Source organism: Corynebacterium sp. c3Ub_189 (genome assembly GCF_039907195.1).
Classification (GTDB): Bacteria; Actinomycetota; Actinomycetes; order Mycobacteriales; family Mycobacteriaceae; genus Corynebacterium.
The window spans coordinates 1-57,089 of the sequence record NZ_JASBOF010000016.1 but is presented as its reverse complement, the minus strand read 5'-3'; the positions used below and the strand labels follow the sequence as shown (position 1 = coordinate 57,089).

55 protein-coding genes, 1 tRNA gene, 1 pseudogene and 1 riboswitch (1 of these 58 running past the window's edge) are annotated in these 57,089 nt (G+C 58.5%); of the genes and pseudogenes, 45 read left to right on the top strand and 12 right to left on the bottom strand.

Annotated elements, in window-relative coordinates:
* From QKD99_RS08865 to QKD99_RS08825, 9 genes are all read left to right on the top strand, one after another.
* Positions 1-699, top strand: the 3' portion of a protein-coding gene (locus tag QKD99_RS08865; RefSeq protein ID WP_347951249.1) for an undecaprenyl-diphosphate phosphatase. 156 nt of this gene lie to the left of the window's left edge; 699 of the gene's 855 nt are visible here — the last part of the coding sequence; its start codon lies beyond the left edge, outside the window; its stop codon occupies positions 697-699.
* A gap of 25 nt (positions 700-724) precedes the next feature.
* Positions 725-1,963 (top strand): cysteine--1-D-myo-inosityl 2-amino-2-deoxy-alpha-D-glucopyranoside ligase, encoded by a 1,239-nt coding sequence (gene mshC / locus QKD99_RS08860; protein ID WP_347951248.1) that lies wholly within the window; start codon positions 725-727, stop codon positions 1,961-1,963.
* 24 nt (positions 1,964-1,987) lie between these two features.
* A complete protein-coding gene (locus QKD99_RS08855; RefSeq protein WP_005324796.1) occupies positions 1,988-2,371 on the top strand; it encodes a hypothetical protein in 384 nt (127 codons plus the stop codon).
* Between the two features lie 126 nt (positions 2,372-2,497).
* Positions 2,498-3,220: an HAD family phosphatase gene (locus tag QKD99_RS08850; protein ID WP_284867948.1), complete on the top strand. Its 723-nt coding sequence runs from the start codon at positions 2,498-2,500 to the stop codon at positions 3,218-3,220.
* Positions 3,221-3,272: 52 nt separating this feature from the next.
* Positions 3,273-3,536, top strand: coding sequence for a phosphoribosyl-ATP diphosphatase (locus QKD99_RS08845; RefSeq protein WP_204609052.1), 264 nt, complete (start codon positions 3,273-3,275; stop codon positions 3,534-3,536).
* Positions 3,537-3,565: 29 nt separating this feature from the next.
* Positions 3,566-4,411 (top strand): ATP phosphoribosyltransferase, encoded by an 846-nt coding sequence (hisG, locus tag QKD99_RS08840; RefSeq protein ID WP_347951247.1) that lies wholly within the window; start codon positions 3,566-3,568, stop codon positions 4,409-4,411.
* A gap of 110 nt (positions 4,412-4,521) precedes the next feature.
* Positions 4,522-6,081 (top strand): aspartate ammonia-lyase, encoded by a 1,560-nt coding sequence (gene aspA, locus QKD99_RS08835; RefSeq protein ID WP_239274247.1) that lies wholly within the window; start codon positions 4,522-4,524, stop codon positions 6,079-6,081.
* Between the two features lie 353 nt (positions 6,082-6,434).
* The gene (locus tag QKD99_RS08830; RefSeq protein ID WP_284867951.1) at positions 6,435-7,742 is read left to right on the top strand and encodes an anaerobic C4-dicarboxylate transporter; all 1,308 of its coding nucleotides are present in this window, start codon (positions 6,435-6,437) and stop codon (positions 7,740-7,742) included.
* A 138-nt stretch (positions 7,743-7,880) separates the two neighbouring features.
* Entirely contained in the window at positions 7,881-9,548 is a 1,668-nt protein-coding gene (locus QKD99_RS08825) for a formate--tetrahydrofolate ligase (protein WP_347951246.1), read from the top strand.
* A gap of 12 nt (positions 9,549-9,560) precedes the next feature.
* Here the strand turns inward: QKD99_RS08825 and QKD99_RS08820 are convergent, their stop codons facing one another.
* Entirely contained in the window at positions 9,561-10,391 is an 831-nt protein-coding gene (locus QKD99_RS08820; protein ID WP_284836167.1) for a RecB family exonuclease, read from the bottom strand.
* Positions 10,392-10,437: 46 nt separating this feature from the next.
* On the opposite strand from QKD99_RS08820, the gene QKD99_RS08815 reads away from it, so the two are divergent.
* From QKD99_RS08815 to QKD99_RS08755, 13 genes are all read left to right on the top strand, one after another.
* Entirely contained in the window at positions 10,438-11,691 is a 1,254-nt protein-coding gene (locus QKD99_RS08815) for a M18 family aminopeptidase (RefSeq protein WP_347951245.1), read from the top strand.
* Between the two features lie 28 nt (positions 11,692-11,719).
* Positions 11,720-12,556: a tRNA (adenine-N1)-methyltransferase gene (locus QKD99_RS08810; RefSeq protein ID WP_005324783.1), complete on the top strand. Its 837-nt coding sequence runs from the start codon at positions 11,720-11,722 to the stop codon at positions 12,554-12,556.
* A gap of 85 nt (positions 12,557-12,641) precedes the next feature.
* Positions 12,642-14,207: a proteasome ATPase gene (gene arc / locus QKD99_RS08805; RefSeq protein WP_347951244.1), complete on the top strand. Its 1,566-nt coding sequence runs from the start codon at positions 12,642-12,644 to the stop codon at positions 14,205-14,207.
* Positions 14,204-15,736 carry a depupylase/deamidase Dop gene (gene dop / locus QKD99_RS08800; RefSeq protein ID WP_347951243.1) on the top strand — a complete coding sequence of 511 codons (1,533 nt, stop codon included), beginning with the start codon at positions 14,204-14,206 and terminating at the stop codon, positions 15,734-15,736. Before arc ends, dop begins: the two co-directional genes overlap by 4 nt.
* A 44-nt stretch (positions 15,737-15,780) precedes the next feature.
* Positions 15,781-15,972, top strand: coding sequence for a ubiquitin-like protein Pup (locus QKD99_RS08795; protein ID WP_204609071.1), 192 nt, complete (start codon positions 15,781-15,783; stop codon positions 15,970-15,972).
* Positions 15,973-15,974: 2 nt separating this feature from the next.
* Positions 15,975-17,390, top strand: coding sequence for a Pup--protein ligase (pafA, locus tag QKD99_RS08790; RefSeq protein WP_347951242.1), 1,416 nt, complete (start codon positions 15,975-15,977; stop codon positions 17,388-17,390).
* 36 nt (positions 17,391-17,426) lie between these two features.
* Positions 17,427-18,413, top strand: coding sequence for a WYL domain-containing protein (locus QKD99_RS08785; protein ID WP_347951241.1), 987 nt, complete (start codon positions 17,427-17,429; stop codon positions 18,411-18,413).
* Positions 18,414-18,415: 2 nt separating this feature from the next.
* Positions 18,416-19,372 (top strand): WYL domain-containing protein, encoded by a 957-nt coding sequence (locus QKD99_RS08780; RefSeq protein WP_347951240.1) that lies wholly within the window; start codon positions 18,416-18,418, stop codon positions 19,370-19,372.
* A gap of 96 nt (positions 19,373-19,468) precedes the next feature.
* Positions 19,469-19,732 carry a Sec-independent protein translocase subunit TatA gene (gene tatA / locus QKD99_RS08775; protein ID WP_005324774.1) on the top strand — a complete coding sequence of 88 codons (264 nt, stop codon included), beginning with the start codon at positions 19,469-19,471 and terminating at the stop codon, positions 19,730-19,732.
* 207 nt (positions 19,733-19,939) lie between these two features.
* The gene (gene tatC / locus QKD99_RS08770; RefSeq protein ID WP_284868005.1) at positions 19,940-20,935 is read left to right on the top strand and encodes a twin-arginine translocase subunit TatC; all 996 of its coding nucleotides are present in this window, start codon (positions 19,940-19,942) and stop codon (positions 20,933-20,935) included.
* Positions 20,936-20,956: 21 nt separating this feature from the next.
* Entirely contained in the window at positions 20,957-23,773 is a 2,817-nt protein-coding gene (locus tag QKD99_RS08765; RefSeq protein ID WP_297846397.1) for an RNA helicase, read from the top strand.
* A 32-nt stretch (positions 23,774-23,805) separates the two neighbouring features.
* Positions 23,806-24,933, top strand: coding sequence for a Xaa-Pro peptidase family protein (locus QKD99_RS08760; RefSeq protein WP_347951239.1), 1,128 nt, complete (start codon positions 23,806-23,808; stop codon positions 24,931-24,933).
* Positions 24,933-25,679, top strand: a complete 747-nt coding sequence (locus QKD99_RS08755; RefSeq protein WP_347951238.1) for an SDR family oxidoreductase — start codon at positions 24,933-24,935, stop codon at positions 25,677-25,679. The genes QKD99_RS08760 and QKD99_RS08755 overlap by 1 nt, the downstream gene beginning before the upstream one ends.
* A 14-nt stretch (positions 25,680-25,693) precedes the next feature.
* Here the strand turns inward: QKD99_RS08755 and QKD99_RS08750 are convergent, their stop codons facing one another.
* Positions 25,694-26,479 (bottom strand): precorrin-3B synthase, encoded by a 786-nt coding sequence (locus QKD99_RS08750; protein ID WP_347951237.1) that lies wholly within the window; start codon positions 26,477-26,479, stop codon positions 25,694-25,696.
* An 85-nt stretch (positions 26,480-26,564) separates the two neighbouring features.
* Here QKD99_RS08750 and QKD99_RS08745 point away from each other — a divergent pair, with 85 nt between their 5' ends.
* The 3 genes from QKD99_RS08745 to QKD99_RS08735 are packed head-to-tail and all read left to right on the top strand — an operon-like array spanning position 26,565 to position 29,595.
* Entirely contained in the window at positions 26,565-27,167 is a 603-nt protein-coding gene (locus QKD99_RS08745; protein WP_347951236.1) for an FxsA family protein, read from the top strand.
* Complete coding sequence (lnt, locus tag QKD99_RS08740; RefSeq protein WP_347951235.1) at positions 27,167-28,696, top strand: apolipoprotein N-acyltransferase; 1,530 nt, start codon at positions 27,167-27,169, stop codon at positions 28,694-28,696. Before QKD99_RS08745 ends, lnt begins: the two co-directional genes overlap by 1 nt.
* 5 nt (positions 28,697-28,701) lie before the next feature.
* Positions 28,702-29,595, top strand: a complete 894-nt coding sequence (locus QKD99_RS08735; RefSeq protein WP_347951234.1) for a polyprenol monophosphomannose synthase — start codon at positions 28,702-28,704, stop codon at positions 29,593-29,595.
* Between the two features lie 79 nt (positions 29,596-29,674).
* On the opposite strand, the gene QKD99_RS08730 is transcribed toward QKD99_RS08735, so the two are convergent.
* Entirely contained in the window at positions 29,675-30,058 is a 384-nt protein-coding gene (locus QKD99_RS08730) for an RNA polymerase-binding protein RbpA (protein WP_023021567.1), read from the bottom strand.
* Positions 30,059-30,188: 130 nt separating this feature from the next.
* Between QKD99_RS08730 and QKD99_RS08725 the strand changes: the two genes are divergently transcribed.
* The 4 genes from QKD99_RS08725 (at position 30,189) to QKD99_RS08710 (ending at position 32,906) form a co-directional block, all read left to right on the top strand.
* Positions 30,189-30,530: a hypothetical protein gene (locus QKD99_RS08725; protein ID WP_284814802.1), complete on the top strand. Its 342-nt coding sequence runs from the start codon at positions 30,189-30,191 to the stop codon at positions 30,528-30,530.
* A 3-nt stretch (positions 30,531-30,533) separates the two neighbouring features.
* Positions 30,534-31,235, top strand: a complete 702-nt coding sequence (locus QKD99_RS08720) for a YceI family protein (RefSeq protein ID WP_347951233.1) — start codon at positions 30,534-30,536, stop codon at positions 31,233-31,235.
* A gap of 14 nt (positions 31,236-31,249) precedes the next feature.
* A complete protein-coding gene (locus QKD99_RS08715) occupies positions 31,250-31,414 on the top strand; it encodes a hypothetical protein (RefSeq protein WP_347951232.1) in 165 nt (54 codons plus the stop codon).
* A gap of 583 nt (positions 31,415-31,997) precedes the next feature.
* The gene (locus tag QKD99_RS08710; protein WP_347951231.1) at positions 31,998-32,906 is read left to right on the top strand and encodes a Dyp-type peroxidase; all 909 of its coding nucleotides are present in this window, start codon (positions 31,998-32,000) and stop codon (positions 32,904-32,906) included.
* Between the two features lie 26 nt (positions 32,907-32,932).
* Here the strand turns inward: QKD99_RS08710 and QKD99_RS08705 are convergent, their stop codons facing one another.
* On the bottom strand, positions 32,933-34,246 hold the full coding sequence (locus tag QKD99_RS08705) for a class I SAM-dependent methyltransferase (protein ID WP_347951230.1): 1,314 nt from the start codon (positions 34,244-34,246) through the stop codon (positions 32,933-32,935).
* 233 nt (positions 34,247-34,479) lie between these two features.
* On the opposite strand from QKD99_RS08705, the gene QKD99_RS08700 reads away from it, so the two are divergent.
* The 4 genes from QKD99_RS08700 (at position 34,480) to QKD99_RS08685 (ending at position 39,040) form a co-directional block, all read left to right on the top strand.
* Positions 34,480-35,823, top strand: coding sequence for an NAD(P)/FAD-dependent oxidoreductase (locus tag QKD99_RS08700; RefSeq protein WP_347951229.1), 1,344 nt, complete (start codon positions 34,480-34,482; stop codon positions 35,821-35,823).
* 161 nt (positions 35,824-35,984) lie between these two features.
* A riboswitch (TPP riboswitch) is annotated at positions 35,985-36,082 on the top strand.
* Positions 36,070-36,882 carry a hydroxyethylthiazole kinase gene (thiM, locus tag QKD99_RS08695; RefSeq protein WP_347951228.1) on the top strand — a complete coding sequence of 271 codons (813 nt, stop codon included), beginning with the start codon at positions 36,070-36,072 and terminating at the stop codon, positions 36,880-36,882. (Overlaps the previous riboswitch by 13 nt.)
* Complete coding sequence (thiE, locus tag QKD99_RS08690; RefSeq protein WP_347951227.1) at positions 36,883-37,512, top strand: thiamine phosphate synthase; 630 nt, start codon at positions 36,883-36,885, stop codon at positions 37,510-37,512.
* Positions 37,505-39,040, top strand: coding sequence for a bifunctional hydroxymethylpyrimidine kinase/phosphomethylpyrimidine kinase (locus QKD99_RS08685; RefSeq protein ID WP_347951226.1), 1,536 nt, complete (start codon positions 37,505-37,507; stop codon positions 39,038-39,040). Before thiE ends, QKD99_RS08685 begins: the two co-directional genes overlap by 8 nt.
* On the opposite strand, the gene QKD99_RS08680 is transcribed toward QKD99_RS08685, so the two are convergent.
* Positions 39,037-39,639, bottom strand: coding sequence for a class I SAM-dependent methyltransferase (locus QKD99_RS08680; protein WP_284766465.1), 603 nt, complete (start codon positions 39,637-39,639; stop codon positions 39,037-39,039). The genes QKD99_RS08685 and QKD99_RS08680 overlap by 4 nt on opposite strands.
* A 108-nt stretch (positions 39,640-39,747) precedes the next feature.
* Here QKD99_RS08680 and QKD99_RS08675 point away from each other — a divergent pair, with 108 nt between their 5' ends.
* A complete protein-coding gene (locus QKD99_RS08675; protein ID WP_347951225.1) occupies positions 39,748-40,821 on the top strand; it encodes a magnesium and cobalt transport protein CorA in 1,074 nt (357 codons plus the stop codon).
* A gap of 23 nt (positions 40,822-40,844) precedes the next feature.
* On the top strand, positions 40,845-42,011 hold the full coding sequence (locus tag QKD99_RS08670) for a saccharopine dehydrogenase NADP-binding domain-containing protein (protein ID WP_347951224.1): 1,167 nt from the start codon (positions 40,845-40,847) through the stop codon (positions 42,009-42,011).
* Here QKD99_RS08670 and QKD99_RS08665 read toward each other — a convergent pair.
* Positions 42,008-42,454: a PaaI family thioesterase gene (locus tag QKD99_RS08665; protein WP_294164577.1), complete on the bottom strand. Its 447-nt coding sequence runs from the start codon at positions 42,452-42,454 to the stop codon at positions 42,008-42,010. The two genes, QKD99_RS08670 and QKD99_RS08665, sit on opposite strands and share 4 nt — an antisense overlap.
* A gap of 59 nt (positions 42,455-42,513) precedes the next feature.
* On the opposite strand from QKD99_RS08665, the gene gndA reads away from it, so the two are divergent.
* The 4 genes from gndA (at position 42,514) to QKD99_RS08645 (ending at position 47,124) form a co-directional block, all read left to right on the top strand.
* Positions 42,514-43,965: an NADP-dependent phosphogluconate dehydrogenase gene (gene gndA / locus QKD99_RS08660; protein WP_347951223.1), complete on the top strand. Its 1,452-nt coding sequence runs from the start codon at positions 42,514-42,516 to the stop codon at positions 43,963-43,965.
* A gap of 109 nt (positions 43,966-44,074) precedes the next feature.
* Positions 44,075-45,373 (top strand): DEAD/DEAH box helicase, encoded by a 1,299-nt coding sequence (locus QKD99_RS08655; RefSeq protein ID WP_347951222.1) that lies wholly within the window; start codon positions 44,075-44,077, stop codon positions 45,371-45,373.
* 19 nt (positions 45,374-45,392) lie between these two features.
* Positions 45,393-46,241, top strand: a complete 849-nt coding sequence (locus QKD99_RS08650; protein WP_347951221.1) for a 3-methyladenine DNA glycosylase — start codon at positions 45,393-45,395, stop codon at positions 46,239-46,241.
* A 40-nt stretch (positions 46,242-46,281) separates the two neighbouring features.
* Positions 46,282-47,124 (top strand): hypothetical protein, encoded by an 843-nt coding sequence (locus tag QKD99_RS08645; protein ID WP_347951220.1) that lies wholly within the window; start codon positions 46,282-46,284, stop codon positions 47,122-47,124.
* A 286-nt stretch (positions 47,125-47,410) separates the two neighbouring features.
* Here QKD99_RS08645 and QKD99_RS08640 read toward each other — a convergent pair whose 3' ends face one another.
* From QKD99_RS08640 to secA2, 5 genes are all read right to left on the bottom strand, one after another.
* Positions 47,411-47,974, bottom strand: a complete 564-nt coding sequence (locus QKD99_RS08640) for a MerR family transcriptional regulator (RefSeq protein ID WP_204609122.1) — start codon at positions 47,972-47,974, stop codon at positions 47,411-47,413.
* Between the two features lie 146 nt (positions 47,975-48,120).
* Entirely contained in the window at positions 48,121-48,714 is a 594-nt protein-coding gene (locus QKD99_RS08635) for a bifunctional nuclease family protein (RefSeq protein ID WP_225746973.1), read from the bottom strand.
* 38 nt (positions 48,715-48,752) lie between these two features.
* Positions 48,753-49,499, bottom strand: a complete 747-nt coding sequence (locus QKD99_RS08630) for a MerR family transcriptional regulator (protein ID WP_049378120.1) — start codon at positions 49,497-49,499, stop codon at positions 48,753-48,755.
* A gap of 99 nt (positions 49,500-49,598) precedes the next feature.
* Positions 49,599-50,033: an oxoglutarate dehydrogenase inhibitor Odhl gene (odhI, locus tag QKD99_RS08625; RefSeq protein ID WP_284844810.1), complete on the bottom strand. Its 435-nt coding sequence runs from the start codon at positions 50,031-50,033 to the stop codon at positions 49,599-49,601.
* Positions 50,034-50,118: 85 nt separating this feature from the next.
* Positions 50,119-52,410 (bottom strand): accessory Sec system translocase SecA2, encoded by a 2,292-nt coding sequence (gene secA2, locus QKD99_RS08620; protein WP_347951219.1) that lies wholly within the window; start codon positions 52,408-52,410, stop codon positions 50,119-50,121.
* Positions 52,411-52,497: 87 nt separating this feature from the next.
* On the opposite strand from secA2, the gene QKD99_RS08615 reads away from it, so the two are divergent.
* From QKD99_RS08615 to QKD99_RS08605, 3 genes are all read left to right on the top strand, one after another.
* Positions 52,498-53,655 (top strand): alpha/beta fold hydrolase, encoded by a 1,158-nt coding sequence (locus tag QKD99_RS08615; RefSeq protein ID WP_347951218.1) that lies wholly within the window; start codon positions 52,498-52,500, stop codon positions 53,653-53,655.
* Complete coding sequence (locus QKD99_RS08610; RefSeq protein WP_284766453.1) at positions 53,655-54,044, top strand: YchJ family metal-binding protein; 390 nt, start codon at positions 53,655-53,657, stop codon at positions 54,042-54,044. Before QKD99_RS08615 ends, QKD99_RS08610 begins: the two co-directional genes overlap by 1 nt.
* 71 nt (positions 54,045-54,115) lie before the next feature.
* A tRNA-Pro gene (locus tag QKD99_RS08605) sits at positions 54,116-54,189 on the top strand.
* Between the two features lie 49 nt (positions 54,190-54,238).
* Here QKD99_RS08605 and QKD99_RS08600 read toward each other — a convergent pair.
* Positions 54,239-54,811: a cadmium resistance transporter gene (locus tag QKD99_RS08600; protein ID WP_347951217.1), complete on the bottom strand. Its 573-nt coding sequence runs from the start codon at positions 54,809-54,811 to the stop codon at positions 54,239-54,241.
* Between the two features lie 91 nt (positions 54,812-54,902).
* Between QKD99_RS08600 and QKD99_RS08595 the strand changes: the two genes are divergently transcribed.
* From QKD99_RS08595 to QKD99_RS08585, 3 genes and pseudogenes are all read left to right on the top strand, one after another.
* Positions 54,903-55,826 carry an ABC transporter ATP-binding protein gene (locus tag QKD99_RS08595; RefSeq protein WP_347951216.1) on the top strand — a complete coding sequence of 308 codons (924 nt, stop codon included), beginning with the start codon at positions 54,903-54,905 and terminating at the stop codon, positions 55,824-55,826.
* A gap of 39 nt (positions 55,827-55,865) precedes the next feature.
* The gene (locus QKD99_RS08590) at positions 55,866-56,657 is read left to right on the top strand and encodes an ABC transporter permease (RefSeq protein ID WP_347951215.1); all 792 of its coding nucleotides are present in this window, start codon (positions 55,866-55,868) and stop codon (positions 56,655-56,657) included.
* Positions 56,657-57,089 (top strand): annotated as a pseudogene (locus tag QKD99_RS08585) (sensor histidine kinase); the annotation flags it as partial. The gene QKD99_RS08590 and the pseudogene QKD99_RS08585, both read left to right, overlap by 1 nt.

The window sequence follows — 57,089 nt, the reverse complement described above, 5'->3', positions numbered from 1 at the left end:
ACCGCAGTTATCCAGCTGGGTACGGAGCTGGCTGTGCTGGTCTATTTCGCCCCAATGATTTGGCAAATTCTCTCCGGCTGGTTCCGCGGCTGGGCTGATAAGTCCTCTCGCGGCCAGGACTGGCGCATGGGGTGGATGGTCATCGTGGGCTCCATTCCCATCGGAATTGTCGGCCTCGCATTCGAGGATGCGATTCGTGGCGCCCTGCGCAACCTGTGGATTACCGCCGCAATGCTCATTCTCTTCTCCTTGGTCTTCATCGCTGCAGAAAAAATGGGTAAGAAGGAACGCAGCTTTGACCAGTTGACCATGAAAGACGCCATTGTTATGGGCCTGTGCCAATGCTTGGCGCTCATTCCGGGTGTTTCCCGCTCCGGCGGCACCATTTCCGGTGGTCTGTTCCTGGGCCTAGACCGCGAGGTAGCCACGCGCTTTAGCTTCTTGCTGGCCATTCCGGCAGTGTTGGCTTCGGGCCTTTTCTCGCTTCCCGACGCCTTTTCTCCCGAAGCCGGCCAGTCCGCCTCCGGTCTCCAGCTCTTGGTCGGTACGGGCATTGCCTTTGCCTTGGGTTATGCCTCGATTGCGTGGCTACTAAAGTTTGTGGGCAACCACTCCTTTTCTTGGTTTGCCGCTTACCGCATCCCGGTCGGCGTGCTCGTCCTGATCCTCCTGGCACTGGGAGTCCTGCAGCCGCTCTAAGGCACACCGCGTTAGTATGGTGGCTATGCATTCTTGGCCACTACCTTCCTTCCGCCCTGTGCCGGGTGATGCGGCACAGCTGCGCTTGTACGATTCTGCGAACCAAACCATCGCTCCCGTAGAGGTCGCAGGGGATACCGCCACCATGTACGTGTGCGGCATCACGCCCTATGACTCCACCCACTTGGGCCATGCCGCCACCTACCTGACCTTTGACCTTATCTACCGGGCGTTCCTGGATGCCGGGAAGAAGGTTCACTACGTCCAAAACATCACCGACGTGGATGATCCGCTATTCGAACGTGCCGAACGCGACGGTGTGGATTGGCGTGAGCTCGGCACTTCTCAAATTGACCTTTTCCGTTCCGATATGGAGCTGCTTTCCGTTTTCCCGCCGCAGGACTACATCGGCGCCATGGAGGCCGTCGATGAAATCGTGGAAATGGTGCAGAAGCTTCTCGACGCCGGAGCGGCCTACGTCGTAGACGACCCCGAGCACCCAGATATCTACGCCTCCATCGAGGCCACCGAGCGCTTTGGGTATGAGTCCAATTACTCTGCCGACGAGATGCGCACCTTCTTTGCCGAGCGCGGTGGCGACCCAGACCGCCCAGGAAAGAAAAATCCGCTCGACGCGCTTATCTGGCGAGCCCACCGCGAGGGCGAACCAGCCTGGGAGTCGCCCTTTGGGCCTGGTCGCCCGGGTTGGCATATTGAGTGTTCCGCCATCGCTACTAACCGCTTGGGTTCTTCCTTTGATATCCAGGGTGGCGGCAGCGACCTGAAATTCCCACACCATGAGTTTTCCGCTGCCCACGCCGAGGCCGCCCTCAACGTTGATCGCATGGCACAGTTCTACGTGCATACCGGCATGATCGGCCTCGACGGGGTCAAGATGTCTAAGTCCTTGGGCAACCTCGTCTTCGTTCACAAGCTCGTAGAAGCGGGGGAAGATCCCTCCGCTATCCGTTTGGGTGTCTTCGCGGGCCATTACCGCGACGAGCGCGACTGGTCCGACGAGGTGCTCGACGGCGCTAAACGCCGCCTCGCCGCATGGCGGGAGGCCCTGGCGCAGCCGGGAAGCATGGCAGGGGCCGAAGAGGTCGTCGCCAAGCTGCGTGCCGCAATCGCCAACGATCTTGATACCCCGGCCGCGCTCGATGCCGTGGATGAGTGGGCAGAGGCCGACCGCGGCACGGACGAGGACGGCGCGGCCGATTTGGTTCGCACCGCACTAAATTCGCTCCTCGGCGTGCGGGCTTAGGCAAGATAGGGCAGTATCTTCAGCATGAGCATTCGCGCCGATTTCCAGCCCACCGTAGATGAGTTCATTAGTGACCTGAAGTCCTTCGCCACCGGCGATTACCTCAAGGAAGAGGAAAAGGAGTTCTGGGAGGCACCGTTTGACGCCAACGTCCTCCCAGAGCTGCGCGGCCACCTTGAGCAGATGCTCGATGGGCTGGATGCTCTTCCGGACGATCCTGACGGACCACAGTTGGTCACCGTCTTGTCCAAGACCGTTCGTAAGTTGGCAGATTTTAATCGCGCTCAACACGATGCCGTTCTCGAGCCAGAGGAAAAGGAAGAGCTCTCTGAGCTTATCTATAACGCCAGCGCGGCCACCGGAGCAGACGATGAAGCCCTGTCGCAGATTCCGGAACTGGATTTTTAGTTCTGACCCTTCCGCCTTAGTAAGCGCCAGCTCGCGCTAACTGCGCGGCTGGCTCTTTCCGCCGTGTGCTTGACTGTAGACGGTGACACTATTTCCTTCCTGAAAGAGAAAGCTAGCTTTATTCTCGTGCCGCACTCCGCCGCCGCTTCCAACCTGACTAAGCCCGCCGCCATCTTCTGGGATATGGATGGCACCCTCACCAATTCGGAGCCCCTCTGGGCGGAGGCAACGTTTTATCTTTCAGAACTGCTGGGCAAACGGCTCACTCCCACCCAACGCCTAGCTACTGTGGGCGCGACCTTTGATACCACCTTGGCAATCTGCGCGGATAATGCGGGAGTTTCGCTGCAACCCGGTGACAGTGAGCGCTACCGCGCCCGAATGTTTGACTATGTCAAAGGCCTTTTTGCTCGTCAACTGGAAATCTTCCCGGGAATCCCTGCACTGCTTGAGGAACTGAAAGCCGATGGGGTGCCTATGATGGTCACTACCAATACCGAGCGCAATGTCGCTGACGCTGCTATCAATGCGTTGGGGCGGCACTATTTCGTCGATACTATCTGCGGGGATGAGGTTCCTGCCGGCAAACCAGCGCCGGATATGTACCGCGAGGCCGCCCGACGCATAGGAGCAGATCCCGCGGAGTGCTTAGTTTTCGAAGATTCCGCAACCGGCATGCGCGCCGCCGTTGATGCCGGCTGTGCGGTTATCGGTTTGCCCGAAGATGATCAGGTTGAGGTCCCGACCGAGGCCACCGAAATCTCTAGCCTCCGCGATTCGCGGCACCTCGCGGGAGCTAAGGCCACTGACGTCTATGAGTGGTTCGCTAAGATTTCGGCGCGGCAATAGAAATTCAGAGTTCCCCTACATTCTCTATCTACCTGTGGAACAATAGGTAGACGTGAAGAACTTTGAGACTCTTTTCGCCGAACTAGCCGAGAAGGCCGACCAGCGTCCAGCTGGTTCTGGCACCGTTGCCGCGCTGGATAAAGGCGAGCATTTCATCGGTAAAAAGATCATCGAAGAAGCCGGGGAAGTATGGATCGCCGCAGAATATCAGTCCGACGATGAGCTGGCGGAAGAGATGTCCCAGCTGCTTTATTGGACTCAGGTCATGATGCTTAAGCGCGGACTTACCCCTGAAGACCTTTATAAGTACCTCTAGGCAACACCCCACAGGATAGAAGGATCCGCATGATCAAGATTGCTGTACCGAATAAGGGCTCGTTGTCAGAAGCTGCCGTGGAAATCCTTACAGAGGCCGGTTACAAGGGCCGCGGGCATTCCAAGGCGCTCAACGTAGTAGACGCCGATAACGGAGTAGAGTTCTTTTTCCTGCGGCCGAAAGATATTGCCATCTATGTCGCCCGCGGGGTCTTAGACCTAGGCATTACGGGCCGGGACTTGGCACTTGACTCTAAAGCGAGCTTTGATGAAGTGCTGCCTTTAGGCTTCGGTGGCTCCACGTTCCGGTACGCAGCCCCGCAGGGGGAGGAGTGGGATATCTCTCAACTAGCCGGGCGGCGGATTGCGACGTCGTATCCCAACCTTGTCCGCACGAACCTTGCCGCACATGGGATTGAGGCCGATGTTATTCGATTGGACGGGGCTGTAGAGATTTCCATCCGGCTCGGCGTTGCCGATGTTATTGCTGATGTCGTGTCAACTGGTACTACTTTGCGCCAGCAAGGGTTAGCGCCGTTCGGGGACCCGATCATTGAGTCCGAGGCGGTAGTTATTAAGCGTACAGGGGTAGAAGTTACGGAGGAAGAGCAGGTAGTGCTCGACCGCATTCAGGGAATTCTGCACGCTCGCACATATCTAATGATCGACTACAACATCGCTCAATCCAACCTCGACGCAGCCGCTGGTATTACTCCAGGATTGACCGGTCCTACGGTGTCGCCGTTAGCGCGTGAGAACTGGGTGGCAGTGCGAGCGATGGTTCCGAAGAAACAAGCCAACCAAGTCATGGACCGACTTTCCCAACTCGGTGCGGAAGCGATTTTGGCTTCCGATTTACGCATCGCCCGCTTTTAGGGGGATCAATTTCTCTGGGTCGGCCCAAATAGATTCAGTCGTGGCTAACATTAGCGCTTGAGGTTACTCATTCGAATATAAGTCTCGACAGGCAAAGGAGCCGAGCCATCATGGCAAAGTCCTCTAAGAAAGAAGAAAAGGACACCAAGTCTGCAGCAAAGGACGTGAAGAAGAAGGAAGCTGACACTTCCACTCACGCCGCACAGCAGAAGGTGGCCGAACAAAAGGCACCGAAGAACTCCAGCAAGAAGACTCGCACCGAGACCGACCTTCTTGGCTCCTTGGAAGTTCCCGCTGACGCTTACTACGGTGTGCACACCGTACGCGCCATGGAGAACTTCCAGATCTCTTACGTGACCATCAACACCATCCCGCACTTCATCCGCGGCATGGTCCAGGTCAAGAAGGCGGCCGCCATGGCAAACCGCCGCCTGCACGTTCTGCCAAAGAAGAAGGCTGAAGCCATCATCTGGGCCTGTGACCAGATCCTGGAAGAGGGTCGCTGCATGGATCAGTTCCCGCTGGACGTCTTCCAGGGTGGCGCTGGTACCTCGCTGAACATGAACACCAACGAGGTTGTTGCCAACCTCGCACTGGAGTACCTCGGTGAGGAGAAGGGCTCCTATGACATCATCAACCCGAATGATGATGTGAACATGTCCCAGTCCACCAACGATGCTTACCCGACCGGCTTCCGCTTGGGTCTGCATGCAGCAGTGGATCACCTCATTGAGCGCATGGATGGTCTGCGTGCCGCATTCCAGGTCAAGGGCAATGAGTTCCAGGACATCCTGAAGATGGGTCGTACTCAGCTTCAGGATGCGGTTCCGATGACCTTGGGTGATGAGTTCAAAGGCTTTGCCAACAACCTGAACGAGGAGCAGGCATTGCTGCGCGATGCACAGCGCCGCCTGCTCGAGATCAACTTGGGCGCAACCGCAATCGGCACCGGCGTGAACACCCCGGCCGGCTACCGCCACCAGGTCACCGCAGCTTTGTCTGAGGTCACCGGCCTGGAAATGAAGACCGCCCGCGATCTCATTGAAGCAACCTCTGACTGTGGCGCTTACGTGCTGCTGCACGCCACCATCAAGCGCGCAGCAATGAAGCTTGCCAAGATCTGTAATGACCTGCGCCTGCTGTCTTCCGGTCCACGCGCTGGCCTGGCTGAGATCAACCTGCCTGCTCGTCAGGCCGGCTCCTCCATCATGCCGGGTAAGGTCAACCCGGTTATCCCGGAGGTTGTGAACCAGACCTGCTTCAAGATCTTCGGCAATGACCATGTCGTCACCATGGCCGCTGAGGCTGGCCAGCTGCAGCTCAACGTCATGGAGCCGGTCATCGGCGAGGCACTGTTCCAGTCCATTCGCATCATGGGTAACGCCGTCGATGCCCTGCACGAAAAGTGCGTCACCGGCATTACCGCTAATGCAGACGTGTGCCGTGCGTACGTGGAAAACTCCATCGGTATCGTCACCTACCTGAACCCGTTCATCGGCCACCACAACGGTGACCTGATTGCCAAGGAGTCCCTGGAGACCGGCAAGGGCGTCAAGGAACTCGTCTTGGAGAAGGGCTTGCTCGATGAGGCTACCTTGAACAAGGTTCTGTCCGTTGAAAACCTCATGCACCCAGAGTTCCGCGGTCAGCTCTTCATCGACGAGGACTAAAGACTCGGCTTTTGAGAAGCAGTAGGGCATAGCGCCCCGCATAGTAGACCCCCACGGTCTCTGCCATTTTTCTTGATGTACAAGGAAAACTGGCGAAGGCTGTAGGGGTCTTTTGCGTGCATGGAATCGGCGGTAGCTAGTTTCTTTCTACGGCCCTGTGCTGGGCGAATGCGGAGAAGGATACCGACCGTCTTATAACGAGACACTAAATACATGTGGGAATCAACACAAACGGACAATTCGAGTGAATAAATCACCGTGACAGGTGCACAATAGAAGATGTTGAGGACGGCATGCACTCTGTATGGAGAAGCGTGCCCTTAGTTTGCATACAGAGCGTATGGAGTATGTCCATGGTTATTGTTCATATAGTCATCGTTCTCGCCGCCATCTTTTTGGGCGCGAGGATCGGTTCAATTGGTATCGGTATGGCCGGCGGCCTCGGTGTGTTGGCCCTTGGTCTCACCGGTGTCCCCATTACTAGGGAAGACATCCCGTTCGACGTCATCGGTATCATCATGACCGTCATTGCCGCCATCGCCGCGATGCAGAGGGCTGGTGGCATGGACTACCTGGTGCACATTGCAGAAAAGTTTCTGCGCAAAAACCCGAAGCGGATTACGTTCTACGCGCCCATCGTTACTTGGTTGATGACGGTGCTGGCCGGTACCGGCCACACTGCATTCTCCACGCTACCGGTCATTGTTGAGGTAGCTAAAGAAGGCAAGGTTCGCCCTTCACGCCCGCTTTCTATTGCGGTAGTTGCCTCTCAGATGGCAATTTGTGCCTCGCCTATCTCTGCCGCAGTGGTTCTCCTAGCCAGCCTGTTGGAGCCAGCTGGAGTGGGCTATTTGCAGGTGCTAGCAGTCGTCATTCCGGCAACGTTCCTGTCTATCTTCCCAGCTGCGTGGATTGCTAATAAGTTTGGCAAGGAACTAGATGATGACCCGGTGTACCAGGAGCGTAAGGCGCAAGGCTTGGTTAAGCAACCACTGGGGGCTGAGAACTTCCAGCCGCAGAAGGGTGCCAAGGCTTCTGTTCTGGTGTTCCTGGTAGCCATCGTCATCGTGATGGCATGGGCCACGCTGACCTCGGAGCAGGTCGGGCTAATCGCAGAACCAACCCTGCCACGTAATGAGGCAATTATGACGGTTATGCTCACCGCGGCCACCATCATCGTCATGATGTCGAAGTTCCCGGCAGGGGATGTTCTCAATACACCGGTATTTAAGTCCGGTATGTCCGCATGTATTTGTGTGCTAGGCGTTGCTTGGTTGGGTACCAGCCTTATCAACCACTACATGGACGATATTCAGTCTATGGCTGGTAGCGTTATTGAGTCTTCGCCGTGGCTGCTCGCGGTGGTCTTGTTCTTCGCCGCAGCGCTACTGTACTCGCAGGCCGCTACTACCAAGGCCCTCATGCCAGCAGCCCTGGCTCTGGGCGTAAGCCCCCTTACCGCAGTCGCTGCTTTCCCAGCCGTCTCGGCTCTATTTATCCTGCCGACCTACCCAACGCTGCTGGCAGCGGTGGAGATGGACGATACAGGTTCGACTCGAATCGGCAAGGCTGTATTCAACCACCCATTCCTTATCCCAGGCACGGTCAGCATCGCGGTTTCTGTCCTCTTGGGCTACGCATTCGGCCTCGTCATCCTTTAAAAGGTAGACGACAAGTTCACCCGCACGGCGCCCTGTAGGGCGCCTTTTTAGATCGCAGCGTGAACAGGCAGATTGATTCAATTCACTTTCTTGGAAAAATGCGGGTTATTTAACTCCCGAGCTCGGTAAGCTAAGACCATGACTACTCAGCCATCCGATGTTGAAATTGCCCAAGCCCACCACCTGCAGCCAATCGCGGAGATTGCGGCTAAGGCGGGCATTCCTGCCGACGCCGTGATTCCCTATGGCACCACTAAAGCCAAAGTCGATATCACCAAGGTGGACTATTCCAAGGAAAACCAGGGCAAGCTGGTGCTTGTCACCGGCGTATCGCCCACACCTGCCGGCGAGGGCAAGTCCACCGTGCTCATTGGCCTTACCGACGCCCTGGATCAGTTGGGTAAGAAGGCCATCGTTGCCCTGCGTGAGCCCTCCCAAGGACCAGTGATGGGTATTAAGGGCGGCGCGGCTGGCGGCGGCTATGCACAGATTGTCCCCATGGAGGACATCAATCTTCACTTCACCGGCGATTTTCATGCCATTACCTCTGCAACCAACACCCTGGCCGCCATCATTGATAACCACATCCATCAAGGCAACGCCTTGGGCATCGACCCGCGGCGCGTGACGTGGCAGCGGTGCATGGACGTCAACGACCGTGCCCTGCGCAACGTGGTGACCGGCCTGGGCGGGCCAGCTCACGGTGTACCTGCAGAAACCGGTTTCACCATTACCGCGGCCTCCGAAATCATGGCAATCCTGTGCTTGGCCACGAACCTCAAGGATCTAAAGAAGCGCCTCGGCGATATCACCATCGGCTTCACCTATGATCAGCGCCCTGTTACTGCGCGTGACTTGAATGCGGAAGGTGCGCTCACGGCGCTTATGCGTGATGCCCTCAACCCCAACCTGGTACAGACCCTTGGCGGCGTGCCGGCCTTGGTACACGGTGGGCCATTCGCCAATATTGCGCACGGTTGTAACTCCCTGCTGGCGACCCAAACCGCGCTCCAATTCGGCGATATCGTCCTAAGCGAGGCTGGGTTCGGCTCCGACCTAGGTGGCGAGAAATTCGTCGACATCAAGGCGCGCTTTGGTGACCTAGATGTTGCCGGTGCCGTGGTCGTAGCCACCATCCGCTCGCAGAAATACAACGGCGGTGTGGCCAAGGATAAGCTCACCGAGGAAAACCTGGATGCTCTCAAGGCGGGCATAGTCAACCTAGAGCGCCATGTAGAAAACCTGCGCAAGTTCGGGATCAAACCGGTGGTAGCGCTCAACCTCTTCTGGTCCGATACCGAGGCAGAACGCGAGTTTATGCGGCAGTGGGCGGAAGACTTCGGGGTTGCCTTGGAGGAAGCCAACGTGTGGTCTGAGGGCGGCGCGGGCGCTACCAAGCTGGCAGAGACCTTGCTGGAGAACCTACAGGGAGGAGCCAAGCAGCTCTACGATCCGCAGGAGGGAATCGAGGCCTCCATCGAGACCATCGCGCGCGAGATCTATCGCGCAGACCGTGTGGAATACGGGGCAAAGGCGCTCAAGGATCTCAAGTACATCCAGGACAATGGCTGGGACCAGTTGCCGGTGGTCATCTCTAAGACGCAGTACTCCTTCACCGATGATGCCTCTGCTCTGGGGGCGCCGGAAGGCCATACGCTGCACGTGCGCGAATTACTGCCGCGCACCGGTTCGGGATTTATCGTTGTGCTCACAGGCAACGTCATGACGATGCCGGGACTGCCGAAGAAGCCGGCGGCCAATAATATCGACGTCGATAAGCAAGGCACCATTTCGGGCCTATTCTAGGCAGGTGGGGAGCTAATCCTTTGCATCCGCCGCTGAGCCCGGCCAGCCCGGGTACTGCGGCGGGGTGCCGCCAAACTCCGGGCAGAGATCCTGGTGGGCGCACCAGCCGCAGAGCTTGGATGGCTTCGGACGGAAGTCCCCGGCGCGCCCGTCGGCCTCAATCTTTGCCCACAGCTCGCCGAGATCGCGCTCGAAGTATTCGAGTTCCTCACGGTTTGGGCTAAGAAACATCGAGTCCAAGACCTTGAGGTACATCAGGCGCAATTGGTGGGGAATGGTGCCTAGAATGCGCCAGTAGACCAGCGCATAAAAGCGCATCTGGAATTGTGCATCCTGGGAATAGCGGGGAAGTGGCTTCTTGCCGGTTTTATAATCCACGACTCGGACCTCACCGGTTGGGGCGCGGTCCACGCGGTCGATGAAGCCGCGGACGGGGACCCCATTGGGCAGGACCGTGTTGACGTACATCTCGGTTTCTTGGCAATCAAAGCCCTGGGGATTTTCCATCTGGAAATAGCCTTTGAGCAGTTCCCTGGCAGCGACGAAGAAGTCGTAGGTGTCTTCTTCTGGCACGAGCTCTAAAAGTTCCTCGTCTTTGGCGGTCATCTCTGCCCAGGAGGGCTTAATCATCTTCACCGCGGCAGGATAGGTGCGCTCTTCGCGCGGTAGCTTGTGCATCTCTTCCAAAACGGCGTGCACAAGGGTTCCTTTGACCTGCGCGATGGTCTTGGGCTCGGGCAACTTGTCAATGGCGCGGAAGCGATAGAGCAGCGGGCACTGCTTATAGTCGGAGGCGCGCGAGGGCGATAGGGCCAGTGGGCGGGGTGTAGATGAAGTAGCCATGGTGTATCTACCCTATCGCCGCGCGATTCGTGGCAAGCTAGGAGGTATGAGTTATACCGCAGATTTCCTAGATTTCATTGCTGCTTCTCCTTCTTCGTACCACGCTGCTGATGAGGTATCCCGCCAGCTGCGCGAGGCGGGATTTGAGGTACAGGATGAGGGAACGCAGTGGTCCGCTGCACCTGGCGGCCACGTCATGGTGCGCGGCGGCGCGGTAGCGGCGTGGTACGTGCCAGAGGGTGCGGATAAGAATTCTGGTTTCCGCATCGTGGGGTCGCATACGGACTCGCCAGGCCTGGTGCTGAAGCCCACGCCGGACTTTTCTGCGGCCGGTTGGCAGCAGGTGGCAGTAGAGGTCTATGGCGGTGCGCTGCTGCATACCTGGTTTGACCGGGAGCTGACCGTGGCCGGGCAGATTGTCACCAAGGATGGTACGCGGCACCTAGTCAATACTGGCCCGGTACTGCGCCTTCCGTCCCTGGCAATCCACCTCTACCGCAAGGATGAGTTCAAGCCGGACCGTCAGCACAACATGCAGCCGGTTTTGAGCGTGGGTGACCCGGAGGCATCCATCTTGCAGGTAGTGGGGGAGAAGGCGGGCGTCGCCAAGCAGGATATTGCTTCCTTCAACCTGATTACGGCCGATGCCGCTCGCGGCGAAGTCTTTGGCGCGGGCGAGCAGTTCATTGCGGCTGGGCGCATGGATAACCTTTCTTCCGTACACGCCTCTTTGGAAGCGATGAAAAAGGCCGCCGAGGTCTACCAAGGCAAGGATATCTTGGTCATGATGGCCTTTGACCATGAAGAGGTGGGCTCGAGCTCGCGCTACGGCGCGGGCGGTCCCATCCTGGCAGATGTACTTACCCGCACTGCACGAGCGCTGGGGGCCAACGAGGAGGAACGCTTCCAGATGTTCTCGCACTCGAGCTGTGTCTCGGCCGATGCAGCCCATTCGGTGCACCCCAACTACGTGGGCAAGCACGATCCCACGCACCATCCGATCATCGGCAAGGGCCCGGTGACCAAGATCAATGGCAACCAGCGCTATGCCTCCGATGCCACCACGGTGGCGTTATGGGAAGCAGCGTGCGAGAAGGTAGGCGTACCGGTGCAGCGGTTTGTGGGCAATAATGATGTGCCCTGTGGCTCGACCATCGGTCCCATTACGGCGACGCGTTTGGGCATCGATACTGTGGATGTGGGCGTGCCCATGCTGTCTATGCACTCGGCGCGGGAAATGGTGGGCGAGCGGGACCAAGTATGGCTCGCGCAGGCACTTGAGGCATACTTGGTGGGATAGTAACCGCAACCTCGAGGAGTCTTGAGACATGGCTTATTCCGGCCCCTTTGCCTATGGCGACCGCGTGCAGCTTACCGACGCCAAGCGGCGCCACTACACGGTTATTCTGGAAGAAGGAGGCCAGTTCCACTCCCACAAGGGCATCATTAACCATGATGACATCGTGGGTATGGACGAGGGCTCGGTCATTGAGTCCACCCTTGGCTCCTCCTTCCTGCTTTTCCGCCACCTGATGGTGGATCACGTGCTATCCATGCCGCGCGGTGCCGCGGTGATCTACCCCAAGGATGCGGCGCAGATTTTGGTAGAGGGCGATATCTTCATGGGCGCGCGCGTGCTCGAGGCCGGCGCTGGCTCCGGTGCGCTGTCTATGTCCCTGCTGCGCGCCGTGGGGCCAGAGGGGCATGTGTATTCCTATGAGGTGCGCGATGACCACCTCGAGTATGCGGTAGATAACGTCAAGGAATACTTTGGCGAGCAGCCCGAGTGGTGGTCGCCGCGCCTCGGCGATTTAGGAGATGTCACCGCCGAGGACTTGGGTGGGCCGGTAGACCGCGTGATCCTCGATATGCTCGAGCCCTGGGAGCACTTGGAGACCGTGCGCGATCTCCTCATCCCCGGTGGTGTTTTCATGACCTACGTGGCAACGGTGCCGCAGTTGATGAAGGTCATGGAAGGAATCCGCGAGCTCAAGTGCTTTACCGAGCCTAAGGCCTGGGAATCACTGGTGCGCGAATGGAAGGTTGAAGGCCTGGCTACGCGCCCGGAGCACCGTATGAATGCGCATACCGCCTTCCTTATCTGGACCCGCCGCCTGGCCGATGGCGTGACCCCGCCGCGCCCGCAGCGCCGCGCCCGCAAGTAAAGCTGGAAATAGGCTCACCTCAGCGCTCAGAATTTAAAGCGCAAGTACCCTCTTTCGCCGACTGGGCCGCGTTAGAGTAGTGGGCATGGATGAAGCCACGGACTATAAGCGGCAAATTAGCCAGCTTGCTGCCCGCAATCAGAAGTTGGCGGCCTTATTAAAGGAATCGCGTGGGAAGCTGGAGCAGCTTTTTGCGGAGCTTAACGCGCTGGCTGAGCCGGCATCGACCTACGGCGTTTTCTTAGGCTATTCGCCTACCCACAGCGAGGTGGGAACCACCGCGGAGGTCTACACCAACGGCCGCGTGATGCAGCTTAAGGTTTCGCCCAATGTGGAACCGGGCAGCCTAGTGGCCGGCCAGCAGGTTCGCTTGGGCGATGGCTTCGTAGTGGTGGAAGGGTGCGCGCCCGAGCGCACGGGTGAGCTCGCCACCGTGGTGGAGCGCCTGGGAGAGAGCCGCCTTATCGTGGCCAACTCCTCTGGCGAGGAAAAAGTGGTGTTGCTATCGCAGGCACTGCGCGAGGAAACCCGCGTGGCAGCAGGCGAGATAGTGTTGGTCGACCCCAAGGCCGCCATCGCGCTGGAAAAGGTGGAAAAGACCGAGGTCTCCCAGCTCTCCCTTGAGGAGGTCCCCGATGTGCGCTATGAGGACATCGGCGGGCTCGATGAGCAGATTTCCCAGATCCGCGATTCCGTGGAACTGCCGTTTATTCATCCGGACCTCTATCACCACTACGAGCTACAGCCGCCTAAGGGCGTCCTCCTTTATGGCCCGCCTGGGTGCGGTAAGACGCTTATTGCTAAGGCCGTGGCCCATTCTTTGGCGCAGCAACTGGGCAGTGATGGGCCTAGTTACTTCCTCAATATCAAGGGCCCAGAGTTGCTCAATAAGTATGTAGGCGAGACGGAACGCCGCATCCGCCTCATCTTTGAGCGCGCTCGTGAATTAGCCCAGCTGAGTTCCGACCGGCCGGTGGTCATCTTTTTTGATGAGATGGAATCGATCTTCCGTACCCGTGGCTCAGGCGTGTCTTCGGATATGGAAACCACGGTGGTGCCGCAGCTGCTCACAGAACTTGACGGCGTGGAGAGCCTTTCCAATGTGATCGTTATTGGCGCTACCAACCGCGAGGAGCTCATCGACCCAGCCATCATGCGCCCCGGGCGGCTCGATATCAAGATCCGGGTTAACCGGCCGAGTAAACAGGGTGCCCGCGAGATTTTCGCCCGCCACTTTGCAGAATCCGTGCCGCACCAGGGCACGCTAGAGGAACTTATCGGCACTGCGGTGGACGAGCTTTATGCCGATCGCCCCTTTGTGCAGCTGCACTTTTCCAGCGGCGAGCGCGAGGTATTGCACTACCGGGACTTCGTCTCCGGCGCGATGATTGCCAATATCCTCTCCCGCGCCAAGAAGCTGGCTATCAAGGACGAACTGCAACAGCGTGCGGGCAGTGAGCAGGGGATAGGCGGGCGCGAAGGGGGCATCGCCAAGCAGCATTTGCTCCAGGCTATCGCGACCGAGCGCGCGGAATCCGAGTACGTGCCCACCTCTACCAACCCCGAGGAGTGGACCAAGATCATCTCCCAAGACCATGCTGGTGCTCGCGTTGAGCGGGTGGAGCTACTGACCGCTAGGAGGAGCGCATGAGCCGCGTTGTAGGTACCGAGACCGAGTACGGCATTGCCACCCCGGAGCTGCCGGAGTATTCGCCCATCATTTCTTCCACGCACGCGGTGGTAGCGTATGCCGCTATGCACACTGGGGCGCGCTCGCGCTGGGACTTTGCCGAGGAACATCCTCTGCGCGATTCCCGCGGCTTCGATCTCAAGCGCTACCACACCGTGCCCGTGGTGGATCCCAACGCCATCGGGGTGGCCAATGTGGTCACGGCCAATGGCGCGCGCTTTTATGTCGACCACGCGCACCCAGAGTATTCCGCCCCAGAGTGCACCAATGCCTGGGATGCCACGCTTTACGACGCCGCCGGTGACGCCACGCTCCTGCAATCAGCAGCGGCCGTAGCGGGCCTTACTGAGCAAGGAAAGTCTGTCCTTGCCAACCATGACCCGTGCCCTGCTTTACGTTTCTACAAGAACAACGTGGACGGCAAGGGCGCGTCTTATGGCTCGCACGAGAACTATCAGTACTCCCGTGCCACGGACTTTGACACTATGGCGCAGGCGCTTATCCCGTTTTTCGTGGCCCGCCAGGTAGTCATCGGCGCCGGGCGTATGGGGATCGGCGAATTTGGCGAGGAGCCGGGATTCCAGATCTCTCAGCGCGCTGACTATATTGAGCAGGAAATCTCGCTGGAGACCACCCTCAATCGCGGCATCATCAATACCCGCGACGAGCCGCATGCGGTGCACGCGGACTATGGGCGCCTCCACGTCATCATCGGAGACGCGAATATGTCGCAGACCTCCACGCTGCTCAAACTAGGCATGACCTCGCTAGTGCTCGATGCGATTGAGCAGGGTGTGGACTTTAGCGATCTCCGCTTGCAGGATGCCGTGGCGGAGGTCCCGCGCGTCAGCCGCGATCTCTCCCTTCAGCATCGCCTCGAGCTTGCCGACGCCCGCCATCTCACCGCCCTAGAAATCCTCGCTGAATACCGCGCCCGCGTAACCCCACGCACAGAAGCCGATCACAAGGTGCTTGCGGCTTGGGACGAGGCCGTAGCACTTCTGGCAAAGGACCCGATGCAGGCGGCGCACCTGTTGGATTGGGTGGCGAAGTATCGCTTGATCAAGGGCTACCTCGACCGAGGTATCGATCCGGCCGACCCGAAGCTGCGCCTGATTGACCTGCAATACGCGGAGATCGATCCGGCAAAGTCGCTACACCACGCGCTGGTGCGTAAAGGTCAGATGCGGCAGCTCTTTAGCGCTGCAGAGATTGAAGACGCCGCCACCATTCCGCCAGAGGACACCCGGGCGTATTTCCGCGGCCGAGTAACGCAGAAATTCGGTGAGGACATCATTGCCGCGAGCTGGCAAAGCCTCACGGTGCGGTTAGGCGAGGAAACCGCGGCACCCTGGGCCACGGTTCCGATGGATGAGACCACCAGCCTGACTCGCGCCCAGTGCGAGGAGATCATCGACGCCGCACCTACGGTAGCGGATCTTCTTCAGGGACTAACTGACAGCGGTATCCAGCCCGAGTACCGTAACTAATAGTCAGACATCGAGGCAGAAGCGAAGGAAAGGACGTTCATACCATGTCAACCCACCAGTCGCAGGTCACCGGCGGTAACGGCGGCGATGACTCCACGGGGGAGGAGGAGTTTACCTCCACACAGCTGAGCATTAATACCACCGGCACCGATGAATTGCTCGATGAGATCGATGGGCTGCTAGAAAACAACGCCGAGGAATTCGTGCGCTCTTATGTCCAAAAAGGCGGGCAGTAAGGGTGAGTGACCAGCGCCCCGTCTTCGCCCGTCGCATCATGGGCATCGAGACGGAATATGGCTTAACCACCAGCGCGGGCCCAGGAGAACGCACCCTGAGCCCCGATGAAGTGGCGCGCGTGCTTTTCCGGCCCATCGTCCAGGAACATTCTTCCTCTAATATCTTTTCCACCAACGCGAGCCGCCTGTACCTCGACGTCGGATCCCACCCTGAGGTAGCCACCGCCGAGTGCGATAGCTTGAGCCAGCTTCTGGCCTATGAATGCGCTGGCGATGCGATAGTCAACCGGCTGGGCGAACAAGCAGAGCAGGCCTTTGCTGCAGAGGGGCACCCGCGCGCGGTGTACCTGTTTAAGAACAACGTGGACTCGGCCGGCAATTCTTTCGGCTGCCACGAAAACTACCTCATCAGCCGCCACATGGTGCTCAAGGATTTGGGGCTGGCACTCCTTCCGTTCCTTATTACCCGCCAGCTCATCTGCGGCGCCGGCATGGTGCAGCCCGCTAAGGGCGATAAGCCTGCCCAATTCCTGCTCTCGCAACGCGCAGACCAAGTCTGGGAAGGTGTATCTTCTGCCACCACCCGCTCACGCCCCATCATCAATACCCGCGATGAACCACACGGCGATTCCAAACGCTTCCGCCGCATGCACGTCATCGTGGGTGACTCCACTATGGCCGAGCCCACCATGGCGCTAAAGGTTGGCTCCACGCTGCTCATCTTGGAAATGCTGGAGGCCGGATTTGAGCTACCGGAGTTCGACATCGACAAACCCATTCACCATATCCGCGCCATCGCACGTGATATGACGGGCTCGACCGAACTGCCGCTTGCCGGAGGGGGAGCCGTCACCGCGCTCGAGGTCCAACAGCAACTATGCCAGCGCGCAACCCAATGGTTGGAAGAACGCGAAGACGCCGGAACTCCCACGGCAGAAATGCGGCGCGTGGTGGATCTCTGGCAGCGCACGCTGCACGCCATTGAGACTCAAGACTTCTCCGGCGTGGACCGAGAAATCGACTGGGTCATCAAATTGGGACTGCTCGAGCGCTACCGTGCACGGCTGGGCGGACACTGGGACCACCCCAAGCTCGCCCAGATTGATATGACCTATCACGATATCCGGCCGAGCCGCGGGCTCTACCATGTCTTGCTGCGCAAGGGCCTTATCGAACGCTGGATCACGGACTCCGAGATTGAACGAGCTATGGGCACAGCGCCTGCCACCACCCGTGCTGCGCTGCGCGGCCAGTTCCTTGCCGCTGCGCGTAGCCTCGGGGCCAACGTCACCGTTGATTGGACGCGCCTCAAGGTCAACCGCCCAGAGCCACGCACCGAGGAGCTCCTAGACCCCTTCGTAGCCGACGATGATCGGGTCGAGGCGTTGCTAGACTATATGCGTCTACACCACAGCTAGAAGCATACGAGCAGCACCAGGGAGACAACACAACACGTGGCAGCACACAACCCCGCGCCGAAACGGCATGATGAGGCGGTAGAAAGACTCACCAACCTCTCTTTCGCGCTACAGGGCGCCGCCAACTCCGGCGGTAGCCCGGATCGCACCGCCTCCTGGATTCGCCGGCATGTGGCAGGATACGGCGATAAATCAGATGAAGCCTTCGCCAAATCACTGGCCCGAGATATCGCAACCCTCCAGCGCGCCGGGGTGCCCATTGTGCATTCCGGTAGCGAAGATGGTGCGCGTTATCGCCTTGACTCGAGCAGCTACCAGCTTCCTCCGGTGGAGTTTTCCCCTGAGGAGGCCATGGTTCTAGGCATTGCAGGAGGCGTGGGTACCACCGGAGGCTTAAGCGATTTTTCCCTGTCGGGTTGGACAAAGATTGCTGCCAGCGGCGCCTCCCGCAACCTCGCAGGCGCACCGGTATACACGGCGGTCAATGACATCACGCGACTCGCCCCAGAAATCATCACCGCGGTGCTCGCTGCGGTGCGCAATCAGCTGCGCATTACGTTTTCCTACCGTGCTAATCCGGCTACTGAGCCGGTACGCCGTGTCATGGACCCGTGGGGAGTGGTCAACCGAGACAGCCGCATCTACCTCGTGGGATTCGATGTGGACCGCAACGAACCGCGCGTCTTTCGGGCCCTCCGCGTCTCTGACATCAAACGCTCGCACGATCCCGCGGAGCACACCAATCCAACTGAAGATTTGCAGGTGTTAGTAGAGCGTGCACTGCAACGAGGGGAAAAGGTGGATGCGCGCCTTGTCATCCCGGAGGGGCAGGCGCGGGAGCTTATGGATGCCGGCAAGCAGCAGCCCGACGGCACGGTGATGCTGCGCAAGGTGGATAAGGACTGGCTCGTACGCACCGCGGCTGGGTATGCGCCGGAGGTACAAGTGGTGGAACCAGCCGAGGTACGCCAGGAGGTCATTTCCCTTTTGCGCAGGGCAGCACATTCGCAGGAAGGACGCTAGTCATGGCTGACGGATCACAGAAGCTCCAGGCGCTCGTGCGCTCTTTGAACCTGATTCCGTACTTCAAGAATCATCCCGACAAGACGCCCATGGAAGCGGCCAAGGACTTAGGTATGGAACCCGGCGAGCTGAAGGAAGCTCTCGATCGCCTCTTTTGCTCCGGCACGGGGCGCAATACCGAAGACCTCATCGATCTCTCCTTTAGCTATCGCGATGGGGTAACCATCCATAATGATCAAGGCTTAAGCCAGGCACTGCGGCTCACCCCAACCGAAGCCGGTGCCTTGCTTCTCACCTTGGAGTCCTTGCAGGCGATGCCTGGGCTTATCGACGCCCATGCGGTCGATTCCGCCGCCGCGAAGCTGCGCGGCATTATGGATGAAAGGACTGTCGCCATTTATGATTCGCTATCTACTCCAGCCCCTGAAGAGACGGATATCCAGGCGCTTCTGTCCCAGGCGGTTGATGAACGAAAGCGGATCCGGCTGCACTACTGGAGTGCTTCTTCGAATGCAGAATCCGAGAGGGTGGTGGATCCAGCCCGCATTTTTATTGTCGATTCTGAGCCTTACTTGGCTGCGTGGGAAGAAGCTAAGCAAGCCCATCGCACCTTTCGCATCGACCGCATTAGAAGCGCATGCCTCACGGAGGAAAAGGCTCAGCCGCACCTGAAGGAACTCGACTTTGATGCCTCCTCACCCTTTAATTTGGGCGATGGAGACACCGTGCAACTAGCAATTAACCAAGAATTCACGTGGCTGGCTGAGTATTACGATATGCGTCTGGGCGAAGACCTGGGAAATGGGGAAATAGCTGCAACAATGCCTATGGGATCAGTGGATTGGCTTATTCGCTTTGCCCTTGGTCAGGCTGATAGGTTGCGGGTAGTGGCTCCTCAATCCGTGGTAAACCTCATTGCGGAGCGAGGAAACACTGCATTGAGCGGCTATACTCTGTAGCCAGTTACTTGCCCGTTTACTGCGCCTGCTCGCTGGCAAAAAGCCGGCGGTGATGCTTTCCGGCATGCTGGTGCACTAGTTGAAAGAGGTTTCTCCATGAGCCTAGGACCTATGGAAATCGGCCTGATCGTTCTTGCCATCGTCTTGCTTTTCGGTGCAAAGAAGTTGCCGGAATTGGCACGCTCTATTGGCCGTTCCGCGCGCATCTTCAAGTCTGAGGTCAATGAGATGCATTCCGAGGATGCCCAGCGTTCTCAGTCTCAAGCACAGCTGAACCAGAAGCAGCAGTCCGATGAGGAATTCTGGAACCGACCAGACATGCAGCCGGGCCAGCAGAACAACACGAATACTCAGCAGTAAACGCCCCTAACCTGTCGTCGCGCGAACACCCCTGCAGCGCGCGGATATGCACCCGCAATCCGTGCAGTAGGGAAGTGTTCGCTTCTTTGCGTTGAAAGAGCCACACTGATGTCGTCACAGTCACAGCCGGTATCTCCCCAGAAGGCAAGCAAGAGCGTGAAGGGTAAGCTGCGCTTTTCGCGCAAGCAAAAGAACCCTACCGGGGAGATGACCTTGGTGGAGCACCTACAGGAGTTGCGCCGTCGCATCATTATTTCCGTGCTAGCGGTTGTTGTCGGGGCCATCATTGGGTTCATTTGGTACCAACGAGCACCATTCGGACTGTCTCCGTTGGGTGAAATTCTACGAGAACCGTATTGTGCGCTGCCCCCAGATAAGCGCGCCTCCTTCAGCGCGGACGGCGAGTGCCGTCTATTGGCCACCAGCCCGTTCGAAATGCTCCTGCTGCGCTTGAAGGTAGGCGCTTTGGCCGGCACCGTATTGTCCTCGCCGGTGTGGCTGTATCAGGTCTGGGCCTTCGTTGTGCCTGGTCTCCATAAGAACGAGCGCCGCTACACGTTGAGCTTTGTCAGCGCCGCGGTGGGCCTATTCGTTGCCGGTGCTGTGCTGGCCTATTTCATCTTGTCCGTGGGTTTGGAATTCCTCATGGGTATCGGCGCCGAGTATCAAACAGCGGCCCTGACCGGTGAGCGATATTTCTACTTTCTCCTGGCTCTGCTGCTCATCTTTGGCATCAGCTTTGAAATCCCACTGCTTATCGTGTCCCTGAACCTTATTGGCGTGCTCGAATATGAACACGTCAAAGACAAGCGTCGCATCATCATTGTCGTCGTGATGATTTTCGCCGCCTTCGTCACCCCAGGCCAGGATCCTTTCTCGATGGTGGTACTGGCTGGTTCACTGATCTTGCTCATCGAGATCGCATTCCAGTTCTGCCGCCTCCACGATAAGCGCATGCAGCGCGAACGCCCCGAGTGGATGGATCTCGATGATGAGACTGCTTCGCCACTTGGCGCTGGACCAGGAGCCATAGGCGGGCCAACCCCTGTCGAGGCGCCGAGCAGAGTAAACCCTTCACCGGGCCCCACTCAATCCGTTTCACAGCCAGTACAACAGGCACAGCAGCAGCCGCAGCAGACGTGGACCACCGGTGGCAAGGACGCTCCGTCGACCGGCGGCGGCTTTTTCGACGATGTCCTCTAGGCACGGGTAGCCTGGGGAGTCATGACTGAAACTCATCTGGATTCTTTTACCGCAGCCCTGCCATACCCGTTGGATGAGTTCCAGGTAAAGGGCTGCCAAGCCGTGGAGGACGGTCACGGCGTACTGGTCTGCGCGCCGACCGGCGCCGGCAAAACCATCGTGGGCGAATTTGCTGTCTCTTTGGCGCTGAGCCGGGGAACCAAGTGCTTTTATACGACGCCGATTAAAGCCTTGAGCAATCAGAAGTACCACGACTTGGTGGAAGAGCATGGCGAAGAAGCCGTAGGCCTGCTCACCGGCGACGTATCGATCAACTCTGATGCAGAGATCGTCGTCATGACCACAGAGGTACTGCGCAATATGATTTACGCAGAATCCGCGGCCCTCGATCGCTTGACCCACGTGGTCATGGATGAGATCCACTTTTTGGCTGATGCCTCCCGCGGCGCGGTGTGGGAAGAGGTCATCCTCAACCTCGCGGATCATGTCTCCATCATCGGCCTATCTGCCACAGTGTCCAATTCGGAAGAATTCGGCGATTGGCTTTCTACCGTGCGCGGCGATACCACCGTCATCGTCTCCGAACACCGCCCAGTTCCCCTCGACCAGTGGATGATGCTGGGGCGCAAGATTTATCCGCTCTTCGAGCCAGAATCTGGCGGCCAGGTCAACTCCGAGCTAGAGCGTAGGATCCAGCGCCTTGAAGCCGGCGATACCGACGATGGTCGCGCAGACTATAAATCCGGCAAGGGCTTTCGTGCGCGTGCGCGTCACAAGGGTGGCGGACGCAGCGAATTCCACGGTAAGGGAAAGGGACGCTCCGGCGCCGCTCGGCAGCAGGATCGCTATCGCCCCTTAGGCCGCCCAGAGGTATTGAAGGTATTGCAATCGCAGGACATGCTTCCGGCGATCACCTTCATTTTCTCCCGCGCCGGCTGCGACGGCGCTCTTTATCAGTGCCTGCGCAGCCGCATGGTGCTTACCTCCCAAGAGGAGGCGCAGCAGATCAAGGAGATCGTCGATGCGGGTGTGGAGGGTATCCCTGAAGAAGATCTGCAGGTCCTAGACTTCAAGCGCTGGCGCGAAGCCCTGTCCCGCGGCTTTGCCGCGCACCATGCAGGTATGCTGCCCGCCTTCCGGCACATCGTGGAAGACCTATTCGTACGCGGGCTCGTCCGCGCCGTGTTTGCCACTGAAACGCTCGCACTCGGCATCAATATGCCGGCGCGCACCGTGGTTCTAGAAAAGCTCATCAAGTTCAATGGTGAAGCGCACGTCGATCTCACCCCGGGCCAGTACACGCAGCTGACTGGCCGCGCAGGCCGCCGTGGCATCGATACCTTGGGCAATGCAGTCGTGCAGTGGGCCCCCGCCATGGATCCGCGTCAAGTAGCTGGCCTTGCTTCTACCCGTACGTATCCTCTCATTTCCACTTTTGCGCCGGGCTACAACATGGCGATCAACTTGCTGGGAATGCTTGGTTTCGAGGATTCTCTCCGCCTTTTGGAAAAGTCTTTCGCGCAGTTCCAGGCCGATGGCTCCGTCGTGGAGGAAACTCGCGAGATTGAACGCGCCGAGCATCGCGTGCGAGAACTGCGCAACCAGCTCGATGATGCCGTGGCCTCGCTTGCACCACCTGCTAAAGACGGGGAGGATCCCGCCGAGGTTCTCATGGACTATGTCCGCCTGCGCCGCGAGCTCACAGCGGAAGAAAAGCAATCAAAAATCGATAGTGCCAATCAACGAAACCAAGAGGTTATCGCGGTACTGGGGCGCCTGCAGCTGGGCGATGTTATTGCCATGCCCGGCAAGAAGCGTCCTATTCTCGCCGCGGTTGTTACTCCCGCTAACCAAACTGCGGATCCCCGCCCGTGGATTACCACTGAGTCCGGGTGGTCTGGCCGTATCGATGCAGCCGGAATCAATAACCCACCGATCCAAGTCGGTAGCATCAAGATCCCCAAGCCGGTGCGCAAGAACCCGCGCCGCAATACCCGATATGTGCAGGATGTTTTGCACCGCGAACACTTTGACCGTCCTAAGCGCATGAAGTCGCACACCCGCGCTCGGCCAAATAAGCGGGTAGGTCAGTTGCGCGACGCACTGCGTGCTCATCCAGCTCACGAGTGGCCGGCTACTGACCGCGAACAGCTGGCGGGCCTGGCACAAAAGCTGGCGCGGCGCGAGCGGGATCGGGACAAGCTGCAATCCAAGGTCAATAAAGCTACGGATACTTTGGGCCGCACCTTCGAGCGCATTGTGGACCTCCTCGCAGAAATGGACTACGTCGAGTTCACCGGGGTCGGTGCCGGTCGCACGCCGGTGATCACGGAGGAAGGCGAGCGCCTTGCCAAAATTCACAGCGAATCCGATCTGCTCGTCGCCCAATGCCTCAAGCGCGGAATTTGGGATGAACTCGATCCCGCAGAGCTGGCCGGTGTTGCCTCCCTGTGCTGTTTCGAAAACCGCAAGGCCACCAGTGGGCAACCGGAAGCAGCCACCGAGCGCATGGCTGACGCTATGAATGCCACGTGGCGCGTGTACACCGAACTTACCGCTGATGAGCAGCGCCACCGGCTGCCGCCCACCCGTGAACCAGAGGCCGGATTCGCTTTGGCCGTACACCAATGGGCGGCTGGGGCGCCTTTGGGCTACTGCATGGCTGCGGCAAATGAAGCCGGCGCCGAGCTCACCCCCGGTGATTTTGTCCGCTGGTGCCGCCAAGTTATTGACCTGCTCCAACAGGTGGCTAAGACGGGGTACGACGGGGAAATTCAGCGCAACGCCCGCCGGGCCATCGACGCAATTCAGCGCGGTGTCGTAGCCATTGGCGCCTAAAATCCGCGGCGCGGACGAGTAGACTCTGGGGTATGACTGATACTCAGACTTTTTCCGCTGATGTCTACGCCCAGCGTCTGCACGCCGCCCAAAAGGCGGCTGCAGACAAGGGCATCGATCTGCTCCTCATTGGCACGGGACCAGACTTTGCCTACCTCACCGGCTCCTGGGTTTCTTCCCACGAACGCTTGACGGTCTTGGTCGTGCCGCAGCAGGGCAATGCATGGATCGCCGCGCCTAATACCGATATCACCGATATCAAGGCTGCTCCAGTAGGTGAGCTAGATGTAGAGTTGCGTGGCTGGAATGACGGAGAAAATCCTTATGAGCTTGCACTGCATGGCGCAGGCGACGGACTAGGCAAGGTAGCGCTGGGACAGTCGCTGACTGCAGACCACGTGCTGCGTTTCCAAAATCTGCTTCCACACGCCAGCTATGAACTGGCCACTTATGCATTAGCCGAGCTTTTTACCCGCAAAGACGAGGCTGAAATCACTGAGCTGCGCAAGGCCGGCCATGCCATTGACGCGGTCCACGCGCAGGTACCGCAGCTTTTGCAGGCCGGTCGCACCGAGGCCGAGGTGGCCCACGAACTGGAAAAGCTCATTCTGCAGGAGCATTCCGTTATCGATTTCGTCATCGTCGGCTCGGGCCCGAATGGCGCCAACCCGCACCATAGCTTTTCGGATCGCGTGTTGGCTGAGGGCGAGCCAGTCGTCGTCGATATCGGAGGCACTTTGCCTTCCGGCTACCACTCCGATTGCACCCGCACCTACGTAGTGGGCGGGGATTTTTCCAAGGCCCCGCAGGATTTCCAGGATGCCTATGCCGTGCTTGCCGACGCCCAAGCTGCCGCCCGCGCAGCATCCCACCCCGGCAGCACCGCCGCAGACATCGATGCCATTGCCCGCCAGGCGATCTCGGCAGCCGGCTGGGGCGACTACTTTGTCCACCGCACCGGACATGGCATCGGCCTGTCCACGCACGAGGAGCCTTTCATTATGGAAGGCAACGATCTCGCCTTGGAAGAGGGCATGGCCTTTTCCATTGAGCCGGGTATTTACTTGGAAGGCAAGTGGGGTATGCGTTTGGAAGACATCGTGGTGCTGACCAATGATGGCTACGAGTCCCTGAACCAAGCTCCGCGTGACGTCCGCTAATGGCTGGCGTACTGATTCTAGGCGGCCGTAGCGATATCGGCGGAGAAATCGCTAGGAGAGTAGCCCCAGGCCACGATATTGTGCTCGCCGCTCGCGGCACCCACGGTATGGAAGGCGTGGAAGGCCGGCTCCGGGCGGCGGGTGCGCGCAGCATTCATCTGCTTGATTTCGACGCCGCAGATTTTCCGTCCCATGCCGGTGTGGTTGAGCGCGCCATAGAGCTGGCAGGCTCCCTTGAGCTTGCTGTCGTCGCCTTTGGGATCCTGGGCGATCAGCAGCGGGCAGAACGCGATGCTTCCCACGCGGTCGACATCGCCACAATCGATTATGCCGCGCAGATTTCACTGCTTACACTCGTTTCCCAGCGTATGCACCGCGGCCATATCGTCGCCTTTTCCTCGATAGCAGGCTGGCGGGCCCGCCGGGCAAACTACGTGTACGGATCTACCAAGGCTGGTCTTGATGCCTTTTGTCAGGGGCTGGCGGACAAGCTGCACGGCAGCCAGGTAGGCCTTATTACTGCGCGCCCTGGCTTTGTCATCGGCAGCATGACGGAAGGAATGAAGCCGGCGCCACTTTCCGTGCGTCCGGCAGATGTGGCTGAGGCAGTAGTCGACTGCATTGACCGCGATGCACGGCGCGGTAAGCCGCGTTCGCGCACCGTGTGGATTCCTCGGGCTCTGCAGGGCCTAGCGTGGGTCATGCGGCTTGTACCGCGCCCACTCTGGCAGCATATGCCGCGCTAAACTCTGCGCTCTCGTTACTCTGCGCGTAGCAGGGGAGAGTTGATGTCGAAGATAAAACCGCGTGGGGCGAGTACGCGCAGCACCACTTCGGCATCACCCTCGGCAATATTGTGAAAGACTAATCCGCCCCACGGGGTGACGGTGATGTCTACCTCTAACTGGCCTATGAGCTGCGCAAACTCAGCAGGGATGGCGCCGCGGTGCACGCCCGCGCCGAGGTCGACAACGCCCGCAGGCAAATGATCATCTAACCAGCCAATGGGGCCTGGTTCTGCCAGGGCGGATGCCTTAGGCTCAGCGGAATCCGAGTTCTGGAGTACCTCCTCATAGTGCTGGGCAGCAGCCTGTGGAGTCAGTGGGGCAGAGGGGGCGTCGCCAAGCGGGGAACACTCAAGGCGCAGGGCTCCGTCCCCGTCGATGCTAAGGCTGACTGCGGCCGCGCCGGTCGGTACGTCGTCGTGGGCGATAACGGCCAGTCCGGGACCGCCTTCCGTCGCTTCCAGCTCGGCCGCGATGTCCTGGGCCGTTTGCTTGGCCTCCGCTGACAAAGGCGAAGCCAGCACCGGCATCGCCGTGGCGCGCAATTGCAACTGCTGGAGCTGCTGATTGAGTGCCTCCGCATCCTTAATACTGCGCAGCTCGATTGCGGAAAACCGGTCGATGTAGACATACCCATCCGCACAAGCACTGGCGCACTGCGCCAAAGTAACCCAATCCTGGGCGTGGGTGCTGCCACCGGCAACGTGGATGCGGATGCACGTGCCGTACTGGGGGTCTTCAAAAAGCGCAGGAGTAAACATGCGCACTAGTTTAACCTGCCGCGGCTGCACCTTCGCGCATGAGTGTTGCCAGCACTTTATCAGTCTGCCTCGTTAGACTGAGGCCATGCCGTTTATGTATTTTGCTCTCTACATGGTCGCAGAGACCCTGACCTTCTGGGCCGTTTCTCAATGGATCGGTGTTGGCTGGGCGCTTATCGCACTCTTTATCACCATGTTCTTCGGAATGTCCATCGCTGGCATTGAAGTGCGCCGTTTGATGGGAAAGCAGGTCGAACGCACTGGGGACGGCGCATACGTGGTTCGCGGCGGCAATGTGGGCAAGACCGCCAGCAATGTGGGCCTTACCTTGGTAGGCGGCATGTTGCTTTCTTTGCCGGGCTTCTTGACGACGATCCTCGGAGCCCTCTTTATCTTCGCGCCGACCCGCGCCGTTTTCCGCACGATGATGGCGGCCTCTTTGTACCGCAAGATCGAAAACATGGGCGTTAAGATCTACGAGGCCACCCCAATGGCGCAGCAGCACGACTCTTATGGCGACTTTGGCTCCTTTGGACGTGGCCAAGCAACCCAAAGCGGGCACCCCAGCACGCAGGATGCTGGCCCGCATGAGGTGTTGGATGAGGAGGAGATCCGCCGCTGGAGTGAGAACCTGGATCCAGATGACTTCGGTCCCTCCGGTGGCGAGTCCAAGGGCGGAAAGAGCTAGTGATGCTGACTCTTGCCCGCCTCGTAGTGGCGGGTCTTTCTGGTCTGCTCACGTATGCCGCCATCGAGCCCCGTGGCTGGTGGTGGGCTGCCGTGGTGGGCGCGGGCTTGCTGTACGCGAGCTTGCTGCCGTGGGGAACTAGGCACGTTTCCGCCCGTGTGGGCGCGCTTCTCGCAGTAACACATTCGCTCGTGCTGTACCTGCTGACGCTGCCATGGATCGGCGAATTGGTGGGCAGCGGGCCATACATCGCTTTGGCCGTATGGCTTTCGGTATACGCCATTGTGCTGGGCCTTGGCGGCGCGGCGGTAGCGCGGTGGAAATACGGTTTTATTGCCTTCCCGTTCTTCTACCTCGCGGTGGAGGTGCTGCGTTCCTCGGTACCTTTCGGCGGTTTCTCTTGGGTGAAATTGGCTTGGGGACAAGTCGACGGACCGCTAGCCACCCTGGCGCCGTGGGGCGGAACCTCGCTCATTACCGCAGCCACAGTGTTGTGCGGCTGCGGCCTCGCTGCGCTCCTGATTCAACGCGGATGGAAGGCCAAGAGCGCCGCACTCCTAGCAGCTATCCTTCCCCTTGCAAGCGCGACGGTGGCAGGCTTGGGAATCAACCGAGACGATTCCACTGTCGGAGAAGCAAAGGTTGCCGCAATCCAAGGAAACGTACCTCGCATGGGCCTAGACTTTGCCGGGCAACGCCAGGCGGTCCTCAACAACCACGTGGCCGAAACAAAGAAGCTGGCATCGCGCGACAAGGACATCGACCTAGTCATCTGGCCCGAAAACTCCTCCGATATCAACCCATTCCGTGACGGAAAGGCAGCCTCGGCGATCAGTGGTGCCGTCGATGCGATAGATGCACCTGTTTTGGTCGGCACCGCCACGCGGGATGAGGTGGGAGCCCGCAACACCATGCAGGTCTTTGCTCCCGGACATACGGTGGGAGACCATCACTATAAGAAGTACCTGCAGCCCTTCGGTGAAACCATGCCCATGCGGGATTTCTTTGCCAAGTTTTCTGACTATGTGGACCTCGCCGGCGATTTTAAGCCCGGTAACGGCCCAGGCGTTGTCTCCATGGCGGGCGTGCCGGTTGGCGTGGCAACGTGCTACGAAGTTTCCTTCGATAGCGCCTTTAGGGAGTCGGTGAAAAATGGTGCACAACTACTGACTACTCCCACCAATAACGCCACCTTTGGCTATTCCGATATGACCTACCAACAATTGGCCATGAGCCGATTGCGTGCCATGGAGACAGACCGAGCCGTGGTGGTGGCGGCGACCTCTGGAGTATCCGCCATTGTTCACCCAGATGGACACGTTAGCCAGTCCACGGAGATTTTCACGCCGGAGGCATTGGTAGAGCAGTTGCCCTTGCGTAGCGGCGAGACCTTTTCCGTGAGGTTTGGTTCGCCCCTGCAATGGCTCATGGTTATTATTGGAACAGTCTGCGCACTGGTAGCTTTGCGCACAAACCGCCTGCGACGCACCCCGCGCCGCTCCGGCACAGATACATACGTAGGAGCATAAACACTGTGAGCACGCTTGAATCCTCGACCTTGGTCATCATCCCGACCTATAACGAGATCGAAAATCTTCCTCTCATTACTGGACGCGTCCGTGAGGCGGTCCCAGAGGTCCATATCCTCATCGTGGACGATAACTCTCCCGATGGAACTGGTGACAAGGCCGATGAGTTCGCAGCACAGGATGACCACATCCACGTTCTCCACCGCGAGGGCAAAGGCGGCCTGCTAGGCGCTTATATCGCCGGCTTTGAGTGGGGATTGGAGCGCGACTATCAGGTGCTGTGTGAGATGGATGCAGACGGCTCCCATGCCCCGGAACAGCTTCACCTGCTGCTGGAAGAGGTGGACAAGGGCGCGGACCTGGTTATCGGCTCCCGCTATATCCCGGGTGGCGAGACCGTGAACTGGCCGGCAACTCGTGAGTATCTCTCCCGCCTTGGCAATATCTACATCTCCGTAGCGCTGGGCGCTGGGCTGTCCGATATGACCGCCGGTTACCGTGCGTTCCGCCGCGAGCTGCTCGAGTCCATCGACTTTGATGAGCTGTCCAAGGCCGGTTACATCTTCCAGGTTGATCTGGCCTTCCGTGCTGTCAAGGCTGGCTTTGACGTCCGCGAGGTTCCCATTACATTTACCGAGCGCGAATATGGCGAGTCCAAGCTCGACGGTTCCTTCGTGAAGGATTCCTTGCTCGAGGTCACCAAGTGGGGCGTTGCTCATCGCACTGAGCAGCTGCAGGACTTCGGTGGCGCCGTGTCCCAGTTGGTCAACCGTGAAGTCAAGGACGGCTCCATTCACGATCTAGGCGTTCAGGCCCGTAAGGGCGCCGGCTGGGTCTCTGACTTCGCCAGCGAGATCGGGCATCTGGCAAAGCACCAGATTGCGCAGCTGAAGAAGTAGGCGCCACCGCAACGCATAAGGCCCGTACCGTCCCTTAGCCAGACTAGGGAGGTACGGGCCTTTTGGCTGCCGCAGAACTTTAAGAGTTCTTTTGCTGCTGCTCCTGCTGTTCCTTCAGGAGGCGGGCTGCGGAACGGCGGCGGGAGCGCAGGTGGTTAATGCGCTCTTCAAGCAGCTCATCGAGCTCCTCGATGGAGCGACGCTCACGCAGCATATCCCAGTGTGTGCGTGGTGGCTTAGCGGGCTTAGACTCAACGCCTTCACCTTCTACCAGGTGGCCCAGCTTGCCGTTCTTGCACATCCATTCTTCAGGGATTTCAGCATCATCCGCGAAAGGCACCTCATAAATCTCGCCGTCTTCGGTGCGGTACTTCACCATCTGGCGCGGTGCGAGGTCGTGGTCGCGGTCGGTTTCGTAGCTGACTGCGCCCATACGGCTGCCACGGAGTACGCGATCTGCCATGCAACATCATCCTTTTCAAAGAGATCCCTGATTGAGTGCGAAGCAAAACTTCGCCTGAGAGCTACTAATTATAACGAACACCCACGCGTCTTTGTTCCCAGCCCGCCCAAAATGGACTAAAGTGTATCGGGTGATCCGTACAGCTAGTCGTGAACGCAACGTCGGTTCCTGCCAATGGTGTGGGAAGGACATTGACCAAGGCGGTAGGGGACGGCCACGGAAGTTTTGCAGCGCCTCCTGCAAGCAGCGGGCTTATGAGCAAAGAAATAACGTCAGTGGCACGGGAATTCCCGCCAATGCCGTGATCCTTACTCCAGACAAGGCAGAGAGTTTGCGCGACGGACTTTTTGAACTACGTTGTTCCGCAGAAGATATCAACACCGCCGCGGAGGAAGGCGCTAGTGCGCAGGAGCTTGCCGGTTTGTGCGAAGAGCTTGTTGCCCTGGCGCGACGTCTAGAAGGACTTCGATAGAAGATGAAAAAGCTTTTTTATAACCGCAAGCTCGTCATCACCATCTTTGTGGTGTTGATTGTGTTGCTCACCGCCGTGGCCATTGGCCCGATGGTGTATTCGCTCCTCAAGGGCGCCGGAGTAAAGACCGAACCGGTTTCCGGCGACGGCGCAAAGGCCGCATCAACGGAGCTCGATGGCACCTGGGAGGTAGCCAAGGGCCGTGCCAATAACCATACTTCGGTTGGTTTTACCTTTAATGAGGTTCTACCTGCGGAAAAGACCACCACATCGGGATCAACCACGGAGGTAACCGGCCAGGCGGATATTTCTGATTCCACCCTGAAAAAAGCCACGGTCACCGTTGATATGGACGAGCTGACCACGGATAAGAAGGTCCGCGACCAGAACATGAAGTCCAAGCTCTTTGAGACCCAGCTTTTCCCGGAGTCTTCTTTTGAGCTGACTAAGCCGGCCTCGCTTGCCGACGTCCCTGATGACGGCACCATTGGCAAGGTTGAGCTCACCGGCGATCTGACGATCAAGAATAAGACGCACGAGATCACTCAAGATTTTGACGTCCTTCGCGATGGAGACCAGATCGTTATCGGCGGCACCGTGCCAGTTGATCGCCTTGATTACGGCGTAGAGACCCCGGAGATGCTCGCCGCGAAGGTCGAGGAAAAGGGCGAAGTAAATCTCCGTATTTCTTTCGAGAAGAACTAGCGAGGGCCTAGCCTGTGAATTCCCGTCAGATTATCCCGTTTATGTGGCTGCGCCTCGTCGTCGTCATCGGTTTTACCATTTTCGTAGCCGTTCAACAGATGTGGGTCATTGTGGCCATCTCGGTTCTTTTGGCGCTGTTGACTATCTGGCAGCTGAGGAGCGCTTACCGGAATCGCTAGTTAGGCCTTCACGGTGTTGGGGGAACTTCCCCGAATAACGTCAGTGTGACGTTATATAGTGGTGTAGTTGACCCCGCTAGAAGGGCATATCTTTGCCGATATCAGTATTTTCGGTCGCCGAGCAAAACGCCGCCACTAATAGTTGGCCCCGGAATGAAGAGGTCCGGAAAGACAGATGGGGCCGGCTGTCACAGAGCTGAACTCCAATGAGCTACAAGCCGGAATCGATACATGCGCCTGAGTCTGGCAGCCGGCGGAGGGCGCGGCAAAGGCCGCGGGGCGCCGCCAAGCAAAGCGCCGTAACATCGCGTGGAAATTGAAGGAGGCTGAACCGGGGTCCAATAGATGGGCCGGAAAGATGAGTTAGCGCTCGGGCGCATATGGGAGCGATACACGATGGCCTTCGGATATCCGTAATTGTCCGATAATGTACATTATGTCACTTTAAAGATGGGTGCGGTTCCCTCTCTTTGCTCTATCGTCGTACATGGCTTGCTGTCGCGGTCCTGAGATGGCCTCCACCAAGGGGCAATCCCACCCCGCTGGCGTCCTGAAAGGCAGACGAGTGCGTAAAATTGACACCATGACAATTCAGCACGTAGTAGATAAGCCTTCCCGCGCAGCTCTCTTTCTTGTCCTTGAGATCAAGGACGGCGGTGAGCAAGCCACTCGCGATATGCTCACGGGGTTTGCCGGACTGTTTAAGTCCGTTAACTTCCGCTACACCGAAGGCGAGCTTTATACCGTAGTCGGCATTGGTGCTTCCATGTGGCCGCGTCTGACCAGCGCACCGATGCCGGAACGCCTCAAGGAATTTGAGGCAATTGACGCCGCGCATAAGGCCCCGGCCACGCCAGGCGATATTCTTCTCCACTTCCGTGCAAATAACTATGACCTGTGTCATGAGATGGCCCGCCAAGTACTGGATCAGCTGGGCGATGCCGCCAGGGTTATCGATGAGACCCAAGGTTTCAAGTACCTAGACCAGCGCGACTTGCTGGGCTTTGTGGATGGCACCGCCAATCCCCTCGCCGAAGAGGCTTTAGATACCGTGCTGCTTGGCGACGACGCCGACTACCCCCGTGGCTCCTATGTCACCGTCCAAAAATATATCCACGACCTAGCCAAGTGGAACGAGCTGAGCACCGAGGAGCAAGAAAAGGTGATCGGCCGCACCAAGGCCGACGATATCGAGTTGGATGACGATACCAAGCCCACTAATTCTCACGTAGCCCTCAATGACCTAGAGGAAGATATTTACCGCGAGAACATGGTCTTTGGCTCTTTCGCCGCGGGTGAGATGGGTACTTACTTCATCGGTTATGCCAAGGACCCAGAAAACGTCATGGAGCGCCTGCGCAATATGTTCATTGGCAAGCCGGAGGGAAACTACGACCGCATCTTGGACTTTTCCACCGCGCTTACAGGCACCAATTTCTTTGTGCCCAGCGCGGATCTGATGAAGAACTTCGACGAGCTGCCGCTGGCCTAAGGGCCACCCGCCTTACGGCCGCCCGCCTAACGCCGACCCCCGCGGTTGCGGTGGGCCAACCCAAATTGCACCGAGTCAATCATCCCGAGCGTCATAAGGGCCTCGCGGAGGGCAAATTGGAAGGTCCACAAGCGGCGGAAGACTGGGTCGAATCCAGCGGCCGCTGCCTCCCGTAGGTGCCCATCAAAAAAGGATCGCTGCTGACGCAGGGACTCCAGGTAATGGGTGCCCACGTGTGTTTCGGACACGATGCGCAGGTTCGAGTTCTTATCTACTAGCTGGTGCATTTCGGTGGTGAGCGGATAGTCCAACCCCGGCCACACATAGGCTCGCAAAGCCTGAAGCGAGGCCCTACCGGCCTCAGTCATCGACTCGGTCGCCACGATGGACTGGATTCCTGCCCGGCCATTAGGCGTCAAGAAGCGGTCGACTGCGCGGATGTACTCCTTGCGCTCACTAGGGCTGAGTTGTTCTATCTTTTCTACGGTGACGATGGCGTCATAGTGCCCGTGCCACTGCTTGGGGTTCGGGACGACGCCGGGAATGCGCTCGACATGGATGGAATCGTCTGCCCCCTCTAGTACGAGGGCCTCGCGCATGTGGCTCATTTGGTCCACATCACTTGTCAAAACGTCTACTGTAGCGCGCCGCTTAGTCGCCCGCATCGCGGGCTGCATTCCGGCAGCCGGGTACACCAACAGGTGGGTTCCGGCGCCGGTACGGGTAGCGTCTAGCAGCCAATCCGCTGCGCGGCGCTGTGCATCTCCCAGATCATCCCTGTCCACACTTGTGGGCTCACTCAGCGTCGTGACATCGACGAAGTGGCTCTTCGGTTCCTTGCGGCCGGCCTTGGGGCTATAGCTTTCCACCGTTTCCCTAATGGTGGTCGGTACACCACTGGAAAATATCCCACCTACATGGCTTAATCCATCGCCGGCATAGAGCCGAACCAATTCCAGCGGCAGCTCCCCTGGCTCCGAATTACCAGCACCTAGCATCTTGGCTTTGGGAAGGTAGCCCACTCCCAATAGGCGGCCGAGCACCTTTACCAGCTGCGAGGAAGAGGTAACGGTCCACTCTCCTGCCATATAACTTTCCGTAAATCCCAGCCAGCCGCTAGCGGCAATGCGCTCAAACAAGGCATCATGCCCCACCTTGAGATCTGGTCCGCCTTCGGCTTCGAGGTCTAGTTCTAGTCCGGCATCATCGCAGGCCTTGGCAAATTCAGCCTCTGCCCGGCGGGCTTTCATTCCAGGCCAACGAGGTGCGGGCACCGTAGCCACATTGGGCCAGGATTCTGCATCGATAGAGCTCAAATGCTCAGGGCGGGTAAAAGTCATAATGCCAGGTGCGCTCCTTGGTGGGCGGAGGAAGTCACTATCCGGAACAACCTTAGTCAGCTTTGTGCGCACCCCGGTTTAGGCGCTCCGCACGGCCGCGCCGGTTCTTCCCACGGAAACCGCAACGGAGCGGCGGAAGTTTATCAGTCATTAAGTATGCGCGTTCTGTTTGAAGTGTTTAGACTGTATGGGTACTAAACATTAGCTTTCTTAAGGAAGGTCGCATTAAATCCATGAATGATACCCCTTATCGTCCTAACGGCGGCCGTCACCACGTCGTCGTGGTCGGCGCCGGCTTCGGTGGTCTCAACACCGTTCAGAAGCTGAAGAACGCCGATGTGGAAATCACCCTCATCGATAAGAAGAACCACCACCTGTTCCAGCCGATGCTGTACCAGGTAGCAACCGGCATGATTTCTGCCGGTGAGGTTGCCCCTTCCACCCGCCAGCTGCTGCGCGATCAGGACAACGTCCACTTCGTCAACGCTGAGGTAACTGATATCAACCTGGCGGATCAGACGGTGACCGCCGAGCAGGACGAGTTCTCCCGCACCTATGCTTATGACTCCCTGGTTGTCGCCGCAGGTTCCGGTCAGTCCTACTTTGGCAACGACCACTTCGCTGAATTCGCCCCAGGCATGAAGACCTTGGACGATGCTTTGGAGCTGCGCTCTCGCATCATCTCGGCGTTTGAAAAGGCTGAGCTTACCGACGACCCCGCAGAGCGCGAGCGCCTGCTCACCTTCATCATCGTTGGTGCTGGCCCAACCGGCGTTGAGCTCACCGGCCAGATTGCCGAATTGGCAAACCGTACCCTCAACGATGTCTACTCCAACTACGGCACCACCTCTGCCAAGATTTACCTGCTCGATGGCGCCCCACAGGTACTGCCGCCATTTGGTAAGCGCCTAGGCCGCAAGGCTCAGCGCACCTTGGAGAAGGAAGGCGTACAGGTGCACCTGAACGCTATGGTGACCGATGTAACCGCGGACACCGTCACCTACAAGGACATGAAGACCGAGGAGGAGACCACCCTGACGGGTGCTACCAAGATCTGGTCTGCTGGTGTGGCCGCTTCCCCACTGGGCAAGATGGTTGCAGAGCAGGCTGGCGTCGAGGCAGACCGCGCAGGTCGCGTCTCCGTGAACGAGGACCTGACCGTGGGCGAGCACAATAACGTCTACATGGTCGGTGACATGATCTCCCTCAACCGCTTGCCGGGTCTGGCACAGGTTGCAATCCAGGGTGGCGCGCACGTCGCTAAGCTCATTCAGGCCAAGGTGGACGAGGAATCTACCGCTAATGAGAAGGAAGCCTTCGACTACTTTGACAAGGGCTCCATGGCCATCGTCAAGCGCTTCAACGCCGTCGTTAAGCTGGGCAAGACCGAGTTCGGTGGCTTTGCCGGTTGGGTAGCATGGCTTGGCCTGCACCTGACCTACGTTATTGGTCTGCGCAGCCGCTTGGCCGTGCTGGTTAACTGGGCAACCAATATCCTCTCCCGCGACCGCGGCAATCTGGAGATCACCCCCCAGCAGCGCATCGCACGCAATATCATTAACAAGAACGAGAAGTAATAACTCCTCGCTCGCATCGCCGCCCCACCTGCTGCAAAGCAGGCTCTGGGCGGCGATTTTTATCTTCCCGGGCTACCCGTTGCTAGCGCCAGCGATTCCACTACTGGGGCGACCGAACGCCGATTTTCGCACATAGTTTCCGTGACCTTTGTTAGGCTGAGACACGCAACATGGGGTGCCGCACATGGTGCGGCTGAGAAATACCCATCGAACCTGCACTCAGTTAGAACTAGCGAAGGGATAGTTGTGGATTATGCTTTTCTGCGCGCACACGACGCTGTGCGCGAGTCCACGCCGCTTATTCAATGTTTGACCAATAAGGTCGTCAGTAACGTCACCGCCAATGCCCTGCTGGCCATCGGGGCTAGCCCAGCGATGGTCGATACGCCGGAGGAATCGTGCGAATTCGCGCAGGTAGCCAGCGGCGTACTCATCAATTGCGGCACGCCCAGCTCCGAGCAATACGGCGGCATGCGCGAGGCCATCGCTGGGGCGAGGTCCGCACAAACCCCTTGGGTACTCGATCCGGTAGGCGCCGGCGGCCTGAGCCAACGCACCGAATTCATGCGCGAGGTGCTGCCACTTGGCCCGGGCGCAATTCGTGGCAACGCATCAGAAATCATCGCCCTCGCAGGTACCGGGCAGGGCGGCCGAGGCGTCGAATCTACCGATGGTGTGGAAGCCGCCTTGGACTCGGCAGTAGCACTTTCCCGGGATACCGGCGCCGTCGTGGCCATTTCCGGCCCGCGGGATCTTATCGTCCATGTCGGCGATACAACGCGTGCCGTCTACCTCGAATCGGGGCACCCGATGCTCCAGAACGTCATCGGTACCGGCTGTTCGCTTGGTGCTATCTGCGCCGCATATCTGGCAGCGTGGGAGGATCCTTTCGAAGCAATCATCGCCGCCCACGCGCACGTTGGCGCAGCAGGTAGCGTGGCCGCCGAAAAGCACCACGCCCCCGGCTCCTTTGCCGTTGCTTGGCTGGATGCGCTCTACGATGTTCCGACCGCGGACATCGAGGGCCTGGTCAAGCTCACTGACCTAGAGGAGGTTTAAGTGTCTATTGACTGGACGCTCTACCTGGTCACCGATCCAGATCTGGCCGGCGGGCGAGACAACGTGGTTTCCATCGTGCAGGAAGCTGTACGCGGCGGTGTTACCGTTGTCCAGCTCCGGGACAAGGAAGCTAGCGATGAACAGATCGAGCGCACCGCACGCGAATTGCTTGGCGTACTGGGCGATGTCCCGCTATTCATCAATGACCGCGTAGAGGTGGCAGCAAAGCTCGGCTGCCACCTGCACATTGGGCAGGATGATATGGCTTTTCGCGAGGCCCGAGAGAAGCTGGGTGAGGGACAGCTTATTGGCTTGTCCATCGGCAGTAACGAGGAGCTTGCTGCTATTGCGGACGATGCGCGCCCAGACGTCATCGGCATCGGGCCCGTGCATTCGACTGCAACGAAGAAAAACGCCCCAGCCGGCATGGGTACGGCTGCGGCCGCAGCACTCGCTCACGCCGCACGTGAGCGTGGCATCGCGTCCGTCGCCATCGGCGGAATCAAGACCCATAATGCGCACGAACTGGCGGGCAGCGAGTTTGCCGGAATTTGCGTAGTCAGCGACATCATGGCGGCCGATGACCCCGCAGCAGCCGCCGCCCACCTTAAGGAGGCTTTCCATGGCTAAAGGGATCTATCCCCGAGTACTGTCCATTGCCGGTACTGATCCCACCGGCGGAGCCGGCATTCAAGCCGATTTGAAATCCATCTCTGCCGCAGGCGGCTACGGTATGAGCGTCGTGACGGCGTTGGTAGCTCAAAACACCCAGGGCGTCCGCAGCGTCCACGTACCACCGGTGGACTTTCTGCAGGAGCAGCTAGACTCCGTCATCGACGATGTGGAGATTGATGCGGTAAAGATTGGCATGCTTGCCGACGCCGCCATTACCGCCAAGGTCGCAGACTTCCTGCGGCGCCTGCCGGACGATGTCCCCGTGGTACTTGATCCGGTAATGGTGGCTACCAGCGGAGATCGCCTGCTGGAAAAGGAAGCAGAACAGGCCGTGCGCGATCTCTGCTCCCAAGTGGATCTCATCACCCCGAATTTGAAGGAATTGGCAGTCCTTACCCAGACGGACGAGGCGAGCGACCTAGAAGAGGCGATTGCCACGGCGAAGGAGTGGGCAAAGGCTGCTAATACCGCGGTCGTCGTCAAGGGCGGGCACCTTCATGCCGACATCGCCGACAATGCGGTGGTCAATGCGGATGGGTTGGTACACCGCGTTGCCGCAAGCCGAGTGGACACGAAGAATACGCACGGAACTGGCTGTTCCCTTTCTTCTGCCCTAGCCACCCGCCTGGGAGCCGGCGATAGCCCCGCGGCAGCTCTGGCGTGGTCCACCCAATGGCTGCACGAGGCGATTGCTAATGCGGATGCGCTTCACGTGGGCAAGGGACACGGACCCGTGGACCATCTGCACCACTCGCAGCGTCTCATGCAGGCGGCCTCTACCCTGCCCCAGACGTACTTATCCGGCAAGCTGGTAGAACCGGAAAGCGTCGACCAGCCCCGCGTTCCCGCAGCCGGCCCACACACGCAACGCCTGTGGAACCTAGCCGGGGATCACTGGGAGGCTATCAAGGCACTGCCCTTTATTCGGGCCTTGGGCACGGGAGCGTTGGAAAAGGATGCCTTTGGCTTCTACCTCGACCAAGATGCCCAGTATCTGAATGCTTATTCCAAGGCATTGGCTCGCCTCGCCAGCCAAGCCCCGGAAGCGGCACAGCAACTGCACTGGGCTGAGGGAGCGCATGATTGCTTGGCGGTGGAGGCCGAGCTGCACCGGGGCTGGCTCGAGAGCGATATCACGACCGCAGCCTCCCGGGTTACTAGCGCCTATACGGATTTCCTCATCCGCTCGACGCATACGGATGATTACGTGGTAGGTGCTGCGGCGGTACTGCCCTGCTATTGGCTGTATGCAGAGGTAGGCCTCCACCTTGCTGAATTTGATTCCCCTGAGCACCCCTATCACTCATGGCTTTCCATGTACGGCGGCGAGGACTTCCTTAACGGGGTTCGCGCGAGCCTCGACATCGTCGAACAAGCCCTCGCCGGGGCGGATGAGTGCACCCGCCTGCGGGCCGAGCGCGCCTATATCACCGCCAGCCACCATGAGGTCGACTTCTTCGACCAAGCCGATAGGCGCTTTTAGGCCAGCAAGTCCGACCCAGGGCGCGAAAGAACGGCGACTAAGAAGGTGGAATGCTCCGAGAAGAGCTTCATGTCCCACGAGGAGAAAGTGAAGTCGACTCGGTAGCCCACCTTCTGCGCCATGTCGAGGAAATCAGAAAATTCCCAGCCACGGCCCTCGCCGAAGCCGGTGACGAGGCGACCACCGGGCTTGAGAGAATTATAGATATTGCGCAGAGCGGGCTCGCGGCCTTCCTTTGCTAGAAAGCCCATGACATTGCCGGCAGACACGGCGATATCAAAGGGACCTTCTGGCACCTCTTCCTCGCACAGGTCTCCCACGAACCATTGCCCCTCTGGGAAATCGTGCTCAGCGTGCTCGATGAGAATGGGGTCTACATCGACGCCCACTACGCTGTGGCCACGGCGAAGCAACTCGCCGCCGACGCGGCCGGTGCCACAGCCGGCATCGAGGATGGTGGAGTTGCGCTCCACCATGGCGTCGATAAGCCGGGCCTCGCCATTGATGTCTTTACCCTGTGCAGCAAGCACCTTCCATTTGCGAGCAAAGTTATGGGAGTGCTCGGGATTAGCTTCGGTTACTTCTTTCCACGTAGGCATAGATTCGATTATATTACCCGGCTTCGGTGTAAGATTTACCCGCTGCGTAAAATCGCCGCCTGCCCATTGGGAAAAAATCCGCACTACCGCGCAAAGGAGGCTGAAAAGATGCCATCCGTACCTTCACCCTTTAGGGGCCGCAAGAAACCCGAGCCTCCTAGTAAGCCCACTTCCCTGCCGGTACCACCGGAGCGCGCCATCGAACATTGCCGCGTCTTTGTGGATGGCGAGGCGCTTCCCGGGGAGTATTCCACCAGCTCCGCTCTGGAAGCGATTGAGGAATACGGCCGCGGATTTATTTGGGTAGGCATGCATGAGCCCTATGAGTCCCAGATGACCAAGGTGGCCTCCCAGTTTGGCATCCACGAACTCATCGTAGAAGACGCCGTTATGGCCCATCAACGCCCTAAGCTCGAACGCTACGATGATCAGCTCTTCGTGGTCGCGCGTTCCGTGAACTACCGCGATCATGATGAGGTCACGGATAAGCGCCAGATCATTTCCACCGGTGAGATCCAGATGATTATGGGCTCCAACTTCATCATCACCGTCCGCCACGGGGCAAAGCTACCCAACCTGGCATATACGGTGGAAGATGAGCAGGACTTGGTGGAGCTCGGCCCAGTGGCCATGGCCTGGAAGATCCTGGATATGATGGTGGACCGCTACTCGGAGATTTCCCGCCTTATCAGTATCGAGGTCGATGAGCTGGAAGAAGAAATCTTTACCCCGAACCTCAAGTTTGATGTAGACCGCATCTACATGTTCAAGCGTGAGGTGCTGGAGATGAAGCATGCCATTGACCCACTTTCGGTGGCACTAAAATCCATGGTCTCTGACCACAAGGATCTAATTTCAAAGCAACTGCGCTCCTACCTGCGCGATGTCAACGACCATGAGCTCGTGGTCAAGGACCAAGTATCCAGCTTCGATGAGCGCCTTACCTCGCTGATTGACGCCTCGGTAGCCAAGGTAACGATGCAACAGAACTCGGATATGCGCACCATTTCCGCGGTCGTAGGCATGTGGGCCGCGCCTACCCTGGTGGCGGGTATCTACGGCATGAACTTCGACATTATGCCGGAGCTACACTGGGCGCTGGGATACCCCATGGCGATTATCATCATGATCTTGGTCGTTGTGGGCCTGTGGGCTTGGTTCCGAAAGAACCACTGGCTCTAATCCCTCCGGTACGCTGGTGCGCTATGAGCGATATCACTGTTTATGGCGCTACCGGGCTGGTCGGCCAATTGGTGGCACGCTACCTTGCCTCGATTAACGCGCCCTCTGTGACTCTGGCCGGCCGGAACCGACCGGTGCTAGCCGCGCTGCGCGATGAACTCAATCCGCACTGGGACATCGCCATCGCCGCCGCCGATGATGCCGCCGCTGTGGAGCGCATGGTGGAAGGTACCAAGGTGCTTATCACCGTGGTCGGCCCCTACAGCCTGTATGGCGGCCACGTCGTTGCCGCCTGCGCGCGCCATGGCGTGGACTATGTTGACCTCTGCGGTGAGGTTCCCTTTATTCGCCGCAGCATCGATTCCCACCACGCCACCGCCCAATCCACGGGTGCGCGCATCGTTCACTCCTGCGGCTTTGATTCCGTGCCCTCAGATATTGGCATGCTCAATCTCTACCAGGCGGCAGGAAAGCCGTTTGCACGAGTACAGATGGCCGTCGACAAGCTCAAAGGCGGAATCTCTCCGGGCACCATCGAGTCTTCCCTGCAGGTCTCGCATGCCGCGCACGCGGATAAAGAGGTAGCCCGTAACCTGCACAATCCTTACTCGCTGGACCCGGATCCCAAGGCCGGGCCACGCTTAGACGGCCTCCAGAATGACTTCGAAATTAAAGAGGTCGACGGCGTGGGCTGGGTAGGACCATTTTTCATGTCCATGTTCAATACCCGCGTGGTGCGCCGCTCTAACGCTCTGCTGGGGCGCGCGTGGGGCCCACGCCTGTTTTACAAGGAAGCATGGTGGGCTGGCACCGGTCTTCTCGGTCGCGCACGCGCCTATGGGCTGGCGCTCGCCACCAAGATACTTTTTGATGGCACTCAGTCGCGCCTGCGCCCGCTGGTGGAAAAGATCCTGCCCAAACCCGGCCCTAAGGGCGCTCATTTCCAGGTCAGCCATCACGGCATTACCGAAGATGGCGAACGCTGGCGGGCAACTGTGTCGGCACAAGGCGACCCGGGCTATGAGCTCACCGCAATGATGCTGAGCCAGGCTGCGCTTTGCTTGCTCGTTTCGCGCTCTAATGCCGGCCGTGTAGGCGGCGTACTCACCCCGGCCACCGGGCTTGGAAAGCCTTATCTTCAGCGGCTTTCCGCCCACGGCATGTCTTTTACCGCCGCTCGGGTGAACTAGCGCAGAATCATTGTGCGCAAGGTGGTGCGGGCGATAAGCGCGCGGCCTTGCCGCATCTCGACGCTCCACACATGGGTGCGACCGCCTAGCTGCACTGGCGTAGCCACGGCTTCTAACTCGCCCTCACCTGTGGAGCGAATGAAGTCGCTGGAGTTATTGACGCCGACCGCGGGGGCGTCGGCAGCCGCCACGCTGGCAATGGAGGCCACGGTTTCTGCGATAGAGCAATACAACCCGCCGTTGGCAACTCCCCAGGGCTGGTGATGCTCCGGCAGCACCTGCAGTGTCGCCCGGGCCTCGCGCGGGCCCACGTAGGTGAACTGCAGTCCTAGCAATGCCGCAAGGCCGCCGTTTAAGGCATTGAGAGACTCCAGTTCTTCTGCATTGAGCACTCGCGTGTGCGCGAGGTGGAGCAAGTCATTGAGTTTCTGCGTATCCGACATAGTCCACCAGCCTAGCCATTGATGCCAGCCTCGCATCCTAGTGACGTAGGATAGGCAGCATGACTGATAAGAATGAACTTGCTCAGATTGGCGTCGTGGGATTGGCGGTCATGGGTTCTAATTTGGCCCGTAACTTTGCCCGCAACGGCAATACCGTAGCGGTGTATAACCGCAGCCCTGAAAAGACCCATGCGCTCATTGAGGCCCACGGTGAAGAAGGCAACTTCGTGCCTTCGGAATCCATCGAGGACTTTGTGGCTTCTTTGGAGCGCCCACGCAAGGCAATCATCATGGTCAAGGCTGGCAAGGCCACCGATGCGGTCATCGATCAGCTGGCCGAGGCCATGGATGATGGCGATATCATCATCGACGGCGGAAATGCCTTGTTCACTGACACCATTCGCCGCGAGAAGGACGTAGCCGCCCGCGGCAAGCATTTCGTCGGCGCCGGAATCTCCGGCGGCGAGGAGGGCGCGCTCAATGGCCCCTCCATCATGCCCGGCGGCCCCAAGGAGTCGTGGGAGACCCTCGGCCCGATTCTTGAGTCCATCGCTGCGAATGTGGATGGCACCCCGTGTGTAACCCACATTGGTCCGGACGGCGCCGGCCACTTTGTCAAGATGGTCCACAATGGCATCGAGTACGCCGATATGCAGGTCATCGGCGAGGCTTATCAGCTGCTGCGCTATGGCGCAGGCATGGAGCCGGCCGAAATCGCAGAGGTATTCCGCGAATGGAACTCCGGCGACCTTGATTCCTACCTCATTGAAATCACCGCCGAGGTTCTGGCCCAAAAGGATCCGGAGACTGGCGCCCCGCTTGTCGACGTCATCGTGGACGCCGCCGGCCAGAAGGGCACCGGCCGCTGGACTGCCATCAATGGATTGGAGCTCGGCGTTCCGATTACCGGTATTGCCGAATCCGTCTTCGCCCGCGCGCTGTCCTCCTCCACCGCGCAGCGCAGCGCCGCCCAGGAAGGCCAGCTTCCCGCCGGCACCATCAAGGCCCTGGACGTGGACAAGGCCGAGTTCATCGAGGATGTACGCCGCGCGCTCTATGCCGCCAAGCTTATTGCCTACTCCCAGGGCTTTGACGAGATTAAGGCAGGATCCGAAGAATTTGGTTGGGACGTTGACCCGCGCGATCTAGCAACCATCTGGCGCGGCGGCTGCATCATCCGCGCCAAGTTCTTGGATCGTATCCGGTCAGCCTATGACAATAACGCGGACTTGCCCGCCCTCATCCTCGATCCCTACTTCAAGGGCGAGCTGGAAGACCTCATCGACCCTTGGCGCCGCGTGGTCGTCGCCGCTACCCAGCTGGGACTCCCGGCACCGGTCTTTGCGTCGTCCCTCTCCTACTACGACAGCCTGCGTGCCGAGCGCCTGCCGGCCGCTCTCATTCAGGGCCAGCGTGATTTCTTCGGCGCCCACACCTTCAAGCGCACCGACAAGCCGGGCACCTTCCACATTGAGTGGTCCGGTGACCGCAGCCTGACCCAGACCGACTAGATTCGCAGTGACGTGTTCAGGGGCCCTTCGGGGCCCCAATCACGTTTCCGAGCAGGTCTTTCCCGTTGAATGCGGCGATCCGACACACTGCCGATAGGATGGGAAAGCGATGACTGCTTTTGCCGATCTCGGCCTTCCCCAGCGCCTGGTGCACGTTCTGCACAACCAAGGCATTACCGAACCGTTTCCTATTCAAAAGGCCGCGATTCCCGACGCCCTCGCAGGCAAAGACGTACTCGGCCGCGGCCCTACCGGGTCGGGCAAGACCTATACCTTTGGCCTGCCCATGCTCGCCCGCCTTGCCGGAACAGGTGCATCCAAGCCTGCTCATCCCCGTGCGCTCATCCTCGCCCCCACCCGCGAGTTGGCTACTCAAATTCACCAGCGCCTTGATGAACCTGCGGCAACGCTGGGCTTAAGAGTGCTCGCTGTCGTGGGCGGGGTAAATATTAATCACCATATCCGCTCCCTCGCTCGCCCCGTTGATGTTCTTGTTGCTACCCCTGGCCGTGCCCAGGATCTCATTGACCAGGGCAAGCTGCATTTGGATGCGGTCCAGACTACTGCACTGGATGAAGCCGATCAGATGGCCGATATGGGCTTTTTGCCCCAAGTACGCAAGCTTCTGCGCCTAACTCCGGCGCAAGGCCAGCGCTTGCTGTTTTCGGCGACGCTTGACGGCGAAGTCAATAAGCTGGTGGAGCAATTCCTCCATGACCCGGTGGTCCACTCCACAGCCCCGGTGCAAGCTGCAGTGGATTCCATGTCCCATCACCTCTTTTTCGTCGGCGAGCGTCCCGCCCGCAACGAGGTGGTGCTGCGCATCGCTGCCCGCCAAGGCAAAACCATCATGTTCATGCGTACCAAGCACGGCGTGGACAGGCAGGTCAAGAAATTGCGCCGCTCCGGCATCAACGCTTATCCATTGCATGGCGATAAAGGCCAAGGCGCGCGTACCCGCGCAATCGAAGGCTTCGCCGATGGCAGCATTCCAGTTTTGGTCGCCACCGATATTGCCGCCCGCGGTATCGATATTGCGGACGTTTCACTCGTCGTTCACGTCGATCCGCCCGCAGAGCACAAAGCCTATCTCCATCGCGCCGGCCGCACGGCACGCGGTGGTGCTGCGGGTACCGTGATCACTTTGGTCATGGATGAACAACGCAAAGAAGTAGCCGCTCTCATTAAGAAAGCCGGGGTCACGGCTACGGAGCACGATATTTCTCACCGTGACAATCCTGCTGGCGCACCGATCCTTAAGGAGATTACGGGCGCTCGCAAGCCCAATGGCCCTGCCCTTCCCCCACCCGGGCAGGACGCGCCCCAGAAACCGGCGAAATCTGTCAAGAAGTCCAACTCTCAACGCCGCCGCTCGGGCGGCAAAGTCGCCCGCCGCCGACGCCGTTAAGTCAAGGAGGTGAACGCTCATGCGCATCTTGAGCCCTGAGGAATGGAGTGCTCAACAGCATGAACACGAAAAGCAAGCCACAGACCGCTTGGAGCGCTTCCGGCATCCTGGCAGCTACCACCCTGTTTTCGATTTTCTCTTTGAGTACTACCCCGTACGTCCCTCTCACCTAAAGCGCTGGCACCCGGGTGTAGGAACTGCGCTAGCAGGCACTCCTCCGCACGCTGAATGGCGGGATTACTACGCCACCTCAGAAGGCATCACCGTCGACCTCGCCAGCTTTCTAGAGCGTCGAGGTGACTCGGTTCGCTATATCTCCAATCTGCTTCGGCGTTCCGCTACCAATCCGGTCCACTTTGACTGCTTCGGTCTGCATGAATGGGCAATGGTCTACCACACGGATTCCCCGCGTCATTCGTTGCCCTTGCGACTCGGCGCGGACGGCACCAACCGGGTTGTCGATGAGCACTCAATTAAGTGTTCTCACTATGATGCTTTCCGGTTCTTTACCCCTCCCGCTCGGCCTCTTAACCTCACTGTCCTGCATCGTGAAGATCAGCCCAACAATGACCAGGCTGGCTGCGTACACGTCACGATGGATCTATATAAGTGGGCCTGGAAGCTGGGACCACTCGTACCAGGCGAACTTTTCCTTGAATGTCTGGATTTGGCGATTGAAGCGCGCATCCTTGACATGGAGGCATCTCCTTATGACTGCCGTGATTGGGGACTTGGCGTGGTACCCATCGAGACCCCTGAGGGCAAGGCCGAGTACGTCTCGAGGCAAAGAACGCTGGCGCTCACAGCTAAACCACTGCGAGACCGGCTTGTCGCTGTGATAGATCAAGCACTTGCCCCGCTAAAATGAGCCACTAACAACGGCAGTTTGTTTGGGAGGAAGACACCACATGGCACGGCATTCAAACGGGAAAAATAGCTTCGCAGTAGCGGGATGGGTTATTGCGGTGGCTATTATCGCGCTGCTGGCCATAATTGCCTTGGTGGTCTTCCTTTTGCGCGGCGCAGGCAACGACGACGGCGAAGACTCCGCCGCACCCGCCGCAGTGGAAAGCAGCACCGAGGACGCACCGGAGAACAGTACGACAGCTGCTTCCAGTGCTTCCACCTCCGCTGCCTCCAAGAGTTCTTCCCCGACAAGCTCTGCTGCAGCGACGAGTTCCGCAGCAGCTCCCAAGGCCGATGTGACGGTGGCGGCGAATACGCTCCTGCTTCTGGATACATCTTCGGCCATGGCGCCGATGTACGGCCCTGTGGCCCAAGCCTTGGGCACCACTGCTTCTGATCTAGCCGCAGACGGCGGGGCAGTCTCGTTGTGGAACTACTCCTCTCCTATCGCTGAGACCGCCACGGTTGGCTTCCGCCAAAACCTGGGCTTTGGTGATGGCAACGCTGTGTCCGGCACTCTAGATGGGTTCGGAACTGGCGGTGTTCCGCAAACACGCAGCGCCGTAGTAGCAGCTATCGCCAATGCCGCCGATCAAGCCGCAGGAACTGGCGAGAAAGCACGCGTGGTCGTGGTAACTACTGGTACCGAGCAGGACATGGATGATGCGCAATTCACATCCGCTCTTGACGACGCCGCCTCCAAGGACGTTTCCCTCAGCGTCGTTCATGTCGGTGAAGGCAATGTCGATGCCGCACTGAAGTCCGCAGCTGATAGCTTCACCTCTGTTGACTCAGCCGATGAGGCGACGGTCTCTAGAGCAATTAATAAGGCCGCAGGGGTCTAATACGCAGCTCTTCCTTGCCTACGGCACCGAACGAGGCATCGTTCGGTGCCTTTCTTGTCGGCTCATAGTGGCTAGTGCTCCCCTACACCGCGGAGCTACGGGCACTTTCCCAAATATAAGCTGAGAGTCGGCTAGGGCACTAAGCGCTTGGGCTCGACCTCGATCCCGCGAGCCACGCAGCACGGAACAGGACGATCTTGCATGTTGTCATCGTGGCGATAGAGATCAAAAATCCACCCTTCTTCCCCGTGAGCTGGGAAGGAGGGTGGATTCTGTGTGGACGAGCTTAGGAGCTCTTGCGCTTGCGACGAGCAGCCAACTCGTCGAGGCCGACCACGTTGTCCTCGGCGAAGTCTTCGATGCGCTCCGAAGGGAAGGAAGAAATAGTGCCGGACAGTTCCTTCAAGATACCCGGAACTGCAATACCGAAGACGCCTTGGCCGCCGGCGAGCAAGTCAATGACCTCATCGTTGGAACGGCATTCATAAACGGTAGTGCCGTCGGATACGAGGGTCAGCTCTGCTAGGTCATTCACACCCCGATCCCGTAGGGACTCAACTGCCAAACGGATATTCTGCAGGGAGATGCCGGTATCCAGCAGGCGCTTCACGATCTTGAGTACCAGTACATCCTTGAAGGAGTACAGGCGCTGGGAGCCGGAGCCGCGCGCCGTGCGGATGGAAGGGTTGACCAGGTTGGTGCGTGCCCAATAGTCCAGCTGGCGGTAGGTGATGCCGGCAACTTGGCAAGCGATGGGAACGCGGTAGCCCACCTCTTCGTCGGGTCCGACGTCAAAAAGCGATTCCTGTACGTAGGTGGATTCGGACTGGGAGTCCTCGTTAATGCTCACGTAATTACTCCAATGGGGTTTGTTGGAATTTCTAAAGATCAATTAAAAGCCAAGCGCATACGCCCGTCAAGCGCTGCTTGCTCAACTGTCAAGTACAACTTTAGACTTCTCAAACCCCATTGTCACCATTAGTCACACGCGTGTCATTAACTTTTTTCGTCGTCATCCCCCGATAGGAAATCCTTTTCCTCCATACCCAAAGACCTCATCATGGCTTCAAAATCCGCATCTGCCTGGGCATTTCCCGACGCCGAGGTCGAGGAATCATTGTTTTCGCTGGCTGGTAGATTATCGCCTGCGGCGTGGGTGGAAATTTCCAGGTCGAAGTACTCTTTCACGTCTGCATCACTGGCATATACGGAAACCTGGGCAAGGAGATCCGCCTCGGCTGAAATGGGGACGTGGAAATATTCGGATACGGCAAGTGCGTCGCTCAACCGAGAGTCATAAACCTCTCCGTTCGGAGCCTTAATATCTACCATGAACGTTCCCTGGTGGTAGTTGGCAATTTCAATGGCCTCTACCCCGCCAGTGCCCTCTAGTACCTCGCAGATAAGATCGTGCGAGGTGGGACGATTAGGCTGGTGGCCGTCTAAAGCGGCAGCTAGTTGCATGCCTTCAATCGGGGAGATCCACACGGGGATCAACCGGTTCTCTTCCGGCCAGCGCAGCACAGCGCACACATCGTCTTCGGGGCCTACCTGGTGGATACCGTGAAACTCTAGGGATACATCACTCATAAATACCACTCTCCCACAAACGCGGGATTACGTGTGTATTAGGAGTGGTATTCGTCGCGCAGATCCGACTTCACCAGAGTTGCGTGCAAGGAGACCACTAGAGCGGTCATTTGCTGGGAGATTTCCTCTGCTTTCTGATGCGCGGTATCAGAGTTTGAGTGTGCCACGGGAGCTGCCGCCTGGGAAATCAAATCAGCCTGCCGGCGGGCGTTATTACGCAGGGACTTGAGTTCACGGGCGCCAAAACCAAAAGCTTTGAGGGCCACCGCGGCAGAGACAATGGCTACGTCGTCGGTATTGAAAAATCCTGCGGCATCCGGGCGGATGAGGCCATATTTAACCAAGGAAGCTACATCATCTTCGCTGGCACTAGCTTGGGTAGCTACCTCTACATCGGTCAGGCGCGTGACCACAGGGGCCCTAAACTGCTGCGGCGAGAGTAGGGTTTCTGCATTTCCCGCAGAAACAATGGCGGTCACCTGGCCGGAATCCATGGCTTCTAGCTGCTCGCGGATAACCTTCAGCGGCGTATAGTTATCGCGCTGAGTGGTGAGAATATACCGCAGTCTGTCCACGTCTTCTTGGGTGAAGCGGCGATAGCCAGAGGCCGTGCGCTGTGGACTGATGAGCCCCTCAGATTCGAGGAAGCGAATCTTAGACACCGTGACGTCTGGGAATTGCTGATTCAGCGTTTCCAAAACCACGCCAATGGACATGGTCTTTGGCTTCTTAGCTTTAGGGCTGGTGCGGCGTACTGCTGCTGCCGAAGAATCTGCTGCGCTCACTGTGTCTATCTCTTAGGGGTACTGAAAGTTCTTATCGTGCCATAAGTAGACTACACCGCCCCTCCTAGTAAGGAAGCGCGGCTAGTCTACGTAAAAAAATTAGCTCTGGTTAGCGATGAAAACCAAGCGGAACTTGCCAATCTGGATTTCGTCTCCTACCTCGAGCACCTGGGAGTTGCGGGGCTCGCGGTTAACGTAGGTTCCGTTCAGGGATCCCACATCAACTACCTCAAACTTGCCGTCATCATTCTTGCGAAACTCCGCGTGGCGGCGGGACACCGTAACGTCATCGAGGAAGATGTCTGCCTCAGGGTGGCGGCCGGCGGTAGTAGTCGCCTGATCCAACAAGAAGCGGGCACCTGCGTTCGGGCCACGCTTTACCACGAGGAGGGCCTGACCTTCCGCCAGATTGTCGGTGCCGGCAACGGTAGCATCATTGCCATTCGCGCTGTTTTCCATCTCCTTGAGCAGGTCTGCGCGGAATACAGATGTGGTCTCTACCTGTGGTTCCGGGGTTCCGGTGTTCTCGCTCATTGTTACCTCCGGGGATTAGTTACGAGTTACTTATAACAATACTAGCGACTCATTTGAATCCGTGACCCCTTCGCGGGGAATTATTTCACCGGAAAATGTTTCCGATGCCGCTCAGCACGGAATTTCCTTTGCCCGCAAGGGGGTTATCGGACACCATGTAGGTCCATGTAGCACTCGGACGAGCGAGGCCGGCGTCATCGAGGTGTGCCCCGGCGGCGTCGATAAGCACTGTACGGAAAGTCTCCACAGACTTGTCTACGGCCCTCTGAGCCAAGTCCTTAAACTCCCTCACCGCAATGCGGTGGTACTCGTCGATGGGAGTCTCTCGGGCGATGGCGCGCAGATGGATCGACTCGCGCACATCGTCCATGAGCTCTAGGTGGTCGGCCCAGGCCAAGTCCAAGTGATACAGCATGATTTCGCGCGCGGCCTTGATGCGGGCTTCCTCTGGAACCTCTGATAGCTCTGCTGCACGCTCCGGAGCACGTTGGGATAGTTCCTGCCACGCTTGATCAGTATCCAACAGCTTGGCTCGGCGCTCATCAATAATGATGCGCTGATCAGCTAGGAGCTGGTTATACTTCCAGGTCTGGGCATGAATTTCGAGTAGTTGACCCTCGGTCACGCGCTGGCAGTGTGCCACGAAATCACTTACTCGCTTGGATTCAATGCGCCCATCTTCTGCCGGTTGAGCACGCACAGTCTCGCCGTCGCCGCCTTGCTGGACCACATCATCTTCGAGGGAGACGAAAAATAGGGATAGGCCCGGATCGCCTTGCCGACCCGCACGGCCGCGCAACTGGTTATCCAAGCGGGCGGTGCGGTGGCGGGAGGTACCGATAACCGCCAAGCCACCTAACTCCGCTACTGCATCATGGTCAGCTTCGTTAGCACCGCCCAGCTTAATATCGGTGCCGCGCCCGGCCATCTGAGTAGAGACGGTGACGCGTCCAATATCGCCGGCCTCGGCGACGATCTGTGCCTCCTGCTCATCATTTTTGGCGTTGAGTACATTGACGTCAATGCCCCGCTCGCGGAGAGCATCCGCCAGATCTTCCGACTCGGCTACATCCTGCGTGCCCACAAGGATGGGTTGCCCCGTGGCGTGAATGGTGGCTATTTCCTCCACGATGGCGGCGGATTTATCATCGACGGTCGCAAAAATGCGGTCTTGCTCATCAAAGCGCTGCAGCGGCTTATTGCGGTCGATCACGGATACATGAAGATCATAGAACTGCCGCAGCTGATCGGTCGCCTCCACCGCGGTACCCGTCATACCGCACAAAAGTGGGTAACGTCGCATAAGTTCTTGCAGCGTAATGGTGTCGAGGATGCGCCCACCTTCGGAAACTTCGAGGCCTTCTTTGGCTTCTACTGCCGCTTGGAGCCCGTCGGGCCAGCGTTGTAGGTCGGCAACGCGGCCCCGGGAGGCGTCGATAAGCTGCAGTTTTCCATCCACCACGATGTAGTGGACGTCCCGGATAAGCAGGGCCTTTGCATGCAGGGCGAGGTTAACCTTCACCAAGATGGTGCCGATGTTTTCCTCCGAATAAAGCGAATCAATGCCCAATTCCTGCTCCACGCGGCGGGCACCAGTCTCCGTCAGCTGAACGGTGCGGCCGTCCTCAGAGATGGAGTAATCCAGCATCTCGCGCAAACGGGAAACCACATTGGTGATGTGCCCGGTGGGGGCCTCACCTGGCCGATTTCCGGCCAGCACCAGGGGCACAAGGGCCTCATCCACTAGGACAGAGTCGGCCTCGTCTACGAGGGCAACGTCGCCGGCGGCCTGCACCGTGTGGGAGCGATCAGTAATTTGGTTATCACGGAGCAGATCAAAGCCCAGTTCGTTGACCGGTGCGTAGATAATATCCTGCGCGTACGCAGCGCGTCGCTCATCCGGTGTCATGCCCTCCGTAACCGAGGCAACGCTCAATCCAAAGAACTCCACGACAGGACGCATCCATTCGGCGTCGCGGGCGGCAAGATAGTTATTGACGGTGACAACGTGGACGCGTTTGCCAGTCAACGCGAAACCCGTAGCCGCCATGGCACCCACCAAAGTTTTGCCTTCGCCGGTGGCCATTTGGATGACGTCTCCGGTAAGCAGGCGCAGTACGGCTTGGGACTGCACATTGAACGGATGCATCCCTAGGGTGCGCTCGCACGCTACTGCTAGGGCCGCGAGGAATTGCGCCTTATCCGCAATCTCGCCGCCTGCAACGGCATCGCGTGCAGCTTGGGCTACAGCTGCGTCGTCCTGCTGGCCCAATGCCCGAGCCGCTTCATCGGCGGAACCCACGATGGCCTTGGATTTCTTATCGTTACGCTCGCTTTGCGAGCCCATTGCTTTCCAGAACCAATCGAACGCGCCCATACCTCATCCTCCTTATTTGGATTGCTCCTATCGACTGTAGTCAACCTGGTATGGCTTGCGGGTAAGAGGCCCGTTATTGTAGTTCTCATGCAATCCGTCAATGTTAAGCTGCCTTCGAGCCGGGGAACCGAGATGGCCGGAACCATCGACTTCCCGGATTCTCCCCCGACCGCCTATGCCATCTTTGCCCATTGCTTCGCCGGCTCGCGCCACACTCCCGGTGCTGCCCGCACCGCGAAACAGCTCACCGAGTTCGGCATCGCCACTTTGCGTTTCGATTTTCCCGGTCTTGGCCAGTCCGCCGGAGAATTTGGCGATACTACCTTTAGCCAAAATGTTGATGATATCCATGCCGCTGCCGCCTGGCTGACGGAGAACTACTCTGCCCCACAATTGCTCATGGGCCACTCGCTCGGTGGCGCCGCTGCATTGAAGGCGGCCACCACCATGAAATCACTTAAGGCGGTAGCCACCATTGGCGCGCCCTTTGATCCTGCCCACTCCGTGCTGCACTATGCGGACAAAATTGGCGAGGTCGACGCCAACGGAGAGGTGGAAGTAATCCTCGGTGGCCGCGGCCTTATCATTTCCCGCAAGTTCCTCGAGGACTTGGCCGATACCAACCCTGAGGAGTACCTGCCCAAGCTCCGCAAGCCGTTGATGGTGTTGCACTCACCCATTGACCAGACGGTGGGCATAGACAATGCGCAAAATATCTTCCTGCTCACGCGCTACCCCAAATCCTTGGTTTCCCTGGACAAGACCGATCACCTGCTCACCAAGCAGGGCACGGCAGCCCGCGCTGCGGATCTCATCGGTGCGTGGGCCGAGCAGTTTATCGTTCCTGATTACCGCCCGGAGGAAGTAGGAACCGACGCCGCCGTTGCGCAGCCGGCCACCGGCACCAAATTCGGCGTGGTCGTCCGCCATAATGACCACAACCTCAGTGCCGACCGCACGAAGAAGAATGGCGGCAAGGGTAAGGGCTTTACCGCAGAGGGCCTTGTTATGTCCGCGCTGGCTACGGCCGCCACCCAAGCAATCAAGGATGCCGGCAAGAGGCTTGCGCTTGACGACGTCCACGTGAGCATCACCCAAACCGGCCCCGCTAGCTTCGAACGCCGCATCGAGCTTGCCGGAAAACTGTCAGCGGAAGAAAAGTCCGCCCTGCGCTCTGCCGCGAAGGACACCGATGTTGAGCGCATGCTCGGCAACGTCACCATCGTGGACGTGGACGCGCACTAATGGCAGCCTTTGATCCCTCGCGCCGCTGCCCGTGCGGCACCGGCCTGACCTACGGCGAGTGCTGTGGCAAGTACCATGCCGGCACCAACGCCCCCACTGCGGAGGCGCTCATGCGCTCGCGCTTTAGCGCCTTTGTTACTGGAGACGAAGCCTATCTCCTCCGTACGTGGGATCCCGATACTCGCCCTGCAACACTCGACTTGGCTGATTCTCCCGTCCGGTTTTATCGCCTCGATATTCTGGACACCCAAGCAGGCGGATTGCTCGATAATTCCGGCGTAGTGGAGTTTGAGGCCTTTTATAAAGGCGCGGCCGTTGGCTCACAACGCGAGCGTTCCTCGTTTCGCCGCGTCGGCGGCGCTTGGGTGTACTCCAGCGGCGAGTTTTAGCGCAGGTTACACCCCAAATTTCACAGTAGAATCCTACTGATGTAGTCTAGACAAGTCGCACAGTTCGACGGCGGGCTATGGCGCAGTTTGGTAGCGCACTACACTGGGGGTGTAGGGGTCGCAGGTTCAAATCCTGTTAGCCCGACAAATATTCAGCCGGCACCGTGAAGGTGCCGGCTTTTTCTATTCCGCGTTTACACCGCAAGCAAGATCGCAATTCCCAGCAGAATGAGGACCGTGGGAAACAGCACGCTTTCCCACTTTTCCAGTGCTTCTGCAATGCCCGGCCGCGTGGCCACAAACCGCGCTGCCCACACTAGGGGCGCCACGAGGATTAAAAAGACCACGCAATAGATCGCTACCTCAGCCGGCGTAGAGGTGGTAAACACTGGTACATAGACGCCGATATTGTCGCCACCGTTGGCGAAGGTCACCCCGGCTACCGCAAGTGCGCTCAGCCTTTTACCCGAAACGTCCTCATCGTCGTCCTCACCCCGGAATGCTTGCCACGCTGCCCATAGGCCTAAAAACAATGGAATGAGACCAAAGTAGCGAATCAATTCCTCAGGCAAAACAGCATTAAAGCCCAGCCCGACAACGGCAGAGGCCGCTAGTATGCCGAGAAAACCCAAATATTGACCTAGCAGAATCGCGGGCGTCGTGCCCTTGCGTCCAGCTCCACGGGCAAAGAAGAGGGACAACACCACAATGTCATCGATGTTGGTGGCCACGAATAGTCCAGTAGCCGCTGCGAGAGTAGTAAGCACTTTCCTACCTTACCGCGTCATGACACTTGTCATGAAAATGTGCTGACAGATCCTATTCATCATTTTTGCTGGCTACGGATACTTTCCAGGTATGAGAACTACAGATCCATCAACCGCACAACCGCTGGCTATAGACGTATCCGGAGTCAGTAAAACCTTCGCCACGAGATCCTCCAATCCCGTCCATGCGCTCAGCGAAATTTCCTTCAACATCGCCCAAGGCGAGATCGTAGGCCTACTAGGCACCAATGGAGCAGGCAAAACCACCCTTTTTGACCTCATCCTCGGGCTTACCACCCCCACCTCCGGCAGCGTTTCCGTGCTTGGACACACACCGCACACCGCGATCCGCGCGGCACAGATTGGCGCCGTGCTGCAAACCGGTGGCCTGCTACCCGAGCTCACAGTCTTGGACACACTAAAGATGATTTCCTCTACCTTTCCCCATCCCCTTCCCATCGGAGAAGTTGCCAAACAAGCAGACCTAGACCGGATCCTGCACCGCCCAGTAGGAAAATGCTCTGGTGGCGAGCAACAACGCGTGCGATTCGCCCTCGCTCTTTTAGGCAATCCCCACATTTTATTGCTCGATGAGCCTACAGCTGGCATGGATGCTCAAGCGCGCTACGAGTTCTGGTCCACCATGCACAGACAAGCAGAACAGGGACGCACCATTGTCTTCGCTACGCACTACCTCGAAGAGGCAGACAATTTTGCAGCAAGGATAATCCTCCTGCATGAAGGAAAGCTGCGCGCAGATGCTCAGGCCACAGAACTACGCGAACAGTCAGGCAAGCGCATAGTCGAGGCAAAGTTCGACGGCACACCTTTAAATGCGAAAGAGCTACCCACCGTCGCCGAGATTTCCTTGTCTGGCACTCACGCCCGGATGACCACCCGTGACTCCGATGTACTTGCGAATTACCTTCTCAACCACACCTCGGCCCATGACCTGACTATTCGCAAACACTCCTTAGAGGACGCATTTCTTGCTTTGACAGCGTCCCAGTCCTAACCCATCGCTCCGTTGGCTACTTCGCGAAAGGAACATGCCATGACCACACAAGCTGCAACGACCAGTGCGCGCACTCTCCGGTTTGCCACTCACAACCTGCTGCGCCTTCGTCGCAACCTTACTCCCCTCTTTTTCAGTACCATCTTGCCGGTATTTTTTTACCTCCTCTTTGGCACCATGATGGATTTTGGTGATGCCCCCTTTAAAGGAGGAAACTTCGCCGCCTTAGAGATGATCAGCATGGCCCTTTACGGCGGCGTCGCTGGTTCCGTCTCCGCCGCTGGTTCCGCCGTGACAGATGCGAAGACTGGGTGGGCGCGTCAATTAGCCCTCACTCCTCTGCACCCACGACAGCTTCTGTGGGCAAGCCTCATATCAATCGGCTTTCAGGCACTGCTCCCCATCACCGCGGTATTTATCACCGGCGCCGTGACACAAGCCTCGATGCAACCACACCAGTGGATTTTAGCCTTCATCGCTTGCGTCCTAGTTTCCATTCCCTTTGGCTTTTATGGCTTGGTGTGGGCCATGGCTTTGCCCACCGACAATTCTGTCGCAATCGCCTCGACCTCCGTTGTCCTCTTCCTCTTTGCCGCCAATGTATTCACTCCACTTACTGAGCCGCTGATGGAATTGGGCCGCTTCACTCCCCTCTTTGGCCCGGTTGTGCTCGCCCAGTGGCCCCTTGCAGAAGGCATGCAGTTTCTTAGCGGGGAGGAAGGCACCGTGTCGCACCCCATGTGGGCCGCATGGTTAAACTTCGCGGTATGGACGACCATCTTTCTCACCGCTTGCCTGGTGCTGCGCTCCCGCGACAAGGCGCGCCGTTAATGGGCCCCTTTCGCGATCCGTGGCGCGGTTTTAGCCTTAATAGCGCTCTTTTCGCCAGCGTATGGTTGGTCTTCCTCATTCCCGGGTTGGTGATGACCTTTGCCGCGCCGGGAACGACGCTCGCTGAACGAATTGGGGCGTCTGCGTGCGCTTTAGCGTTTAGTGCCGTCTACTTCTTTTCTTTTGGCGCTGTGGGCTACTACCCACGCGGATGGCGGTTAGGACAGCGGATCGGGCTCTACTGGGTGTCACTCGCGGCCATCGCAGCGATATCAATTTGTTTCTTCGGGATAATAGCCGTCACGTTTGTGCCCTACCTTGCGGCGCTGATCGGCTTTAACCTTTCTCTACGCCGAGCATTAGCGCTTACCCTGCTAATGGGGACCGTGCTCGCCACCACCACGTGGTTCTTCGCTCCTGAAAGCACCGGCT

Bases quoted from the DNA above. Each gene is read 5' to 3' on its own strand.
- QKD99_RS08720 (WP_347951233.1), top strand. From the start codon at position 30,534: ATGAAAAAGCTTTTTTATAACCGCAAGCTCGTCATCACCATCTTTGTG.
- QKD99_RS08595 (WP_347951216.1), top strand. From the start codon at position 54,903: ATGAGAACTACAGATCCATCAACCGCACAACCGCTGGCTATAGACGTA.
- QKD99_RS08820 (WP_284836167.1), bottom strand. From the start codon at position 10,391: ATGGCTACTTCATCTACACCCCGCCCACTGGCCCTATCGCCCTCGCGC.
- QKD99_RS08730 (WP_023021567.1), bottom strand. From the start codon at position 30,058: ATGGCAGATCGCGTACTCCGTGGCAGCCGTATGGGCGCAGTCAGCTAC.
- QKD99_RS08675 (WP_347951225.1), top strand. From the start codon at position 39,748: ATGCCATCCGTACCTTCACCCTTTAGGGGCCGCAAGAAACCCGAGCCT.
- QKD99_RS08765 (WP_297846397.1), top strand. From the start codon at position 20,957: ATGACTGAAACTCATCTGGATTCTTTTACCGCAGCCCTGCCATACCCG.
- tatC (WP_284868005.1), top strand. From the start codon at position 19,940: ATGACCTTGGTGGAGCACCTACAGGAGTTGCGCCGTCGCATCATTATT.
- QKD99_RS08855 (WP_005324796.1), top strand. From the start codon at position 1,988: ATGAGCATTCGCGCCGATTTCCAGCCCACCGTAGATGAGTTCATTAGT.
- QKD99_RS08645 (WP_347951220.1), top strand. From the start codon at position 46,282: ATGGCACGGCATTCAAACGGGAAAAATAGCTTCGCAGTAGCGGGATGG.
- QKD99_RS08590 (WP_347951215.1), top strand. From the start codon at position 55,866: ATGACCACACAAGCTGCAACGACCAGTGCGCGCACTCTCCGGTTTGCC.
- QKD99_RS08815 (WP_347951245.1), top strand. From the start codon at position 10,438: ATGAGTTATACCGCAGATTTCCTAGATTTCATTGCTGCTTCTCCTTCT.
- arc (WP_347951244.1), top strand. From the start codon at position 12,642: ATGGATGAAGCCACGGACTATAAGCGGCAAATTAGCCAGCTTGCTGCC.
- QKD99_RS08680 (WP_284766465.1), bottom strand. From the start codon at position 39,639: ATGCCTACGTGGAAAGAAGTAACCGAAGCTAATCCCGAGCACTCCCAT.
- QKD99_RS08665 (WP_294164577.1), bottom strand. From the start codon at position 42,454: ATGTCGGATACGCAGAAACTCAATGACTTGCTCCACCTCGCGCACACG.
- QKD99_RS08755 (WP_347951238.1), top strand. From the start codon at position 24,933: ATGGCTGGCGTACTGATTCTAGGCGGCCGTAGCGATATCGGCGGAGAA.
- QKD99_RS08655 (WP_347951222.1), top strand. From the start codon at position 44,075: ATGACTGCTTTTGCCGATCTCGGCCTTCCCCAGCGCCTGGTGCACGTT.
- QKD99_RS08705 (WP_347951230.1), bottom strand. From the start codon at position 34,246: ATGACTTTTACCCGCCCTGAGCATTTGAGCTCTATCGATGCAGAATCC.
- QKD99_RS08750 (WP_347951237.1), bottom strand. From the start codon at position 26,479: ATGTTTACTCCTGCGCTTTTTGAAGACCCCCAGTACGGCACGTGCATC.
- QKD99_RS08710 (WP_347951231.1), top strand. From the start codon at position 31,998: ATGACAATTCAGCACGTAGTAGATAAGCCTTCCCGCGCAGCTCTCTTT.
- QKD99_RS08795 (WP_204609071.1), top strand. From the start codon at position 15,781: ATGTCAACCCACCAGTCGCAGGTCACCGGCGGTAACGGCGGCGATGAC.
- mshC (WP_347951248.1), top strand. From the start codon at position 725: ATGCATTCTTGGCCACTACCTTCCTTCCGCCCTGTGCCGGGTGATGCG.
- QKD99_RS08700 (WP_347951229.1), top strand. From the start codon at position 34,480: ATGAATGATACCCCTTATCGTCCTAACGGCGGCCGTCACCACGTCGTC.
- QKD99_RS08810 (WP_005324783.1), top strand. From the start codon at position 11,720: ATGGCTTATTCCGGCCCCTTTGCCTATGGCGACCGCGTGCAGCTTACC.
- QKD99_RS08650 (WP_347951221.1), top strand. From the start codon at position 45,393: ATGCGCATCTTGAGCCCTGAGGAATGGAGTGCTCAACAGCATGAACAC.
- aspA (WP_239274247.1), top strand. From the start codon at position 4,522: ATGGCAAAGTCCTCTAAGAAAGAAGAAAAGGACACCAAGTCTGCAGCA.
- secA2 (WP_347951219.1), bottom strand. From the start codon at position 52,410: ATGGGCGCGTTCGATTGGTTCTGGAAAGCAATGGGCTCGCAAAGCGAG.
- QKD99_RS08610 (WP_284766453.1), top strand. From the start codon at position 53,655: ATGGCAGCCTTTGATCCCTCGCGCCGCTGCCCGTGCGGCACCGGCCTG.
- QKD99_RS08635 (WP_225746973.1), bottom strand. From the start codon at position 48,714: ATGAGTGATGTATCCCTAGAGTTTCACGGTATCCACCAGGTAGGCCCC.
- QKD99_RS08670 (WP_347951224.1), top strand. From the start codon at position 40,845: ATGAGCGATATCACTGTTTATGGCGCTACCGGGCTGGTCGGCCAATTG.
- QKD99_RS08780 (WP_347951240.1), top strand. From the start codon at position 18,416: ATGGCTGACGGATCACAGAAGCTCCAGGCGCTCGTGCGCTCTTTGAAC.
- dop (WP_347951243.1), top strand. From the start codon at position 14,204: ATGAGCCGCGTTGTAGGTACCGAGACCGAGTACGGCATTGCCACCCCG.
- hisG (WP_347951247.1), top strand. From the start codon at position 3,566: ATGATCAAGATTGCTGTACCGAATAAGGGCTCGTTGTCAGAAGCTGCC.
- QKD99_RS08685 (WP_347951226.1), top strand. From the start codon at position 37,505: ATGGCTAAAGGGATCTATCCCCGAGTACTGTCCATTGCCGGTACTGAT.
- gndA (WP_347951223.1), top strand. From the start codon at position 42,514: ATGACTGATAAGAATGAACTTGCTCAGATTGGCGTCGTGGGATTGGCG.
- QKD99_RS08615 (WP_347951218.1), top strand. From the start codon at position 52,498: ATGCAATCCGTCAATGTTAAGCTGCCTTCGAGCCGGGGAACCGAGATG.
- odhI (WP_284844810.1), bottom strand. From the start codon at position 50,033: ATGAGCGAGAACACCGGAACCCCGGAACCACAGGTAGAGACCACATCT.
- QKD99_RS08825 (WP_347951246.1), top strand. From the start codon at position 7,881: ATGACTACTCAGCCATCCGATGTTGAAATTGCCCAAGCCCACCACCTG.
- QKD99_RS08760 (WP_347951239.1), top strand. From the start codon at position 23,806: ATGACTGATACTCAGACTTTTTCCGCTGATGTCTACGCCCAGCGTCTG.
- QKD99_RS08745 (WP_347951236.1), top strand. From the start codon at position 26,565: ATGCCGTTTATGTATTTTGCTCTCTACATGGTCGCAGAGACCCTGACC.
- tatA (WP_005324774.1), top strand. From the start codon at position 19,469: ATGAGCCTAGGACCTATGGAAATCGGCCTGATCGTTCTTGCCATCGTC.
- QKD99_RS08830 (WP_284867951.1), top strand. From the start codon at position 6,435: ATGGTTATTGTTCATATAGTCATCGTTCTCGCCGCCATCTTTTTGGGC.